The sequence below is a fragment of the Helicobacter cetorum MIT 99-5656 genome (assembly GCF_000259275.1).
GTDB lineage: Bacteria > Campylobacterota > Campylobacteria > Campylobacterales > Helicobacteraceae > Helicobacter > Helicobacter cetorum.
On record NC_017735.1, the window covers coordinates 1,325,266 to 1,382,936 of the forward strand.

Here is a 57,671-nt window from a genome sequence, read left to right on the forward strand (position 1 = left end):
GCTTGTAACTTTTAATGAAATTAGAAGCAATTTCAGTAATATTCTCTTCTAAAGTGGGGCTTAAAACAAAATCATTGTCTTTTCTGTCTTTGAAAACCAATAATTCTTTACCATATTTATCCAAACGCCCTGATTTTTCCCATAAACTTGCCGGAACAACAAAACTCATCAATAATTCTTGCACCCCATGCTCTTGCATGCGCTTATGCGTGATTTTTTCTATTTTATTCACCACTTTTTTGGCTAAAGGCAAAAGATTATACACCCCACTTCCAATTTGATGGATATACCCGGCTTGTGCTAAGTGCTTATGACTTTTTAACACGGCATCTTTAGGGGGTTCTTTGAGAGTTGGAGCAAAGAGTTTTGAAAACAGCATGTCTTATTCCTTATAGTATTCGCATTTATAGAGATTCAAGTTCTTAGCATTATCTACACTAAACTTATCCAAATTAAACAAGCTCTTAATCGTGCCTACAAGCACATCAGATTCTTCTTTTTGAGCGTTTTTTTTCAGAGTAATGGTAGGGTGGTGCAAAAAGGTGTTGAACGCATTGTGTAAAATCTTTTCAATATTATTCTCATATTCTTTAGGCACATAGCGTTTTTTAATGGCTTTTTGCAATTCTTTTTGGGCTGAAATTCTGGCTAATTCTCTTAGTTCTTTAATCAAAGGCTCTACGGCTAAGCTTTGAATCCATTGATAAAATTCTATCGTAGCAAGCCCTACAATCTCATAAGCTTTAAAACTACTCTCACGCCTATTTTCTACATTCTCTCTCACCATAGGCTCTAAATCATCTACGCTGTATAAAAAAATATTATTTAATATCGGCTTTTCAATATCTCTTGGCACAGCTAAATCAAACCAAAAACGCTTGAAAGGTGTTTCTTTTAACATCGTATTTTGCACCACATAAGCGGGCGAAGAAGTCGCCGAAAAAAGCAGTGCGTATTCATTAATACAAGCTTCTAAATGCTCTATCGTCTTAAATTCTACTTTACTATACCCTTCTAACTCTTTTGAAAAATCTTCAAATTTAGCCACATTACGCCCTAAAACCAGCACTTCAAAATGTTTCGCTACTAGGTGCTTAATAACTAATTGTGCACTCTCTCCAAGCCCTATCACAAGCGCTTTTCTATCCTTAATCTTTTCTTTTTCAAAAATATCATCTGCTTCTTTTACCGCCACTGAAGAAACCGAAACCCCCTGTTTAGAAATGCCGGTAAGATTACGCACTTTAGCCGCACATTTAAAAGCAAAATGGAGCAACCTTGTTAAATCCTTGGAGCAAAATTTCTCTTCAAAGGCGAATTTATAGGCGTTTTTCATTTGCCCTGTGATTTGAGTTTCCCCAATCACTAAGCTATCTAAACTACTACACACACATAATACATGATGGACTGCACTCTCATCTACCCCCATCAAAACGCACTTCTCTAAACTAGCCACACTCATCTTTTTTGTATGGGCTAGGATATTGAGTAACGCCATTTTTTGCTCATTAGCATTAGCACTAGGCTTCAAGCTTGTATAAATTTCAAAGCGATTGCAAGTAGATAGCACCATACACTCTTTGATACTAGGGCAATTATTTTTAATGGTTTGTAAAAATTCTTTGAGAGCCACAGGCGAGTTAATGGCGAGTTTTTCTCGCATTTCTAAACTCATATGCTTATGCGTAAAGGCCAGAGTGAAATATTTTGAAGAATGAGTTTCTAACGCCATTAAAAAGTCCTATAAATCACATCTTGTGCTAATTTTTCTAAAATTGGATTGTTTTCTCCCTGAATCATTTCAAGGGCTTTTTGCGAATAGGTTTTAGCTATCTTAAGAGTCTCTTCCACAATACCATATTGAGCAAACTTTTCTTTAGTCCACTCTATAGCTTCTAAACTATCCTTTTTAAAATACGAGACTAAAACGGCTTGTTCATCTTGCTTCAATCTCTCATACAACAGCAAGTAGGGTAAGGTGGTCTTGCCTTCCTTAAAATCGCTAAAATTTGGCTTACCCAAAGTTTGTGCATCTTGAGTAATATCCAATAAATCATCAATGATTTGAAACGCCATGCCAAAATTCAGTCCAAAACCTGCATAAACCCTTTCATCTTTACCCAAGAGGAGAGCCATGCTTTTCAAACTCGCTTCTATGAAATGAGCGGTTTTATCTTCCAAAACACGCCAATATTTTCCTCTATCGCAATTAAAACGCTCTCCTATAAACACATCTTCAATTTCGCCCCTAGAGAGCCTTAAAACCGCATTTGAAAGTGTTTGAGCGATTAATCCACCCATTTTGGATAATTCAAAAAAGGCTTTAGAATAAAACACATCTCCAAGCATGACCGCATTAAGGTTGCCAAAAAGAGCGTTAATGCTAGGGAGCTTTCGGCGTGTTGTTGCCTTATCAATCACATCATCATGCAACAAAGAAGCGCTTTGTATCATCTCTACAATCGCACACAAATTAAGTGCCTTCTCTAGCTCTATAGTGCTTGTTTTCTCATCTAGTAAAGCTAACATAAGCTTTGAACGAAGCATTTTAGAAACTCCCATTCCACCAAACAGCTTATCTACAAACCCACTCTCTATCTCTTTAATCCAAGAAGCAATCCTTTCTTGAATCATTTTTAGTCTTTTTTCTTGCATGCTCATTCCTTAAGGTTCTTTTGAAGAAAAAGCAAGGGGCATGGGTGCTAAAAGCCTTAAAATCGCCTTGTCTTCTTTGAAATCTCTAAAAACAAGCGACAAATGGCTCTCTAGAGCAAAATTCTCTTCAAAAACCTTGAGATTATAAGTGTTTCTTGCATAATCAGTGTATAAAACAAACTGATGGGGAAAACCATTAAAATGCATAATGACCACTAAACCTTTATTTTTATATAGAGTCCAATACAGCATGACTTCTTTTGCTTGATGGCTTGAAGTGTCTTCAACGACTGCCTTAAACACTTCATCTTTTTTTAATTCTAGCGTTTTGTCTATTCCATAATCAAGTCCAAACGCTCTTAAAACAAAAAGAAATATCAAACCATAGCGAATAACCCTATTCATTACCGCTAAGAATATTCGCCATAGACTGAATCACAATATCTGTTTTTCTGGATTCTATCCTTTGTTGCAACTCTTCATTGCAAGTCAAAGCGTTAGCAAAAAATCTGAATTTCTCTTCTAAATCTTCTTCTTCTATAAAAGTTTCCAAAAGAGCTAAAAGCTCCAAAAGTCTCTCTAGCTCTTTTTTGGAGAGTTTTCTACTCGCATGAAAAAGAATGTCATTCCACTTGTCTAAGGGGCTTCCTTCAAAAATTTCAAGCTTACTATAATCTCTCATCGCTCACTACTCATTCTGCTAGCCTAAATGGGCTTTTAGCATCCAAATAGATTTTTCTAATTTGGCTAGTTTCTCATCAGCATAAGCTACGCTCACTTTATCGCCGTCTTTTTCAGCCACACTAGAGAGTTTTTTAAATTCTTTTTCTAAATGCTCATAATCTTTTAAAATTTCTTCAAAAATTTCTTTAGAATGAAAACTGGTTCTAGTCTCTTCCTTCACGCAAGCTAGTTTAAGGGCTTCAGATAAGGTAACCACCGGCTGATGCCCCAATTGCACAATCCTTTCAGCCACATCATCAAACATCTCGGCAAATTCTTCATAAATCTCTTCAGTGGCTTTATGCACATGGTAGAAATCATGCCCTTTAACATTCCAATGAAAGTTATGCACTTTCATAAACAACACAATAGAATCCGCTTGCAAATGTCTCAAAATTTCAAATGTTTTCATAAAAATCCTTTTTAACTTTATTTAAAGTTTTTTACATAACTCCTATAAAAAACCTTATTGCTATCCTACACAAAAAGAGTTAATAAAAGAGTGGTTCATCTTTTAAAACTAAGGGGCGTTAAGAATCTTGATTTCAAAAGTCTTTTCTGGCCCATCTAGTAGCGTAATGCTCCCTTCATGGGCTTTAACCACCTGTAAAGAAAGGGCTAGTCCTAATCCATTACCCTTCAACTTAGTGGTTTCAAAAGGCTCAAATAAAGCGTTTTTATTCTCCACTTCCTTACCATCATCAATGATAGTAAACACAATAAACTCATTTTGGATAAACGCTGTAATTTTCACTTGACCCTGTTCGTTCTCTTCTAAGGCTTCAATCGCATCAATAGCATTATACAAGAAATTCTGTAACACAATCCCCATTAAATCAAAGTCAAAAAACCCTTCCACTTCACTGAAATTAAAAATAAATTCAATATCCTTAGAATAGGTATAGCAATTCAAGACTTCTTTCAAATCCTTTTCAAGTACCTTTAAACTCTGTTTGGTGCGATTAGCCTGAATGCCTTTAGAAAAAAGCAAGGTCGCCTTAATGATTCTTTCCACCCGCCACAAAGCTTTTTGCAATTCTAAAACAATGGGCTTGGTCTTTTCATTTGCATGCTTTAATAGCACTGAAGCCAAAAGCGAGATAGAACCCACAGGATTTCTAATCTCATGGGCTAAATGAGCAGAGATTTTTCCCATAGAAGCTAGGCGTTCTTGGCGTTTTTGGACGCTAATATCAGTTGCAGTAATAATTTGCTTGCCTTGAATACTATTTTGCTGGACTAAATAGCTTCTATTTTCATGCTCAATCTCTGCATTAAAGCCTTCTAATTTAGCCTTATTAAAAATCTCATGGCTTTGATTGGCTAAGGAATTTTTATAAAAAAAGCTCCCATTTTCATTCATCACCCAAATGGCTTGCGGTAAAATCTCTATCACCCATTCATAAAGGGCTTTGTAATCCTTAAACTCTTTTTCTACCTTGTAGCTTTGTAAAATGAATTGATTTAAAAGCTCTAGCAACTCTTGCATGTCTTTTTTGTTTGAAAAATTTTCTAACAAATCTTCACTTTCTTTAGATTTAAAGTTTTCCAAAAAAATCGCATTATTTTCAGTTTTCAATAGCCCCTTCAAAGAAGAAGTTTTATGGGTGCGTTTCAAACGCTTGAATTTTTTCATACCTTTTGTTTTTCTTGCTCTTTTAAGAAATTAAACAGCATTTCACTATAGCCAAAATTCCCACTCAATTCTTTAGCAAGCGTATCTTTATACATAGACATATAAATTTCATTCCCCGGGGCTTTAGGATACAAGGGGTTATCCATTTTCATGGCTGTATCAAGCATAAATTTGAGCAGCAACGCTTCAAAAGAATCGGTTTGCTCTTTGAGTAATTTATCGTTTTTAACCCCTTGTTTAGCTAACGCATTCAATTTCTCTTCACTCGCTAATTTAGCGATATTGTATTGCTCTAGCATGGCTTTATGGTTATTTATCATAGTATCTCCATTTCTGCACTAATTGCACCGCTTTTTTTCAAAGCCTGTAAAATTGAAACAATCCCCTTAGCACTCACACCAATTTTTTGCAACGCCTTCACCACGCTTGCAATCGTAATCTGTCCCCCATTAGAACTAAGGGTATTTTTCTTAGTATCCAAAGACATCTTATTATCTAAATCTTGCACATCTTTAGAAGTTTCTAAAGGCTCTTTGGTGATTTTAAGCGTTACTTCCTGGCTCGTTACCACTATAGGATGCACAAGAATCTCCACCCCAGAAACAATGGTAGCGGATTTTTCATCTACAATGATTTTATTTTTCGCACTATAATCAATGGGTATTTCTTGCACTAAGGCTAGAAACTCCACCATAGAGAAACGCTCTGGGCGGGTTATCTTAATCGTTTTTGGGTCTAGTGCCTTTGCCGCCCCCTTACCAAACACCCTATTTAAGGTGTTTTGCACTTGAATAGCATTTTTAAAATTAGGGTTTTTCAAGCTTAAGACCATAGCGTTTTTATGAAACAAATCATACGAAACTTCTCTCTCAATCGTAGCCCCATTGATGATGTTTGCTGAGAGCAAGTTAGTAGAACTACCCAAGGTGATAACCCCTTGAGCTAGGGCATAAATATTCCCATCTACCGCATTTAAAGGGGTCATCACTAAAGTCCCCCCCTGAATAGACTTCGCATCCCCAATAGAAGAAATTTGAATATCAATTTTATCACCCTGTCTTGCAAAGGGGGGTAAGGACGCTGTAATCATCACCGCAGCGACATTTTTAGACTTAATATCATCAGCAGAAATTTTGACATTCACGCTCTCTAGCATGTTTGAAACAGATTGCATGGTGAATTTTGAGCCAGATTTATCCCCTGTGCCATTCAAACCTATCACAAGCCCATAGCCAATCAGCTGGTTATCTCTTACACCCACCACACTCGCTATATCACCTATTTTTTCCGCTAATAACTTTTGAAAAGTTAGTAGAAAAACAAGTAGCAACAATATTCGCTTCAATAAAAACACCAAGCCACCCCTAAATACTAAGTTGTTTGTAAAATCATTTTAGCACAACCTAGAGCTTATTTTACAAAAATCAGCCTAATTGAATGCATTTTTATGCTATACTCAAAAAAGCGTGAAACGAGTTTTAGAAGCTTAACTCCAACCATAAAATTTTATCTTTTAATGATAATGCCATAACTCTAAATGATGTTTCAACAATGGACTAAAACAAATTGAGGTAGTTACCCCCCATGAGATTTATGCATAACAACCAGCACCAACAGAATATTGAAGAAGATTTTGATAGATTATTAGACGAACTCCCCACAGAAATTGATGATGACACTTACCATAAACCAAGTTTTAATGATTTAGGTTTAAAACCGCAAGTCTTAAAATCCGTTTATGAAGCCGGTTTTAATTCCCCAAGCCCCATTCAAGAAAAGGCCATTCCAGCCGTTTTAGAAGGCAGAGATGTAGTTGCACAAGCACAAACTGGCACAGGCAAAACCGCCGCTTTTGCTCTCCCTATCATCAATAACCTTAAAAACAACCACACCATAGAAGCCTTAATCATCACGCCCACCAGAGAATTAGCCATGCAAATTAGTGATGAGATTTTTAAACTAGGTAAGCACACTAAAACCCGTACGGTGTGCGTCTATGGCGGTCAGAGTATCAAAAGACAATGCGAGTTCATTGAGAAAAATCCCCAAGTAATGATAGCCACGCCAGGAAGACTACTAGACCATTTAAAAAACGAACGCATTCATAGATTTGTGCCTAAAGTAGTCGTGTTAGATGAAAGCGATGAAATGCTAGATATGGGCTTTTTAGATGATATTGAAGAGATTTTTGATTACCTTCCTAGCGAAGCTCAAATCTTACTCTTTTCAGCCACCATGCCAGAGCCGATTAAAAAACTAGCGGATAAGATTTTAGAAAATCCTATCAAAATCCATATTGCCCCATCAAATATTACTAATACCGACATCACCCAACGCTTTTATGTGATTAATGAGCATGAGAGAGCAGAAGCTATTATGCGCCTTTTAGACACACAATCTCCCAAAAAAAGCATTGTATTCACCCGCACCAAGAAGGAAGCCAATGAATTGCACAAGATTCTTGTTTCTAAAAATTATAAAAGCACCGCCTTGCATGGAGATATGGAGCAAAGAGAACGCCGCACTTCCATTATGGCATTCAAAAAGAATGCCGCTGATGTGTTAGTGGCTACTGATGTAGCCAGCCGTGGGCTAGATATTAGCGATGTAAGCCATGTGTTTAACTACCACCTACCCCTAAATACTGAGAGTTATATCCATCGTATCGGAAGAACCGGACGAGCGGGTAAAAAAGGCATGGCTATCACTCTAGTAACCCCCCTAGAATACAAAGAGCTTTTACGCATGCAAAAAGAAATCGGCTCAAAAATTGAGCTTTTTGAAATCCCTACCATCGGTGAAAATCAAATCATTAAGACCTTACAAAACGCCAAGGTGTCTGAAAAAGTTGTAAGTCTCTATGAGCAATTAACAGAGACTTTTGAGCCGTCTCAATTGATTCTAAAGCTTTTAAGCTTGCAATTTGAGACCAGCAAAATAGGCTTAAACCAAGAAGAAATCCATGCGATTTTACACCCCAATAAAGAGAAGGTGCAAAAACGCCCTAGTAGAGCCAATTCTAAAACACACCATAAGCATGAGCGGACACACTCTTTCAAAAAACACCACAAATCAAACCACCATTCTAAAAATCATAAACGCTATTAAAAAGGATATAGTCATGCCAATTGATTTGAACGAACATCTCAAAAAGAAAAGCTCTCAAAGACCCCCTAACCATTCCACGCCCAATGATAAAGGGCGTTTCACCCCCCCATCCCCTAGCTCTTTTAGCTCTAAAAAGCTATCAGCTCTAATCATTATCGCCCTTTTAGGGTTTTTGGCCTATTTAGCCAAACCTTTTGAAGTCATTAGCTCAGGGGAAATCGGCATTAAAATCACGGCTGGAAAATATGAATCCACCCCCTTACAGCCGGGAATCCATTTTTTTGTGCCAATCATTCAAGACATTCTCATCGTAGACACCAGAATCAGAAACATCAATTTCTCACGCACAGAAGACATGGGTGTAGCCGGTAAAAATCAAGGCATTTTTAGAAACGATGCCATTAATGTTATGGATAGTAGAGGCTTAACCGTTTCTATTGAGCTTACCGTGCAATATCGCCTAAACCCCCAAACTACCCCCCAAACTATCGCTACTTATGGTTTATCTTGGGAGCAAAAAATCATCAATCCCGTGGTGCGTGATGTGGTACGCTCTGTCGTAGGGCGCTATCCGGCTGAAGATTTACCCATTAAACGCAATGAGATTGCCGCTCTTATCAATAGCGGTATTAACAAAGAAGTCTCTAAGCTTCCTAACACCCCTGTGGAACTAAGCTCCATTCAATTAAGAGAGATTGTCTTACCCGCCAAGATTAAAGAGCAAATTGAAAAGGTGCAAATCGCACGCCAAGAATCAGAGAGAGTGAAATACGAAGTGGAACGCTCCAAACAAGAAGCCCAAAAACAAGCTGCTTTAGCTAAGGGTGAAGCGGACGCTAATAGAATTAAAGCTCAGGGTGTGGCTGATGCGATTGTGATTGAAGCTAAGGCAAAATCTCAAGCTAATTTAAGCATTTCACAGAGTTTAAGCGACAAACTTTTAAAATTACGCCAAATTGAAGTGCAGGGCAAGTTTAATGAAGCTTTAAAAACCAATAATAACGCTCAAATCATGCTAACTCCAGGCGGGGCTGTGCCTAATATTTGGATTGACACTAAGAGCAAGGTTAAATCTAGTATTTCCAACTCCAAAGAGCCTTAAAAACGCATGGCTTATCTCACCTCTATCCAAGCTTTTTTAGAGTCTTTTAAGGGCTTTTTAAGTCAAGCGACTTTAATAAGCGTTTTAATAGCTAGTGTCTTAGTGCTATTTTGTGCCATCTTACTCCTTCTAGCTTTGCTTTTAAGAAACCGCTTCGCTTCTTATACGGCGATAGTCGGATTTTTAGGGGCATTTTTAGGCATGCCCTTTATACTCAATTTTATCCTAACTCAAATGCTTTATCCTATAGAAACACATATTTTACATGCCACCCCCCTAAGCTATAGCAACGCCTTTTCCTTACAAGTAGAAGTCAAAAACCTTTCAAAATTCACCCTAAACAAGTGCTTTTTACGCTTAGACATTCTTAAGCACTCTCATAATTTTGTTGAAAAGCACGCTTTTAAGCTATTTGTCAGAAAAACTTACGCAAAAACTTTCAAAGAAAAGATTTTTCCTAGCAAGTCTAAGGCGTTTTCGCTCTTTATTGATAACTACCCCTATGCAAAAACAGCCCCCCACCAAGTCTCGTTATCCTGTTTGTAGTTTAGAGAGTATTACTGATTTTTTACAATCCCTTACATTCTTTTCAAAATTAAAATCTTTAGCCCATAATGAGCTTGTGTAAAGTGGCTAAAATGCTTAAAGCATAGATGAGAAGCAACAAGACCTTATGCACCTTTTCATTAGCCAAAGCAATGAGCTTAATCCCAATACCCACGCCCAAAAACGCTCCAATGCCTGTAATAACCCCCGCTTGAATGGTTGTATCATTCAGCACCCCCCCATGATAGAGAGAGATAACCCCAGATAGAGAAGCAAACACCACAAAAAAGAGTCCTAAAGGCACGATTTTTTTAGAATCGTATTTCAAAAAATAGCCTAAAAACGGCACCATCAAAATCCCCCCACCCATACCTAGCGGAATAGAAAAAATGCCTGTAACAAAGCCAGCGAGCATTAAAATCCCATGCCTTTTATCAATGTGTAAAAAAGGAAGCGTGGGCTTTTTTTCTAAGGTTTGAGAAATATCTTCATTAACATGAATAGAAAAATGTGCTTCCTCAAAATGCTCTGGCGTTTTTTTGGAACTGCTAAAAGCGTATTTGATAAAAGTGTAGCACACCACTACGACAAACACCGCCATTAAAATCTTATCATCAATAATTTTTAAGATTAAGCTCCCTAAAACCGCCCCCACTAACCCCCCAAAAGCTGCAAAAGAGCCTTCTTTCAAATCCAATAAGCCCTTTTTGTAATTGATGATAGAGCCTACCACCGATGAAAAGAGCATTTGCATGAGTGAAATACCCACCGCATGGCTGTAACTAAAATGGGCAAAAATTGCACTAGGAACAACAATCTCTCCCCCACCAATACCAAAAAACCCCGCTGTAATGCCCGTAAACAGCCCTACCAAAGCCAGAGTAAACGCCGTTGATTCTTCTATTAACACTTCCATTAAGAACTCCCTAAAATTTAAAAACTAAAGGTGCTATTTTAACCAAAAAAGTAATAATTTTTATCAATTTCAGGTAACAACTGATTTTTAAAATTAAGATTAAAAACCATATTTTTTGAAGTTTTTAAAAACTAAGAGGACTACAACCCCCACCCTAAACACTACCACATCTAAGTAGAAACCCCTTGAAAGATTTTTTAAAGCAAAAATTCCAAAAAGCTTGGCAAGCCCAAAGAATGACTTTTAAGAATTTCCCAGTTTCAAGTTAATTTAACTAAAAAATCATTTGAAGATATAGCATAAGTTTTTTAAGCAAGAACTATCAATCTATTGTATCCATTAGGTTCTAACTTGTGGCTTTTAGTTTTTATCGTGTAGCCCTTAGTTCCCTAATTGTTGCTTACAAGTTCTTACTATTTGCTTGTTAGTTCATAGTATTTAGCTTGCTAATTCTTATTAGTGGGCTGTAAGTTCTTTGCTTGTGCTATAAAGTTTCATTCTATAGGTTACTAAGTTCTCACCATATGGCTATTAGTTCTTAATAATTTTGACTGCAAGTTCTTTTGCAAAAAAATCTCTAAGTTTTTATAGTGTTTCTAATAAGTTCTTGGCTCTTAATTTTTATAGTAAGGGGGTTAAAGCTTTTGAATGAATTTTTTCTCTCTTGCTAGATTAAAAGTTTAGCTTATCTGTCAAAGCACTTTTTAAAAACTTTTTAGGCAAAAAGTTAGCAAAAACCCTTATTTTTTAAAAATCTAGCTCCAAGTCCCTTGAATGCGAAGTTTTAACCATATGTGTGTAGACACTTGGTGTTATCCTGCACCTTTTTTGATTGGTTCTCTTTTTTAATTCTTTGTGCTATGCTACAAAGAATTAAAAAATCGCTAGATTTAAAATCAAAAATCTAGGGTTTAAATTAGCGTTAGCTTGAATAAAATTTTGGCGTTTTAAAACGCCTTTTTAGTAAGGGAATAAAGTCAGCTTGAAAGTGTGCGAATTAGATAAAAATTTAGCGATGTTGTTAAGTCTTAAAGGGCTTGTATGCTAGATAGAGCTATACGAGATGCTAAATTAGATAATCGCCCTATGGATTTGTCTTTTTTAGATGATATTTTAGAGCATATGTTAAAGCCTAGACCTAGTGATAGCGATAAAATTGATAAGAGATTGTTGATTAAATTCAATCAATTTGGCTCTAACTCAGAGTCTATTAAATCTAATCTAGTTGGCACAAAGAATGCTAATCCTGTGCTTATTAAAAACATAGGGCAAATGAAACGCTCCCATTTAGAAAATGCCCTAAGTTATACCTTAGAAAATAGCGAGACAGCCTACAATGAAATGTTTTTAGAGTGTGATAAGCAATTTATTTTAGAGACTTGGCTCAATGACTTTGATTTAACTAAGGATTATAACGAGGCTATGCATTTAGTCTTTTCTATCAAAAATAAGCCAGATGAAGAGACTATGCAAGGGCTTTTATACTCTACTTGGGAGAGCTTAAAAGTAAGATTGCCTGAATATAAATTCGCTCTTGTGCCTCATTCTCATCAAGACCATGCCCATATCCATTGTTTCATCAATAAAACTAACCAGCTCACAAGAAAGAGACTGCGTTTTAAGGGGCGTGAGGATTGCAAAGAATTTTTTAATGAACTAAGAAGTGAGTTTGCTTATAGGTTGAATAACCATTTATTGAGCGAAGAATACTTGTATGTCAATGAGCCTAAGCTCAAGGAATTAGACAATATCAAACTTCAATTACAAGTTTTAGAAAAAGAAGAGAAAGCATTAGAACAAATTAAAACCCCACAAGATGAGTGGGACTTAAACAAGGCTTTACAAAGCGAGTATTTACAAGAACTTAAAGTCAAAAACAAAGCCCAAGCCCTAGATATTCAAAACAACCAAAGCTTGCCTTTGAGAAAAAAGATTTCTGAATTTAAAATCGCTCTGTTTAATCATAAAGACACAAGCGATGATGAAAAAGAACGGCTAAACATTGATAGGGTGGATAAGAGAGAGCCAGTAAGCGAACATTTTCACTAAGGTTTAGGCGTTTTATATTCATAGGCGAAAGCCAAGGGGAGAGTAAAAGTCTTTTATTTTCATCAAATGAGATAAAGCCTCTATCAAATAATTTGTCATAGGTTGGTGTGAGAATAATTCCATTTTTAGGGTCTATTTTTTCCTTATCATCACATTTAATCCATGGCTTAATGTGTGAAGCAATCAACAAATGCTCATCATTAACCATTGTAAAAGGACAAAACGGGCATTCTAATAAAAGTTTATGGCGGTATTCCCCTTGACCCATTCTAGCTTGAGTAAGTGATACTTGTTTTTTAGGCATTTTTATTTTAGGAGTATTGTGTTGATAGCACAAAATCTCTGGATTGTAGTCTATAAATATTTTAAAATAAAAAAGAATTTCTTTTGTATTTGTCTCTAATTTAAGCACAGACAAATAAGAAATGTTAGCTAACCCAACAGAACGCATAAAGTCATAATAAAGCGATGGAGAATTTGCATAAACTCTCGGCGGTTTAACGCCTACTCTATAAAGCTCAAATTCTAAAAAAGTCTCATCAAATTGCTGACACTGAGCTAAGAGTAATAAAAATTTCTTCCCCATTTCATTCTTGTTTTGGTAATTTTACTCTGGGCTTTCAAATTCATTTTGGGCTAATTTTAAATATTTTAAGAAATCTTTTTTAATAAAGAAACACTTTAAAGGTTTCTTAAAATCTCCAAAGAAATGATAAGTGCGTTCATTTTCATTGCCAACATACAACTTAGCCTCCCCATGCCCAGTGCCAATTTTATTTTTTACAAAGCTATCTGTTAAAGGAATAAATTCTAAGGTATCTAATATTCTAAATGATTGATTATGTAATCTTAAATCACTCATTATGTGCCTTTAACTTAGGATAAGCCTTAAAAATTTCTTGCATGATATGGATTAGCACATCTACAACAATGGAATTTCCTGCTTGTTGATACATAGCCGTATCAGAGACTACAATTTTAAAACTATCACAAAAACCCATTAAACGCAAACACTCTCTTGGAGTTAATTTTCTCAAACGCCCTTGAGTATTAACATAATTATCTACCCCAGCCCTATGCATTTTATGCATAGTTGTAAGCAAAGGTCTAGCAATATTTAAATCCACTTTAGGTTTAGAGAAAAACCCTTTTGTGCCGCTTGATAAAACATAGTCTTTAACTTTTTGTGAAAGAAAATATTTTTCTAAACTCTCTTGAATAAAATCACCATGCCAGTTGTATTGCTGGTTTTTCTTTTGACACAATGCGATTTTTCCATTCACTTGTGTGTATCGCTTAGTTAAATTCTTTGATGCACAAACAAAGTCAATGCCTTTTTGTTTGAGATAATACTTATCTTGCACATTGTCCAATAAAAAATCTTGCATGCTTGTTGTTAAGAGAATAGGTTTAGGAAAACAAAAATCTTTTACCCCCAAATCCTTTCTAAACCCTACCACAAATAAGCGTTCTCTATTTTGAGGTATTCCATAATCTTTAGCATTCAAAACAGCTTTATATCTAGTATATCCTAGTGCATCAAAAACTTGCTCCATAATCTTAAAAGTCTCTCCACGATTATGACTTAACAATCCTTTAACATTCTCGTAAATAAAAACTTTAGGCTGTATTTCTTTTATCAATCGTGCGTATTCATAAAAAAGCGTGCCTCTTGTATCTTCTAATCCCCTTTGTTTCCCCACCAAACTAAAACTCTGGCACGGACTACCCCCAACCAATAAATCCACTTTTTTTTGATAAAAACTTGCATCTAGAAAACAGACATTTTGATGATAATGTTCTAAAATAATTCCATGTTTTACTTGTATTCGTTCTAAAACATGATTCTATAGCTCCAATCCCACTAAATAAAGTTGCTAAAGTCATAAATCTATTAGTTTTATTATAGAGTTATTAGAACTAGTCATTGCAATTCTAAGGTTTAAAGTTGTGGCGAGAGAGTAGAAGAATCGAACTTCTCAGCACCTAGACATCTAGGCACTCTATGGGTTTGAAGCCCAAGGCATACACCAGATACGCTTACTCTCCATAAAGCAAGTTAAAAATAATTAGTGGCATTCTAGCATAAAAATTTTAGAACTATAGGACTAACAAACTTCAAACTTTTACTTTTTAATCTTGTTTAGAAAGAAAATTACACTACAATAACAATAAAAATTTCTCATAAGGTATAAATACAAATCATGTTTGGCATGGGCATTTTTGAAATCCTTGTTGTAGTGATTGTAGCGATTATTTTTTTAGGGCCAGAAAAATTCCCCCAAGCTATCGTGGATATTGCGAAATTTTTTCGTGCTGTAAAAAAAACGCTCAATGATGCTAAGGACACTTTAGATAAAGAAATCAATATTGAAGAATTAAAAAAAGAGACCCTAGAATATCAAAAGCTCTTTGAAAACAATCTTGAAGGCGTTTCTAAAGGCGTTAGGATTGAAGAGTTAGAAGACGCTAAAATGAGTGTGGAAAATGAGATTAAAAGCGTTCAGGATTTAATGCAAGATTATGAATATAGCTTAGAAAAAGACAAGCTTCTTAGTAACTTAAATGAAGAAGTTTCAAGCGATGAGTCTTTTAAAGAAACAGAGTTAGTTACTAGGAACAATACAGAAAAACACGATAAAGAAAAAGAGCATGTTTGAAGATTTAAAGCCGCATTTACAAGATTTAAGAAAGCGTTTGATGATTTCTGTAGGAACGCTTTTAGTAGCGTTTTTAGGGTGTTTTCATTTTTGGAAAAATATTTTTGAATTTATCAAAGACTCTTATCAAGGCACACTCATTCAGCTCTCTCCTATTGAAGGGGTGATGGTAGCGATTAAAATAAGTTTTTCAGCCGCAATAGTCATTTCTATGCCCATTATTTTTTGGCAATTATGGCTCTTTATCGCTCCAGGGCTTTATAAAAATGAAAAAAAAGTGATTCTGCCTTTCGTGTTTTTTGGAAGTGCTATGTTTTTAATCGGAGCTAGTTTTTCCTACTATGTGGTATTTCCTTTTGTCATTGAATACTTAGCTACTTTTGGAAGCGATGTATTTGCTGCTAATATTTCTGCATCTAGTTATGTGAGCTTTTTTACCCGCCTGATTTTAGGTTTTGGCGTAGCGTTTGAATTGCCCGTTTTGGCGTATTTCTTGGCTAAAGTAGGCTTGATTACTGATGCGAGTTTGAAAGCGTATTTTAAATACGCTATCGTAGTGATTTTCATTGTAGCAGCTATTATCACTCCCCCTGATGTGGTGAGTCAAATCTTTATGGCATTGCCACTAGTTGGGCTTTATGGACTTTCTATTTTGATTGCAAAATTTGTCAATCCTGCCCCAAAAGATGAAGAGCATGACATTGAAGAAAATGAAGAAAAAAGCGAGTGATAATTGAGAGAATTTGATTTAGAAAGCTATGATTATAACTTGCCTAAAGAGTTGATTGCAAACTACCCCATTCTGCCTAAAGAAAAGGCTAAATTGCTCGTATATGAAAGGCATTCGCAAAAAATTACGCACACCACTTTTGAGCATGTCTTAGACTTTTTCCCTAAAAACGCTCTTGTTGTATTAAATGACACTAAAGTGATTAAAGCTAGAATTTTTGGCTCTAAACACACCTTTTCTCATTCAAGAACTACCGAAGTGTTTTTCCACCGCTTTCTTAAAGACAATATCGCTCTAACTCAAATTAAGGGTAAAGTCAAAGCAGGCACTAAAATCTTTTTTGATTCAAACAACTACGCTGAAGTCTTAGAATTACTTAATAACGGACAACGCTTAATCGCTTTTTATGAAAATAAAAACCCTTTAAAAGAAGCTAGTATCTTAAGGCTTTTAGAACAACATGGGCATATGCCCCTACCCCCCTATATTAAAAGGGCTGATGAAAGTTTGGATTTGAATGAATACCAGAGCGTGTTTGCTAAACATTCTGGAGCGATTGCTGCCCCTACGGCGTCATTACATTTTTCCAAAAACTGCTTAGAAACTTTGCAAAAAAACTTCAAGCACACTTTTTTAACCTTGCATGTTGGGGCTGGAACTTTTGTAAATGTAGAAACTAAAGATATTAGAGAGCATAAAATCCATACAGAAATTTTACAAATTTCCAAAGAGAGTCAAAAGATTTTACAAGAAGAAAAAGAGATTTTATGTATCGGCACGACTGCTTTAAGAAGCGTGGAATATTTCAAACGCTTAGAAGACCCCAAACAAGAGACTTTTGAATGCGATATTTTCTTGCATTTAGCTAACCCTATTAAGCATGTGAATTACTTACTCACTAATTTTCACTTGCCAAAATCCAGCCTTTTAATGCTTGTAAGTGCCTTGATAGGCTTAGAAAAAGCCAAAGAAATCTATTCTATAGCTATAGAAAATAAGTATCGCTTTTATTCCTATGGCGATGGAATGCTGATTTTATGAACCCTTTATTGCAAGACTACGCCAACATTCTTTTGGAATGGAATAAAACGCATAATTTAAGTGGGGCAAGAAATTTAAGCGAGTTAGAACCCCAAATTTTAGACGCTCTCAAACCCTTAGAATTTATCAAAGATTTTAAGACTTGCTTAGATATAGGAAGTGGGGCAGGCTTACCTGCTATTCCTTTAGCCCTAGAAAGACCTAATACACAATTCATTCTTTTAGAACCTAGAGTTAAAAGAGTAGCCTTTTTAAACTATCTTAAAAGCGTTTTACCCTTAAAAAATATTGAAATTATTAAAAAGCGTTTAGAAGATTATAAAAATCCCCTAAAAGTAGATTTAATCACATCTAGAGCGGTCGCAAGCTCTTCTTTTCTGATAGAAAAAAGCCAACATTTGCTTGAAAATAAGGGGTATTTTTTATTCTACAAAGGCGAACAACTAAAAGATGAGATTGCTTACAAGGACACTGAATGTTTTATTTATGAAAAACGCATTTATTTTTACAAATCAAAGGAAAGTTTATGTTAAGAATTTTAGCCCTTCTTGTTATTGCATGGATTATATGGCGTTTGTTTTTTAAAAAATCTGTTTTTAAAAATACTTTCAATGATAGAGAACAAGAGCCTAAAGAATTAGAAGAAAAAATGATTGTCTGTTCTAAATGCCAAACTTATGTCTCTAGCAAGGATGCCATTTATAGCGGAGCGATAGCTTATTGTAGTGAAACTTGTTTGAATGATAAGGGGTAATGCTCTATTTTTAATGCAAATATTCTAAAAGAATATATTCTACCCTAGATACTACCCCATAAAAAGGATAATTTTTTTAAAAGGATAAACATGCTTATCTTAGGACACCCTTTAATCGCTTATGTTAATTTTGTTTACATCAAGAATATTAGCGGTATTCATTCTACCACTAATAACAACATCGTTTATTTTGAGGTTTGCAAAGAAAATTTAGAATTGGCTAAATATTGCTTTGAAAACGGTGTGAATTTTAGCGTAGTCTTTTCATCACACAAAGCACGCCTAGAAACCGACACATTTTTTTTATTCACAGCCTTTAAACCGCAATATTGTATCTTTAGCAATATTGAGCAAGCCATTGTCGCTCAACAGCATGCCACTAATTACTTGCTAGATAGCAAGATTTTGTTTTCTATGGATTTAGACAATACAAAGTTATGGCAAATTTGTGCTAACGCTCAAATTGATGGTGTTATTTCTAAAGATTTACTTCTTTTAAAATAAGCCCTTTTTAAACAAATCTTAGTTATAATAGCCCCCTTTGTCTAGAAGGGGAGATGTCCGAGTGGTTGAAGGAGCACGCCTGGAACGCGTGTAAGGTGCAAGCTTTCGAGGGTTCGAATCCCTCTCTCTCCGCCATAGTAACCCTACCTAAAAATGCCAAGCATGTGAAACAAAAAACAAAAAACTTCTTTCAAAAAGACTACGCCTTTCAGGGATTAGAAAAATTTTCATGCCTATTTCCACATCTACGTTATGGTATAAAACAATCGTGCGAAATTGCACTCCAAACTTTCCAATAGCTCTAAAATAAGTGTTATTAAAATTAAAGTCTTTCAAGGAATTCCAAGTGTTTACAACCAAATCTTTTACCTTGTGATTGAGTAACCATGTGTTAGCCGCTAGTTGCAAACCAAAGAAAAAAGTCCAACGATTAATAGGGCTTTTAGTATAACTCACCATCAAATCTCCCCCAACCCCATAAGTGAACATATTAGCCTGCAAGGTAGAATCTTTATTAAAAAGCACATTGCCATAATCCACAAAAACATAATACCTAGAATACACCCAATCGTTTTTGGGATTTACTTCATAACCTTGTAAAATGGAAGCCCCTTGTAAAAGCTTGTTTTCATTCAAGGGACGCATAAAAACCATGCCCACTTGATAGGAAGAAGACATATAGCTCAAATTCTTAGCATCTAAATTCTTTGAAATATTGAAAAAACTTATACCTAGCATTAAAGCTTTTAAATAACACGCCCATTTGTAAAATCCTTGTTTTTCTTTTTTCCAAACCATACAATAACCCTTTGTAACACTTGAAAGATTAGGGGTGCCTCAATTATCCTTTAACCATATGAATCATTATCATAGCAAACAAACTAAATCCTTTTACAAATAAAGGATTCTAATTGAGTACTAATGTTAGTCAAGGCATTTTTAATCAAAACATGCTATTATTTAAAACAAATTTATCATTATTAAGCATTAGGAACGCTTTGGCTTATCAAAGCCTGATTCAAAATGCAACCTTAAGGAGAAGTGCCTTGAAACTACTAGTAGTAGATGATAGCTCAACTATGAGACGAATTATTAAGAATACACTTTCACGCTTAGGCTATGAAGATATTTTGGAAGCTGAGCATGGCGTAGAAGCTTGGGAAAAACTGGATGCTAATGCGGATACTAAGGTTCTTATCACAGACTGGAACATGCCAGAGATGAATGGTTTAGATTTGGTTAAAAAAGTGCGTGCTGATGATAGATTTAAAGAGATTCCTATCATTATGATTACCACAGAAGGCGGAAAAGCCGAAGTAATTACCGCTTTGAAAGCTGGAGTGAATAACTACATTGTAAAACCCTTTACGCCCCAAGTTCTCAAAGAAAAATTAGAAGTGGTTTTGGGGACAAATGACTGAGTGTTAGAGCCAATGTATTTTGAAACTTTCTTCATTTTTCCTAAAGAAAAAGAGGTTTTTGAAAGCTTTCTTTTAGATACCACCCATTCAGCCCTAGAGGAATCAAGTTTAGAAAGTTTAAGGGCATTTGGCGATAAGACAACCATTGAGTTTTTGAGCCAAGCCAAGTGGCATCATTTTATCTCTCATAGCCATTTAAACCATCTAAAAGAAAAAATCCCTAATCTTAAGACTTTCATTGTTTTACGCTCTGAAAATGATTTGAGCGACTCGCTCATACCAGCTTTAAAAAATTTTTGTCTCAGCTTAGAACAGACTCTTAAAAGCAAATTTGATTTTTTCTACCTTTCACGCACCCTAGCCTCAAAAGACTGGCTAGAAACTTATCAGCAAAGTGTCATGCCGGTATATTGTGGAAAGTTTTATGTATATCCTAGCTGGCATAGTAAGCCAAGTGAGATTACCACAGATTGTAGCCTTATGATTGACCCAGCCCTAGCCTTTGGTTCAGGCCATCATGAAAGCACTTCTATGTGCCTAGAACTACTTTCTAACCTTGATTTAGAGCATAAAAGAGTCCTAGATGTAGGGTGTGGAAGCGGGATTTTAAGCATTGCTTCAAAAAAACAGGGTGCTAATACCTTAATCGCTTGTGATACGGACGCACTCGCTGTTGAAGAAACTCTCAAAAATTTTGATTTAAACGACATCAAACTAACCAAACATGATAGAGTTATTCACGGCTCTACCCAAAGCGTTGAAGGGGTCTTTGATATTGTCGTAGCTAATATTGTCGCTGATGTGATTAAAAGCTTGCATAGCGAATTTGTGCGGCTTTGTAACCATACGCTTATTTTATCAGGAATTTTAGAAACCCATTTAAACTCTGTGTTACAGGTCTATCATGACTTTGAAATTTTAGAACAACAAAAGCGTAATGAATGGGTTGCCCTAAAATTGCTTAAAAATAACTAACAAATTAAGGATTATCATGAAACCAACTAACGAACCTAGAAAACCTTTTTTTCAAAACCCTACCATTCTTGCTATTATCGGAGGTATTTTACTCATATTTTTCCTACGCTCTTTCAACTCTGATGGTGGCTTTTCAGATAACTTTCTCTCTTCTAGCACTAGAAATGTAAGCTACCATGAAATCAAGCAACTCATCAGCAATAACGAAGTAGAAAATGTCAGTATCGGACAAACTCTCATTAAAGCAAGTCATAAAGAAGGTAACATCCGCATTATTTATATTGCCAAACGAGTGCCTGATTTAACCCTTGTTCCGCTTTTAGATGAGAAAAAAATCAACTACTCAGGCTTTAGCGAATCAAACTTTTTTACCGACATGTTAGGATGGCTCATGCCTATTTTGGTGATTTTAGGGCTATGGGTATTTATGGCAAATCGCATGCAAAAGAGTATGGGTGGGGGTATTTTTGGCATGGGAAGTGCGAAAAAACTCATTAATGCTGAAAAACCTAGAGTGCGTTTTAATGATATGGCAGGTAATGAAGAAGCCAAAGAAGAAGTTGTAGAAATTGTAGACTTTTTAAAATACCCTGAACGCTATGCAAATTTAGGGGCAAAAATTCCTAAAGGTGTGCTTTTAGTGGGGCCTCCAGGAACGGGTAAAACCCTTTTAGCAAAAGCTGTGGCAGGCGAAGCCCATGTGCCGTTTTTCTCCATGGGGGGTAGTAGTTTTATAGAAATGTTTGTAGGTCTTGGAGCTAGTAGAGTAAGAGATTTATTTGAAATCGCTAAAAAACAAGCCCCTAGCATTATCTTTATTGATGAAATTGATGCCATAGGTAAGAGTAGAGCTGCAGGGGGAATGGTGAGCGGAAACGATGAAAGAGAGCAAACTTTGAACCAGCTCTTAGCCGAAATGGATGGTTTTGGGAGTGAGAGCGCCCCTGTAATTGTTCTAGCTGCAACAAATCGCCCTGAGATTTTAGACCCCGCCCTTTTAAGACCCGGTCGCTTTGACAGACAAGTTTTAGTAGATAAGCCTGATTTTAATGGTAGAGTGGAAATTTTAAAAGTGCATATCAAGGGCGTAAAACTTGCTAATGATGTAGATTTACAAGAAATCGCAAAGCTTACCGCAGGCTTAGCTGGAGCGGATTTAGCTAATATCATCAATGAAGCCGCTTTACTAGCTGGAAGGAACAATCAAAAAGAAGTCAAGCAAAAACACCTGAAAGAAGCGGTTGAAAGGGGTATTGCAGGGTTAGAAAAGAAAAGTAGAAGAATCAGCCCTAAAGAAAAGAAAATTGTCGCCTACCATGAGAGTGGACATGCCGTGATTTCTGAAATGACTAAGGGGAGTGCGAGAGTGAATAAAGTCTCTATCATTCCAAGGGGCATGGCAGCTTTAGGCTATACCCTTAACACGCCTGAAGAAAACAAATACTTAATGCAAAAGCATGAGTTGATTGCTGAAATTGATGTGCTTTTAGGTGGGCGTGCAGCAGAAGATGTGTTTTTAGAAGAGATTTCTACCGGTGCGAGCAATGACTTAGAAAGAGCTACTGATATTATCAAAGGCATGGTAAGTTACTATGGTATGAGTAGCGTGAGTGGGCTTATGGTGCTAGAAAAACAACGCAACGCCTTTTTAGGGGGTGGCTATGGAAGTGCTAGAGAATTTAGTGAAAAAACTGCAGAAGATATGGATAATTTCATTAAAAATCTCTTAGATGAACGCTACAACCATGTCAAGCAAACCTTGAGCGACTATAGAGATGCAATTGAAATCATGGTAGAAGAGTTGTTTGACAAAGAAGTCATTACGGGTGAAAGGGTTAGAGAAATTATCAGCGAATACGAAGTAGCGAATAATCTAGAAAGCCGTTTAGTTCCTTTAGAAGAACAAGCGAGTTAAAAGTGCGGGTATTGAAGCGGATTTTTAAGGCTAAAGGTTTTAAAGCCTATCCTAAAAATTCTCTCGCCTTGTTATTTGATTTTCTAAAATCCTATGCTTATAAAATTAATAATAAAACTTTAGCTTTAATGCTTTTGTTTTCTGAAGTCTTTAAGACTTGTATGATGGCTGAAAAATTTTCTGTAATCTATTTTAGAACAATTTTTATTTGCGTTCTAAAAAATCAAGCAAACCCCTTTAAAAAGAGTCTATAAATGCCTATTAAACCCCTTTATCTCTTTCCTAATCTCTTCACAGCGAGCAGTATTTTTTTGGGTGTGATGAGCATGTTTTATGCATCAAATCAAGAATTTGTTATGGCGTGTTGGCTTGTTGTTGCAAGCCTTATTTTAGATGGGCTTGATGGGCGTGTAGCAAGGCTTACGAATACCACGAGCAAGTTTGGCGTAGAGTTTGATTCTTTAGCTGATGTGGTCGCTTTTGGGGTAGCCCCTAGCATGATTGCCTACTTTTACATGGGGCATAGCTTTGGACGCATCGGTATGGCTGTGAGTGCATTGTTTGTCATTTTTGGAGCCATACGCCTTGCACGATTTAACATTAGCACCAATACAAGCGACCCCTACTCTTTCATAGGCATTCCTATTCCTGCAGCAGCGGTGTTAGTGGTGCTTGGAGTATTACTAGATAATAAGTACCATTTTTTAGAAGAGTTGTGGGTAAAGTTTTTCTTAGCCTACATTGTCTTACTAGGAGTGCTTATGGTGAGTAATATCCGCTACCCAAATTTTAAAAAAATCAAATGGAATCTCAAGCTTTTTATTTTAGTGCTGATTTTTTTATTGCTCGTTTTTGTGCGTCCTTTGGAAGTGTTAAGCACATTTATGATGAGTTATTTGCTCTATGGAATTTTGCGTTGGATTTATTTAATGGTAAAGATTATTTTTAAACGCACAGCATAGAGGTATAATATCAAAAAGGATTAGGCATGAAGAAAGAGACCTTTTACATAGAGGGCATGACTTGTACAGCTTGTTCTAGCGGAATTGAACGCTCTTTGGGGCGTAAAAGCTTTATCGAAAAAATAGAAGTTAATCTCTTAAGCAAAAGTGCAAGCGTTACTTTTGATGAAAAAAAAAGCTCTTTAGAAGAAATTTTTAAACTTGTAGAAAAACTAGGCTATAGCCCCAAAAAGACCTTAGCATCAAATTCCAAAAAAGAATTTTTAAGCCCCACTACAAAGCTACTAGGAACTATAATTTTTACGCTTTTTGTTTTGTATCTCTCTATGGGAGCTATGCTACTGCCTAGCCTTTTACCTAGCCATTTGCTTACAAGCGATAATCATAGCAATTTTTTAAACGCATGTTTACAACTTGTAGGCACACTCATTGTCATGCATTTTGGAAGGGATTTTTTCATTCAAGGCTTTAAAGCCCTATGGCATAAACAACCTAATATGAGTAGTCTTATAGCTATAGGGACAAGCTCTGCGTTTTTATACAGCTTGTATAGCCTATATCTTGCATACCAACAAAATCTCAATGAAACGCATTATTATTTTGAAAGCGTGTGCGTGATTTTAATGTTTGTGATGATTGGCAAACGCATTGAAAACATTTCTAAAGATAAAGCCCTAGATGCTATGCAAGCCTTGATGAAAAATGCCCCAAAAACGGCGTTAAAAATAGAAAATAACAATCAAGTAGAAGTCTTAATAGATAGTATAGAAGTGGGCGATATTTTAAAGATTTTGCCCGGTAGTCATATTCCCATAGATGGCGAAATCATAGAGGGTGAAGGCGAATTAGATGAGAGTATGCTTACAGGCGAAGCCTTACCTATTTATAAAAAAGTCAGTGATAAAGTCTTTTCAGGCACTCTTAATAGCACCACTAGCTTTTTAATCAAAGCCACGCATTCTAATAAAAACAGCACCCTATCTAAAATCATAGAACTTATCAATAACGCTCAAAATTCTAAAGCAGAGATTTCTCGCCTAGCGGATAAGGTTTCAAGCGTGTTTGTGCCAAGTGTTATAGCGATTGCAAGCCTTGCTTTTATCGTGTGGCTCTTTATCGCACCAAAGCCTGATTTTTGGTGGAATTTTGGTATTGCTTTAGATGTGTTTATCGCCGTTCTTGTGATTTCTTGCCCATGTGCTTTAGGCTTAGCAACCCCTATGAGTATTTTAGTAGCTAATCAAAAAGCTAGTAGCTTAGGATTATTTTTTAAAAACGCCCCAAGCTTAGAAAAGGTGCGCCTAGTTAGCACTATCGTATTTGATAAAACCGGCACGCTCACTAATGGCAAGCCCATAGTCAAAGAAGTTATTTTAAACCCAAACATAGAATTACAAGATTTATTAAGCTTAGCTTTAAGCATTGAGAGTAGTAGCGAACATGTGATTGCTAAGGGTATTGTAGAATATGCTAAAAGCCATAACGCCCTTTTAAAAGAGATTCAAGAAGTCAAGGTAAAAACCGGTTTTGGTATCAGTGCAAAAGCAGACTATAAGGGCGTTCAAGAGATAATAAAAGTGGGTAATAGTGAGTTCTTTAAAGCTCATAATACCCTAGAAATTACAGAAAGTGGGATTTTAGTTTTTGTAGGTAGAGTTATTAGCGAAAATGAAGATGAGCTTTTAGGGGCATTTGTTTTAGAAGATTTGCCTAAAGTGGGGGTCAAAGAGCATTTAGCAAGCATTAAAAACTTAGGCATAAAGACCATGCTTTTAAGCGGAGATAACGAAGAGAATGTCAAAAAATGTGCCCTAGATTTAGGTCTAGACAGCTATAAGGCTAACGCAAAGCCAGATGACAAACTCAACACCATAAAAGAGCTTAAAGAAAAAGGCGAAATTGTTATGATGGTAGGCGATGGCTTGAATGACGCTCCAAGCCTTGCCTTGAGTGATGTAGCAGTTGTTATGGCAAAGGGAAGTGAAGCGAGTATTCAAAGCGCTGATATTGTGAGTTTTAACAACGATATTAAATCTGTTTATAGTGCGATTAGGCTAAGTCAAGCGACTATAAAAAATATCAAAGAAAATTTGTTTTGGGCTTTTTGCTATAATAGTGTGTTTATCCCCTTAGCTTGTGGGGTCGCTTACAAACTAGGCATTATGCTAAACCCCATGTTAGCGAGTTTAGCGATGAGTTTAAGCTCTGTAAGCGTGGTCTTAAACGCCCAAAGGCTAAGAACATTTAAAATTAAGGATAGTTAAATGAGTTCAAAAGTTACTTTTCAAGTGCCAAGCATTACTTGCAACCATTGTGTGGATAAGATTGAGAAGTTTGTGGGTGAAATTGAAGGCGTGAGCTTGATTGATGTAAGCATTGAAGAAAAAAGCGTGAGCGTAGAGTTTGACGCACCAGCAACTGAAAATGCGATTAAAGAAGCGTTGTTAGATGCAGGGCAGGAAGTTTATTGAGTTTTGAGTAATTTTATTTGATGAAGTGTTGTAAACCCTAATAAGGAGAGTGTTATGAAAGCAAGTTTCTTTGTTCCTACCATCACTAGTGGAAGTTGTATAGAGAGATTAGAAAGTTATATAGGCGATTTAGATGGTGTAAGCCATGTGGATGTGAGCGTTGCTAAGAAAAAGGTTCTTGTTAAGTTTTCTAGTGCGACAAGCACTAAAGCCATTGTGGAAGCGATTAGAGATGCGGGGTATGAAGCTATGTTTAATGCCGAAGAAGATTTTTAGTCTTTCACTCTCATTCCATCTATTCTTGTAGTATAATTTTTGTTTTTTAATTTTAATTTTCAAGGAATTTTAATGCTAAAAACTTTTGATTTTCATAAGACCTTTTTAGGAATGTTGGTAGCAGGTGGTTTGTGTGTTAGCTATGCTATAGCAGATGAAGCTGGAAATAATCTTGATGAGCTTAAGCAACAATGCGATTCTGGAAATGGCGGTGCTTGCAATAATCTAGGTGTGATGTATCAAAACGCTCAAGGCGTGGCTAAGGATTATATTCAGGCGGTTGAGCTTTATAAGAAGGCTTGTGAATTAGGCATTGGTGGAAGTTGCTACAATCTAGGCGTGATGTATCAAAACGCTCAAGGCATTGCTAAGGATGACAAACAAGCCGCTGAACTTTACAAAAAAGCATGTGAATTGAAAATTGCAGATAGCTGTAATAATTTAGGAGCTATGTATCAGTATGCTCAGGGCGTGGCTAAAGACTACACACAAGCTATCGCCCTTTACAAAAGAGCTTGTGAATTAGGCGTTGGGGGAAGTTGTAATAATTTAGGCATCATGTATCAAAACGCTCAAGGCGTGGCTAAGGATTATGGCAAAGCAGTTGGACTCTATAAGCAAGCATGTGAGTTGAAAAGTGGGAATGGTTGTGGCAATTTAGGAAATATGTATCAATACGGACAGGGCGTAGCTAAAGATGAAAAACAGGCTGTTGAACTTTACAAAAAAGCATGCGAGTTGAAAAGTGGGAGCGGTTGCAATAGCTTAGCTGTGATGTATCAAAACGACCAGGTCGTAGCTAAAGACTACAAGCAAGCGGTGGCTCTTTATACCAAGGCGTGTGAATTAGGGAGTGGGAATGGCTGTAATAATCTGGCTAATGCATATCAAAACGGGCAAATTGTTGCTCAGAACCTATCCAAAACCATTACTTATTACAATAAATCCTGCGAGCTAGGAAATAAAGAAGGGTGTTATAATCTAGCTCTAATGTATACTAATGGGAGGGGCGTAACCAAAGACGATGAGCAGGCCGCAGCTCTTTATCAAAAAGCATGCGAATTTGGCAATACTAAGGCATGCAATGACCTAGCGACTTTTTATCTAAGGGGTAGAGGCGTGAAACAAGATTTAGGCAAAGCAACTTCCTTTTTCAAAAAAGCGTGTGATTTAGGCTCCAAAGAAGGCTGTAAGCAACACAAAAGACTTGCAAAGTAGTTTCAGTCTTAAAAGCTTAAAGTTTTTTAAACTCTGGACTTGTTTTTGAAAATAAGTCTAGACACTTCCTTTCATTTTCTAGCATCTTTTTTTGTATAGCCTAAAATTGAATTTCCACATCAAAATACTTTGTAGTAGAATATCTTAAGCGTAAGTTTTAGATTTGATAAGAAAATAAGATGAACATGCTTAAAAAACTTAATGTATCGCCAGCTGTCAATGATTTGTTAGACTATTTTAAACACCCTAAAAACAATGAAAGCAAAGACCCCATCAAGGAGCTAGAATGGTTATACCTGACTTTTCTTAATCAAAAAGAAAAAATGATAGAATTGCAAGTTTATGAAGTTTTGCTTTCAGATGAGATTAAAAATCCATCATATTTTAATTCATATCACAACACTATAGAATCTATTAAGGATAGTTTTGAAAAAGGAAAAATTGAGTCAATCAACAAAAGACTCAGTAAAACTATTTTAAGAGAAACTTTTATTGACAGGCTCTTGAATAACTGGGGAATCCACCATCTTCATTTAGGAAATGATAGTAATAATAATTTTTCTCTATAAACAGAATTGTTATTTTTAAAAAAGCAAGATTCAAGCGTATACTTCCTTGATATTAAAGACCATCAAAATTTTTCATCAATTGATTTCATTAAAACCATTCATAATAATTGGCCATTTTTAATTGAAAAATACAAGATTAAAACCGGATTTAATATTAGACCCATACTGAGTAGCGATGAAATATTTGAATGTTGGAAAAAGGGGCTAAATGTTTCAGTGGTATTTAAAGACAGGAATAATTTAGAAGTTGCATACTTGCCAGAATTAGGCACAACTGTATCGGATCACAAATTCCTTCATGTATCTGATATATAGAATTGATGAGAAATTGCCTAAACCTTGCAACTAAGATTTAGTGTTTGCAACAAACAATTTTACATTGAAATGGATAGAGAAAAGCCCTATTGAAGTTAGGACTTATTTAGATATTAATCTCTACACAAACTTCACCAAAATCATTCCGCTAAACGCCTTGCCTTTATAAAATTCTATGCGATAGATTTTTTCTTGCTTATCTAGTGAAAAGCGTTTTTGAAAATCCTTGAGCTTAATGGTATAGCCTACTTCATTAGGTCTACTCTCATTAGATACACTAAAGCCAATCACATTTGCACGCATATTTTCAATGGCATGGATATAAAAACTCTCTTTAACTTCAATGACACTCCCCATTTTAACCACTCGTTCGCTACTATCTATTCGCATTTTCACTTCTTCTAAAGAATTATCAAACTCTATATAAAAAGGCGATAATCGTGTCATAAGCTTGTTGCCGTATTTTAGAAACACTTCTTTTTGATTTTCTACTAGCCCTACAATGTAAGCGTTACTCTCTATAGGAATATCTGAAATATCAGTGTTTTTGGGCAAAGGAAAATGATTGAGCCTAGGGCGTAAGTTAAAGATTTGCATTTTAGGTAGAGAGTCAATTTTTGCCCACAAGCTTTTATCGTTAATGAGAGCATGCACGCTATTAGGATTAAGCTCAAAATCTCGCTTGAAAGGAATATTGAGCTGAGATAACAAACCTTCAATAGCTTGCAAATGATAAAACACTCTTGTTTTTAAAGGAAGCTCTTTGCTGGCTTCATTTGCAAACGCACTCTTTTTTTGATTAATGGCATAAAAAGTTAGGGCTTTTTCCATTTCTTTATCGCCTTGTGCAGTATGGGTATTTCGCAAATGATATTCTTCAACAGGGCGTAGTAAATGGGCGTTGATACTATCAATCGTATTATTAGCAAGAGAAAGCAAGTTAGGAAATTTCGCCCCCTTAACTTCATCTTGGTCAATGATAAAGCAATTTCCCCATCGCTTAGGATTAAGCATAGAATCAATATAAATAGGGCGATAATACCCACTCCCATCATGCAAATGCAAAATCGCATCAATACTTGGCTCAGCAATAAGAGATTTAACATGCTCAATAATAAAATATTCAGGGTCATTTTTATCTAAAGTTGCAAATTTGCGGTTCATATCCCCATATAAGCCCCTATGATTTCTTAACATAGAATGCTTGTTTAATACCGGCACAACTTTAACAGAGCCTTTTAAAATGGTATAGTGTTTTAAAAATAAATTAGTCGCATTAAAACCCCCAGGCTCATCGCCTTGAATCCCCCCTAGAAGCAATAAATGGGGGGCTTTATCTTTATCTTCTAAATTTTGTGGAACTTTTTCTATAGGGGTAATATCATAGGCTAAGGGAGTCTTTTCTATCGCATTCAAAAATACCAAAGAACACATGCTCAATACAAAGTGCCAAATTTTTTTCATTGAATCTCTCTAATTTTTGAAATTATAAAATCAAGCGTTAATTATACCTAAAAACCATTTTCAAGGGGGCTATTTGGTAGGGCTAGAAATAGGAACAAAAAATGCTTATAAACCATTAATTTTACTCTAAAGGGTTTTTTATGGATATTTTAAAAACTTTTCAAAAGCATTTGGGCGGTGTTGAAACAAGCGATTTTAAAATGAGTGGACTAGAAAAATCTCAAAAAATTGCAAAATTTAGTAGAGACATGAAAAATGTTAATGAGAGCGTTGGGGCGTTGCAGGTTTTGCAAATCGCTTGTAAAAAGCTTTTAAATAAGAGCATGGGCTTAGAAGATAAGGACGCTTTACAAACTTCTATCACCAAACAAGAATTACAAGAAATTGTAGAAAATTGCCAATTTTTAGCATCGCCCTTGTTTGATACTGAGCTAAACATTAGCATTAATGACGAAGTGTTTTCAATTATGGTAGCTAATCCTTTGAGTTTATTAGAAAATGCAAGTGAATTTCAAGCTTATTTGGAAGAAAAATTAAATGAAGTTAAAGAAATGCTAGGCTATTTGAGTGAAAGTCTTTCAAGCTCTCAAACCTTTATGCCAAGTTTTTCAAACAACCGCTTTAAGGATTTGTTAAGCGATAATCTAAGGGCTTAACGCTCTAATTGAGAAATTTTAAATTTCCATAAGAGATATGAGCCTAAAAACGCTATAACAAATAAGCCTACTAAATAGTAGCCTAAATCCCCAAACTCTAAATTTTGTAAAAAATGGAGTAAAGGGTTTTCAAAAGTAATATGCAATTTTTGTGTGCTAACCTGAAATAATTCTACCAAGCCTATACCTAGAGCGATAAACACGCTTAAGGCTGTGATAGAGATATTGTAATAAATTTTTCTTAAAGGGGTTTTGAACGCCCAATCATACGCCTTAAGCATGAACGCTCCATCTAAGGTGTCAAACAAACTCATACCAGCAGCAAAAAGAATGGGTAAAGCAAGCATGCCTACCACACTCACTTTAATCGCACTACTTGATAGGGCGAGAAGAGCGATTTCACTTGCTGTATCAAAACCTAGCCCAAAAAGAAAACCGATAGGATAGATATGCCACGACTTAGAGATGAAATTAAACAAGGGTTTAAAAAAGCGATTGAGTAAGCCCCTACTAGCTAAAAGGCGTTCAATCTCTTCATTTTGTTGCTCATTCAAGCTTTCATTAGAGTGCGATTGTTTAAAGATTTTTAACAAATCCATTAAAATAATGGCGTTTAATAGCCCCATAAGGAGTAAAAATATCCCAGAAACCAAAGTCCCCACTACCCCACCCACTTCTTCTAACATCGGCGTATGCTCCTTAGCCCAAGCAATCGCAAACGCACTAATCGTTGTCATTAAAATCACCACACTTGAATGCCCCATAGAAAAGTAAAATCCCACCCCATAGGCGTTTTTACCCTGTTGAGTGAGCTTTCTAATCGTGTTGTCTATACAAGCGATATGGTCAGCATCAAAGGCATGCTTTGCCCCTAGCATGTAAGCCATAGACGCCGCGGCATAGAAAGTGGCGTTATTAGCCATAAAGAGCAAAATGAAACCTAAGAGATGCAAAAACACAATCGCTAAAAAATAAGGAAGCCACAATTTCACAATTTGCCTTTTATTAAGTAAGATTTTTTGGATAATTGTAATATAAAAAGCGTTAAAAGTTACTAGATACAAGATTAAGAAAACAAATTTTATTCTTAATTTCTTAATTATTATGATACAATCAACTCTCAAATTTTACTTTAAAAGGATTTAACATGTGCAAAGATTTTTGCAACACTACTCTCTCTCTCTCTCTCTCTCTCTCGTTTAAAGCCTAGTCCATTACTCTTATCAGGTTTATTGTTTTCATTTTCACTTTGTGTAGCTAGTGATTACGAGATGAATGCTTTGAAAGAAGAATTAAAAACACAGGAAGAAAACTTAGCTAAAAAACATGCTCTTAAACATGGCTTAGAAAATTTTAATAAAGGTCAATACGAGCAAGCCTTAAAAGATTTTAAAACAGCACAAGAAATTGGTATCGGACTTGGCAGTGCTTATTTGGCAAAAATGTATTTGGAAGGCAAGGGCGTAAAAGTTGATTACAAAAAGGCACAAATCTATGCACAAAACGCTATAAAAGAGCATGGAAGTGGGATGTTAGGGGGTGTTCTAATTTTAGGACAAATGCAAGCAGAAGGCTTGGGGATGAAAAAGGATTTGAAAAAAGCACTCAATAATTATAGACAAGTAGTTCTAGCATTGGCAAATAAAGGCACAAAAGGTCTTACATCAGGAGCAGGTCTTATTGGCGGTCTTGTTGGAAGTAAAATAATCGATCTTTCAGGTTTAAATGGAAATCCTGAAGATTTTAAAACGAAATTTTCAACATATCTTGCAAAAACAGATAAAGTTATGAATTTTAATGATAGTGGTGAAGTTATGAATAATATTAATCTACTACGACAAGAAATGGGAGAAATTCTTTATAGAATTGGCATTGCCTACAAAGAAGGACTTGGCACTAAAAAGAAAGAAAGTCAAGCTAAAAAATTTCTACAAAAAGCTACAGAATTTGGTTATGAGAAGGCTATGGAAGCCTTATAGGTTAAAGATATGGTATAGGTCTAATTGTAAAAAATTGCAGTATCTCAATACTCAATTTAGCAATTAGCCTTTGCTCTCACTCAAAAACCTAATCCATTCATCTCTATCAATTAAAAGCACTTCATTAGCTTTGGCTAAATTTTTGGCCGCTTGAGTGAAGTAGCTATTAGTAATCACACAAGCTTTTTCGCAATGATAATAGGCTTTAGAAGAGACCACTTCTTGAATAGCTTTGGGCGAGACTTTGTGCGAGTAGCGTTTGGCTTGAGCCACCCATTTAATGCCATCTTTTTCTATAATCAAATCCGCTCCATAATCGCCACTTTTTTGGGTAACTTTAGCTTCAAAACCTTTTGAAGCAAAAAATAATTTGGAGTATTCTTCAAATTCAAAGCCATTCATGGTGTCTATTTTTTGCAAAATGCGTTTGATTTTTCGCTTGTGATACGAAGTTGCAACGCCTTGAAGTAACACTAAAATTACAAAAAGACCAAGAATAACAAGCAACTTAAAAAATAAGTCATTCGCTGAAGTAACAAGCCCAAATTCTAAAGATTTTTCAAGCATAAAATTCCATGCGAAATAAATCCCCACAGATAACAAACTAATGATAAAAAGCAATAAAATCTTTTTCACTTGTTAATAGCCACAAAGGATTTTTCACTTAAACGCTTTTCTAAAATTTCCATCAAATGATAAAAAGTCTTATTAAGGGCTTTATAGAGTGCGTCATTATAAGGTTTATTAACTTCATTAGAATTATTAGGATTATTTTCTAAATGAGCGTTATATAAAATAGGCACGCTTAGGCTTGTGCTAATAGCAGTTGTATCAAAAGAGCAAGCGATTTTTGGCACACATTCTAAAATCAAGCTGGATTTGATTTTTAAAAAACGCTTGATGTTCTTAGGGTTAGCCATAGGCTCAATGCTGTTCTTAAGCTTTTCTTCAATGGCTTTTAAATCTCTAGCACTTTCTTCAAAAGAAATCAAAACATTCCCTACAATATTAAGGGTAAAACCGCTTTTATTTTGCAAAAAATCAGTGATTTGTTTAATAAGGGCTTTTTTAAATTCTTTCTGATAAAAGAGTGGCACAAAATGGGCGTTAAAAAAGATTTTAGGGGGGTTTAAAATAAAATTAGGCGTAATTTTTAAAGGGGGCTTTTTTTCTTTATAAGTTAGATTAAGTCCTACAGGGTTGAAACACCCTAAAGTAAAAACCATAACCCCTAAAAAAACGCCCACAATTTTTAGCATTCTATCAATTTTCCATGCTCTAACTTCACATGCTTAGTGGCTAATTCTAGCGTGCTTGGGTTGTGTGAAATCAAAATAATCAAGCGATTTTCTCTCAATTCTAAAATGCTTTGCTTAATGCTCTCTTCAGTTGTGCTATCAAGAGCAGAAGTGGCCTCATCAAAGATTAAAACTTGAGCGTCTTTGTATAAGGCTCTAGCAATGGCGATTCTTTGGCGTTGTCCGCCACTAAGATTGGTGCCAAATTCATCTAAAATGCTTTCTATACCATTAGGCAATTTTTCTACAAAATCTAGGGCTTTTGCTTTTTTCAAACACTCTTTGATTTTTGCTTCATCAATTTCTAAGCCATACGCCACATTTTCAGCCACACTCCCACTAAAGATAAACACCCTTTGAGTTACAATGCTGATGTTTTCTCTCAAGGATTTTTGCGTGATACTTTCTATTTTTTTATCATTAATTAAAATTTCGCCTTTACTAGGCTCATAAAGGCGTAAGATTAAATTCACAAGCGAACTTTTGCCACTCCCACTTTCGCCCTTTAAAGCGATGATTTCATTTTGTTGGAACTTCAAGTTAATACCACTTAGGGCGTAATGTTTTTCATTATCTAAAAGATAAGCAAGCCACACATTTTTAAATTCTATGGTGTGTATGGCGTTATCTAGCACTAACTCTCCATCAACAATACAAGGCTCTCTTTCTAAAATTTCATGCACTCTATCGCTTGCGACTAAGGCTTCTTGAAAATTAGAAATAATCCTAGTCAAGCGTTTGATAGGGGTATAGAGCATAAAAAGAGCGGTGATAAAAGAAAAAAACGCCCCCACACTAATCTTACCACTAATGACTTCATTCCCCCCTAAATAAATCACTAACGCTATAGCAATGGAGCCTAGAAACTCCATTAAGGGCGAAGAGATTTCAGCCACGGCGATGTTTTTGATACCGATTTTAAAAAACGCCTCGTTTTCTTTCACAAAAGCCTTATGCTCTAGCTTTTCACCATTAGAAATTTTAATCGCCTCTACATTGTTAAAGACTTCGCTTAAGCGTGCGGTAATTTTTGCGTTACTCTCTTGATTAGCCTTAGCAAGTTTTTTAACCTTACGAATGATTTTACTAATAGGAATGGCAGCTAAGGGCATAATCACCAACCCTACTAACGCTAATTTGGGGCTTTGATAAATCACCACACCCACTAATCCTATAATTGTTAGCCCTTCTCGCACGCTCTCTGAAAGATAATTTGACAAACTCGCTCTAATTAAACCTATATCATTAGTAATTCGTGCGATTAATTCGCCCTTTTTAGTCCTATTGAAAAAATCCATTTCCATTTTTAGAAGGCTTTCTAGCATAGCGTTGCGTAATTTTTTGATAATATCAAGCCCGATGAAGTTGGTGAAATAAGTGCCTAGATAAATGCCCCCACTCTTACCAAAATACGCCAAAATCACCAAAAAAGGTAATACTTTTAGCATTTCAACATCTTTATTGATAAAAATATCATCTAAGGTCGGCTTGACTAAATAAGTGCCCCATGCCGTGCTTAAGGCTACAACGATTGAAGAGAATATTACGATGATAAAGCTTTTATAATGCTCTTTGAGATATTTCCCATAACGCTTGAAAAAGAGTTTCAAATGCTTGCCCTTTGAATTTGATTGAACCCATATTATAGTATTTATTAGGGTTTTTTGGCTTTTTAAACCAAATGGGGTTAAACCGGCTTGAAAATATTAAGCTCAAATTTTAAGAGTTTTTAGTAACTTGAAGTTTGCTAAAATCCTTAAAATTTCATTTCTAAAACTTAGCTGTAAGGGTTGTCATCAAATGGCTCCTGTCTGAATAAAGGGCTTTAGAGCCGGGTGTGGGTGCGTAACTCCCTACCATAAAACCTGAATGAGTCATCACGCCAAGGTATTCTAATTTTACACTTGCAGATAGATGCTTGGTGATTTTATAGCCTACATTAATGGATGCACTCGCTTCATTTGCAAGAGTTCCGCTAGTCCAACGCCATAAAGTCCCCCACAGCCATTTTCTATGCACGCCCCCACCAAAGACCCACCCTGAAATCGCATCTGCAGTTACCACATGGCTTATGGCTTGCCCTATATCATAAACGCTATTAGTCCAAAAATCTATGCCTAAAGGATTTCCTGTAGTGCCTATGTAAGCGTTCGCATTTTTCCACACTTTGTAAAATGCTGCACCAAAATTAAATTCATTATAATCAAATCGTTGTCTAATAAGTAGGCTTTGCCCAGCAGTTCCAGCTTTTATGGCATAACGATAATTATCTCTCACAAGTGGGGCATGAACCGGAAGTAAAATAATAGCTTTGGTTTCAGACCTAAAGCCCACGCCATCAAAATTAGGATTCGTATCATAGCCTAGCATGACCCCTGGGCTGTAGTAGGTTTGTGGCGAAAACTGAAAGAAAGGGCTTATACTAAACCCCTTTCTTGCATAAGTGTAATTGACAAAATGAATCCCATAATTGAAAGTTCGCCCATTTTTGGTAACAGTTCTTGGAGAATAGAAATCATAAATCCACTCACCATAAGCAAACGCCCTACCCCATGAGCTAAACCACCATAATTTATGGTTGCCTTCAGCCTTATCTTTAAATTTAGTGCTGACTTCAAAACCTTGAGTATAGCCACTCATATAAGGGGCATTAGACTCATAACGCCCCCCTTTAAATACAAAATTGTCCTTGTAGCGGTATTCTAAATACGCATTATTCATTAAGTAATTACGGCGTATTTTATTAGCCTTGGCGTTTCCGCAAGCCTCAGAGTCAATAACCTTACCATCAGTGCCTATGGCACATTGATGAATGCTTGTGCCATCAAGTAAAGCGGTTTTACCCCCCAAATAGCCATTCCAGTAGCCGATGTAGTTATAAATGACAGAGCCACCTTGGTTAAACTTCGTATCATCATAGGCCACCCCTCCCACCGTGCCACCGATTTTTCCCTCTAAAGTATGCCCTTGATTTTTAAGCCCTTTGGATAATAAATCCACATAAATATCGCCTTGACCCACAGCGGTTACAAAAGTCTCTGTAGGATAAATCCCCCTAGCCACATCAATCTTTTTCTTATTGAAGCCAACCTTAGAAAACGACTCCGCCATAACATCAATCTTATAATCAAAAGCTTGTAAATAAGCACTCAAGCTTAAGGCATACAACCCATAAAAAACTTTATTCTTCAAAGGCACACTATTTTTCATCTTTATATTCCTTTTAATACAAAATAGCATTTTAAAGACTATATAAAACCGATTTTAAAAAAATAAAGAACATAATTAAGCTATCTATTTACTTTTAATTAACTCAACTATTCTGAGATTATAGTAAAAATTTTCTAGCTTCATGTAAAAATGAGAGAAATTGCAATCAAAATGGCTCAAAAACAGGCATTTCTACACTCAAAGCTTAAAAATTTTTAAGCTTTGAAATTTATTGCTTAAGATTAGTTGTTTTTAAAATTATGCAAGCAAAAATTCCAATACCGCCATACGCATTGCCACGCCATTTTTGACTTGCTCTAAAACCTTAGAGCGTTCATCTTCTAACACAGCACTTTCTACATCAATATCCCTATGCACTGGGCCTGGGTGTAAGATTATCACTTCTTTATTCTTAGCATAAGCCTCTAAACGCTCTTTAGTGATACAATAGGCGTTGCTATAATCCTTTAAGCTCGCAAAAATAGGCGTATCATGGCGTTCAGTTTGGGTTCTTAAGCTCATCAAAATATCTGCAAACTCTATAGCTTCTTCAATTTTATGTGTCGTTCTTAAAGAAGTTACAGGAAGCATGGAGCTTGGGGCACATAGCATCATCTCAAGTCCAAATCGTGAAAGCAACTTAATGTTACTATTTGCTACTCTTGAATTTTTTACATCGCCGATAATTGCGATTTTCTTTCCTTTCAAATTTTCTAATTTACTACCAAAATGCTTATAAATTGTCAGTAAGTCTAGTAGAGCTTGAGTAGGATGAGCACTCACGCCACTTCCAGCATTGATTAAAGGGCATTGAGAAAACTCCACTAATTTAAAAGGTGCACTTGAAAAGGCATGGCGCATAATAATAGCGTTAGGTTGCATCGCATGGATATTTTTAAAAGTGTCTATTAAAGTCTCACCCTTTGAAGTAGAGCTTGCTTGCATGTTTAATTTCACGATTTTTGCCCCTAATCTTAAGCTTGCAATCTCAAAGCTAGACACCGTTCTAGTGGAATTTTCAAAAAACAAAGCCACGATAATTTTATCTTGCATTCTCTCTTTTGTTTCTGAAGACACAGCGTTAAAATCATCGCCATATTCGCTTGCTTTTTCCAGCAAAAGTTTAATTTCATCAACGCTTAAATCACTTGTTTGAAGTAAATGACGGCATTTTTTTGGCATAAAACCCCCTTTTAGTTATAATATCGCCTTTATATTTTAGCTAAATTTTAAAAGCGTTAAAACGCTTCACTAGATAGGGTAAATAAGGGAGTGGTTTGAAAAATCTTTCTTTAGTCTTCTTACTCTTTGTTTTACTCTCTTATTTGGGGTGTGTGAGTAATTTTAATGAAGACACTTACACGCTAGATTTGGTCTTAGAAAAGAAAACTCAAGCTAGTAGAAAGGGTGAGATTACCCAAAAGAGTGTTCCTATCATCACCGCTATTGCTACGCATTTAAACGATGTGGATAGTGGCACATACTACTACCATGAGTATTTTTTAGTAGAGATTTTCACGCAAAATCAAGAGTGGTTAGATAATGATTATATCTCTTATAAGCTTTTTGGTAAAAATCCTATAGGCTCAGAGCCTTTGTGGGTTAGAGAAATCAACAAGGAAGAATTTGATGGCATTTTAGAGACCACTAATAAGTGGAGTAGAGCCTTTTTAATCGCCTTTGACAAACTAGACTATTTGGCAGTCAAAGAAGCTAAGCTAGAATTAGATGCGTATAGCTTAGGCACCATTATTTTTAATTTCGCTTATCAAGTTCCTTTACCACAATTTTAATGCGATTAGATTACGCCCTTTTTAACCAAAATTTAGTGAATAGTAGAGAAAAAGCCAAGGCTTTAATTTTAAAAAAACAAGTTTTAGTCAATAAGGTAGTAATCTCTAAACCATCTTTTATGATTAAAGATAATGATGAAATTGAACTCATCGCTAAAAATCTGTTTGTCAGTAGGGCTGGGGAAAAATTAGGGGCTTTTTTAGAAACTCATAGCATAGATTTTAAAGATAAGATTATTTTAGATGTGGGAGCGAGTAAGGGGGGCTTTAGCGAAGTTTCTCTTTTAAAAGGGGCTAAAAAAGTGCTGTGCGTTGATGTGGGGAAAATGCAATTAGATGAGAGTTTAAAAGATAACAAACGCATAGAGTGTTATGAAGAATGCGATATTAGAGCCTTTAAAACGCTAGAAAAAATTGATTTACTACTTTGTGATGTGAGCTTTATTTCATTATATTGTATTTTAGAAGCGATTTTAGCTTTAAGCAGTGAGTTTTTGGTGCTTTTCAAACCACAATTTGAAGTGGGTAGGAATGTAAAACGCAATAAAAAAGGGGTTGTTATGGATACAAAAGCCATTTTTAACGCCTTAGAAAACTTTAAAAACCATTTAAGAACACAGAATATGCAAGTTTTAAATATTCAAGAAAGCTTAGTGAAAGGTAAAAACGGGAATGTTGAATTTTTTATCCATTTCAAGCGAACCTAAGATTAAAAGCCTAGCTATCGGTAAATTTGATGGCTTGCATTTAGGGCATAAGGCTCTTTTTAGAGAATTAAAAGACAAGAAAGCGCTTTTAATCATAGAAAAAGAAAATTATACTAAGGGCTATTTAACCCCCCTAAACTATCGCTCTAAACTTATTGATATGCCCTTATTTTTTGTGTTTTTAGAAAAAATTTCGCATTTGAGTGCTTTAGAATTTTTAGAGCTTTTAAAAAACAAGTTTCCACATTTAGAACGCCTAGTGGTAGGCTATGATTTTAGGTTTGGACATAAACGAGAAAACGATGCCTTATTTTTAAAAGAGCATTTCAAAGAGACGATTATTGTGCCTGAAGTGAAGATTGAAAATGTTAGCGTGCATTCTAAAATGATAAAACTAGCCTTAAATAGTGGGGACTTAATTTTAGCTAACAAACTCTTAGGTAGGCATTATGAAGTGCTTGGGGAAGTCATTAAGGGACAAGGCTTAGGGCATAGAGAATTAGTGCCTACTTTAAATTTGAAAACAAAAGATTTTATTCTTCCTAGCTTTGGAGTGTATGCAAGCTTAGCTAAGGTTGAAAATCAAATTTATAAAAGCGCGAGTTTTTTGGGCAATCGCTTAAGCACGGATAAAAACTTCGCCATAGAATGCCATGTGCTTAATAGGACAATAGAAAACCCACCCAAAGAACTCACTTTATCTTTTATTAAAAAAATAAGAGACAATATGCCCTTTAATTCTTTAGAAGAGCTTAAAAACCAAATTCAAAAAGACATTTTAATTGCCAAAGAGATTTTAGACAATTTGTGTTAAAATGAACCCTAAAAAACTTTAAAAATGGAAAAATTTATGCAATTTAGTAACACTGATTTAGAACGATTAAAGAGCATGGCCACTACACTACGCTTTTTGTGTGCGGATATGGTAGATAAGGCTAATAGTGGGCATCCGGGCGTGTGCTTGGGATTAGCTGATGTAATGGTAGTCTTAAGCTTGCATTTAAATCTCAACCCTACTAACCCTAAATGGCTTAATCGTGATAGATTAGTTTTTAGTGGGGGGCATGCAAGCGCATTAGCTTATAGTTTGTTGCATTTATGGGGTTTTAATTTAAGCCTAGAAGATTTAAAGAATTTTAGGCAATTACATTCCAAAACGCCCGGACACCCCGAATTACACCATACAGAAGGCATTGAAATCACTACAGGCCCTTTGGGGCAAGGCTTTGCTAATGCCGTAGGCTTTAGCATGGCTAGCAAATACGCTCAAAATCTCTTGAATAAAGAAGTCATTTCTCATAAGGTCTATTGTTTGTGCGGAGATGGAGATTTGCAAGAAGGCATTAGCTATGAGAGTGCTTCAATAGCAGGACATCATAACCTTGAAAACTTAATTGTGATTTATGATAGCAACCAAATTAGTATTGAAGGCTCTACTCAAATTAGCTTTAGCGAAGATGTTAAAAGGCGTTTTTTAGCCCAAAATTGGGAAGTGCTAGAATGCGATGGGCATAACTATCAGGCTATTCATAATGCTTTAGAAAAGGCTAAAAAAACCACTAAACCCACTCTTTTAATCGCTCACACAACGATTGGTAAGGGAGCTATTGGCTTAGAAGGAAGCGAAAAAACACATGGCTCACCCTTAAATAAGGAAGTTTTAAAACAATCCAAAGAAAACGCTCATTTCAATCCTAATGAAAGTTTTGTCATTGATTCAAAAGTTAAAATGCATTTTGAAGAAATAAAGGTTAGGGGCATTAGCTTAGAAGCTTTATGGGAAAAATCCTTAAGCCCTAGCATAAAAGAAAAAATTCATGCTTTAGAGAATTTTGATTTTAATACTATCAACTACCCCACTTTTAAAGAAGGCGAGAGCCTAGCTACTAGAGTGAGTAATGGAATGATTTTAAACGCTATTGCCAAAGAGTATGAAGGCTTTTTAGGGGGGAGTGCGGATTTAGCCCCTTCTAATAACACACATTTAAAACATTCTAGTGATTTTCCTTTAGGACAAAACTTGCATTTTGGCATTAGAGAGCATGCTATGGGGGCTATTACTAACGCTCTAGCGGCTTATGGCTTGTTTGTGCCATTTTGTGCGACCTTTTTTGTATTTAGCGATTATTTAATGCCTAGCATGCGTTTAAGCGCTTTGATGAAATTAAAAGCCCTTTTTATCTTTACGCATGATAGTATCGGTGTGGGCGAAGATGGAGCCACACACCAACCCATAGAGCAACTAAGCCACTTACGCTCTTTAGTTAACTTCTATGCTTTTAGACCAAGCGATGCTTTTGAAAATATCGCTTGCATGCAGGTGGCATTAAGCTTAAATGCCCCTAGTGGCTTTATTTTATCTCGCCAAAACTTGCCTGTGCTTAATGAAGTGTCTAAAGAGCAAGTTTTAAAAGGGGCGTATGTTAAAAAACACGCTCAAAACCCTGTAATTACGCTCGTTGCAAGTGGGAGCGAAGTATCTCTCGCTCTAGAGAGTGCTAAAAAATTAGAACAAGCTAATATCCAAGCTCAAGTAGTGAGTGTGCCATGCTTTGATTTACTCATAGAACAAGATGAAAGCTATTTTAAAGAGCTTTTTAAGGGTAAAGTCTTAGCGATTGAAGCGAGCCGTGGCTTAGAATGGTATCGTTTTGCTGATAAAATTATTAGCATGGATTGCTTTGGAAGCTCAGGCAAGGGCGATAAACTCTTTGAAAAATTTGGCTTTAATGTTGAAAATATTATTATTCAGGCTAAAGAATTGCTCAACGCATGAATTTAGAAAAACTTTTTTCGCAAAAAGCCCCCCTATTTGTTTTTAGCTCTACAAGGCGTTTAAAAAACTTCTATTTAGAACAAGGCGAAGGGTTTTTGGATAATGCAATGAGCATGGGGAGCTTTTTTGAACAAGCTTTTTATATTCCTAATAAAAAGAAAATTCCTAAAAGTGTGCGTCAAATTTTAATGATAGACACCATTAAAGAAATTGCTAGAGAAAAAAGCACTATGCTTGAAGGGCTTTTGCTTTTTGAAAACAGCTTTTTGGGATACTTAGAAAGCACTTCTTTTTTATTTGATTTATTTGATGAATTAAGCTCAGCTTGCATTAAACTTAATGAAATTTCTCTTAAAGACACTTACTTAGACTACGAACAGCACTTAGAAGTCTTAGAAATGATTCATCAACGCTATGTCAAAAAGCTAGAAAAACTAGGGCTTTATGACAAGATTATGCAAGAAAAACCAAAGCTTTTAGAAGAATTTTTCACTCATTTTTCATCAATTGAGTGGCATTTAGACGGCTTTATGAGCGTTTTTGAAAGACAATGTTTGCTAGAAGTCGCTCAACTAGTGCCTATTACTTTACACATCACTTGCGATAAATACAATCAAAAATTTTTAGAATTTTTAAATTTGAAATTAGAAGTAGATTGTGATTATTCTATAGATTTTAAAAGTCAAAAAATCCTTTCTGCAACCCCTAATACCAAAAAAATAGAACCACGCCTTTATGCAAACTCTAGCCCCTTAAAACAAAGTGCCTTGATTTTACAAACCATAGAAGAGTATTTGCAAAAAAATAACGACCCTAATAAAATGGCGATTATCACTCCAGATGCTGATTTTTTACCCTTTTTAAAACTCTTAGACAAGCATAATAATTTGAATTTTGCTATGGGCTTGGGGGCTAAAAATTGCCCTTATTACACAGAGCTTAAGAATGAATTAGAAAAATTAGAAGAGAATGATTTTAATAATAACTTGACCCCCTTAGTTCATTTAGAAAATCTCACGCTTTCACTTTTAGAAAAGCAAAGCTCCAAAGAACGCACCTTATTAAAAGAAACGCATTCTAAAATCATACACCATTATCATTTATTACAAGATACGCTTAAAAACTATAGCTTTAAGGATTTATTGCGTTTGTATTTGCAAGAATTTGAAGAGAATTATCGCCTAGATGATTCTAGTGGGGGTAAGGTGTGCGTTATGGATACCCTAGAGACAAGGGGCATGCATTTTGAAAAAATCGTTATCGCTAATTTTAATGAAACTAATGTGCCTAATCTTAAAGATTGCGACTTGTTTTTAAACTCTAATTTGAGAAAATCGCTCGGCTTACCTACCTTATTAGATAAGAAAAACTTGCAAAAACACTACTACTACCAGCTCTTTAAAAATTCTAAAGAAATTGTGCTTTCTTATATAGAGAGCGAAACTTCAAAAGTCTCTAACATGCTTTTAGAACTAGATTTAGACTTAGAGCCTATAAGAGACGCTTACACGCTTTTTGCAAAAAGCACGCTTAAAGCCTACCAAGAAGAAGAAATCATTGACACCATTTCTGAAAAATTTTGCTTTAGTGCTAGCTCGCTAAACACTTTTTTAACTTGCAAGCGTCAATTCTACTACCATTATATCAAGCAATTTAGAGAAAGCCCCAAAGAAGAAACTAATAGTGCTGTAGGTAGTTTGCTCCATGAATTGCTAAAAATGGCTTATGAAGACAACAAAAACCCCCATTTATTAGAAGAAAGGCTTACTCAGCTCTTAGAAAAAAAAGAAAATATTACCCAAAAAGAGCGTTTAGACACTCTTGTAGCCATTAAAAAAATCCAAGCCTTTTATGCTAACGAGCAACAACGCTTTAGCGAAAAAATCAATATCCTTGAGCTTGAAAAGGGCTTTGAAACCACTATTAATAACATTACTTTCAAAGGACGCATAGATAGAATTGATAAAGATAATCATCATAACACCCTTTTATTAGACTATAAATTCAAATCCAAAGTAGAACCAAGCATGATTAAAACTTCCATAGATGAAATGCTTGAAACTTGCACGGATTATCAAATGGCTATTTATGCGTTCGCTCTTAAAAATCTAGGCTATCAAGAGCCTATAAAAGCGTTCTTTTATGATTTAAGAAAAGGCGAGTTAGTGGAAGAAGAAGAGCTTATCTTAAAGGCTAAAATGAATCATTTAGAGCATGTTCTTATCCCCCTACTCAAGCAAGAAATTGATTTTTCTAAGACTTTAGAAACTAAAGCTTGTGATTTTTGCTCTTTTAAAGATATGTGTAATAGATGAAATCTAAAAAACTTTACTTAACTTTAGTAATAGGTGCGATTTTAGTGTTTCTAACCCTGTCTTCATGGCTAGGCAATAGCGGATTAGTGGGGCGTTTTGGGGTGTGGTTTGCTACGCTTAATAAAGAATATTTTGGGTATTTTTCATTCATTAATTTACCCTACTTAGCGTTCGTTTTGCTTCTTTTATCCAAGACTAAAAACCCCCCTACAGAAATCGTTTTGGAAAAAACTTTGGGGCATTTGTTAGGGGGTTTATCCCTATTGCTCTTACAATCTAGTTTTTTTAATGAAGGCGAAATCGGTAATAGCGTGTGCTTATTTTTACGCCCCCTTATAGGCAATTTTGGGCTTTATGCTCTCATCATACTTATGGCACTCATAGCTTATTTAATCCTTTTTAAATTACCGCCTAAAAACGCCCTTTTGTCTCCAAAACTACAAAATTTTTTCAAACAAGTTTATAAGCAATGCCTACAAGCCTTTAGCCCTAGCAAACACCCAAAAGAAAGCCTTGAAAAGACTTTGAATAAACAAGATAATACATTGCAAGAATCCCTAAAAGAGCTAGAAAACCAAGAATTAGAAAGTAGTCCTAAAGAAAGCAATGAAACCCTTCTAGCTATTCCTACTCCCTATAATAGCACTTTAAACAACATAGAAGCCCCCAAAGGCTTGGTTCAAATCTCTTCGCACACTCCCACTAACTACACTATTTATCCCAAGAGAAACAAGCTTGATGATTTATCTAGCCCTACTCAATCAGAACTAGAAAGCCCGCTTCAAAAAACTCTAACAGAACATAAAGAAATCAAACAAGAAGTTCAAGAAATAGAGCCTGCACACAAAAAAGAAACCCCTACCCCTATATCTACGCCCATAACAGAAGATAACAACAAGGTAGAAAGCCCTAGCAAAGAAAATCCAAATTGCCCCACAAACACCCCACAAGAAAGAAAACAAGAGAGTCCACAAGAAGAAACACCAAAGCAACCCAGACTAGAAGAAAATGCCCTAGACTTTAGCAAGATAACCCCCATAAGCCACAACACCAAGAAACCCATTGTGATTAAAGAATTGAGCGAAAATAAAGAAATGCTAGATGAATTAGAGTATGGCGAAGTGGAAAAGCCCAAAAATTATGAGCTTCCTACGACACAATTATTGAATGAAGTTTGTTTAAAAGACACTTCTTTAGATGAAAACGAAATTGACCAAAAAATCCAAGACTTATTAAGCAAGCTTCGCACTTTTAAAATTGATGGCGATATTATCCGCACCTATTCAGGCCCTATTGTTACGACCTTTGAGTTTCGCCCAGCCCCTAATGTGAAAGTGAGTCGTATTTTAGGCTTGAGCGATGATTTAGCGATGACTTTGTGTGCGGAATCTATTCGTATCCAAGCCCCTATTAAGGGCAAAGATGTAGTCGGCATTGAGATTCCTAACTCTCAAAGCCAAATCATTTATCTAAGAGAGATTTTAGAGAGCGAATTGTTTCAAAAATCTAGCTCGCCTTTAACCCTAGCTTTAGGCAAAGACATTGTGGGTAACCCTTTCATCACGGATTTAAAAAAGCTCCCCCACCTACTTATTGCCGGCACTACAGGAAGTGGTAAAAGCGTGGGTGTGAATGCGATGATTTTATCCTTGCTCTATAAAAACCCCCCTGAGCAATTAAAGCTTGTGATGATAGACCCCAAAATGGTAGAATTTAGCATTTATGCGGATATTCCGCATTTACTCACTCCCATTATCACTGACCCCAAAAAAGCTATAGGAGCTTTGCAAAGCGTGGCTAAAGAAATGGAACGCAGATATTCTTTAATGAGTGAATACAAGGTTAAAACCATAGATTCTTATAACGAACAGGCCAAAAATAATGGCGTTGAAGCGTTCCCTTATTTAATTGTAGTGATTGATGAATTAGCGGATTTAATGATGACAGGGGGTAAGGAAGCGGAGTTTCCCATTGCACGAATTGCACAAATGGGGCGAGCGAGTGGCTTGCACTTAATTGTAGCCACCCAACGCCCAAGCGTAGATGTCGTAACCGGTTTGATTAAAACCAATTTACCCTCAAGAGTGAGTTTTAGAGTTGGCACTAAAATTGATTCTAAAGTGATTTTAGACACTGATGGAGCTCAGAGTTTGTTAGGAAGGGGCGATATGCTCTTTACCCCCCCAGGCGTAAATGGATTAGTGCGTTTGCATGCCCCCTTTGCTACTGAAAATGAAATCAAAAGAATCGTAGATTTTATTAAGGCTCAAAAAGAAGTAGAATACGACAAAGATTTTCTACTAGAAGAATCACGCATGCCTTTAAATGTGTCTAGTAATCAAAGCGATGATATTTTAGAAAGAGCTAAAGCGGTGATTTTAGAAAAAAAGATTACCTCTACAAGCTTTTTACAACGCCAATTAAAAATCGGCTATAACCAGGCCGCCACCATTACTGATGAATTAGAAGCTCAAGGCTTTTTATCTCCAAGAAACGCTAAGGGGAACAGAGAAATTTTACAAAACTCTTAAAATGATTTCTTAAAGTTACCACCAAAAACACTTACTTAAATCTATCAGCAAGGATTATACATGTATCCTATCAGTAGTAGTAGAATCACCCAAACAAATACCAAGGATAGCCCATGAACACTCATTTGCAAGAGCAAGCCACTAAAAAACCCCTAAAGTCTCTCTTAGCGGCTAGTTCGGGGAATTTAGTGGAATGGTATGACTTTTATATTTATGCATTCCTTGCCCCTTATTTCGCCAAAGAATTTACGCAAACAAACGACCCTACCTTATCGCTCATATCAGCTTTTTTAGTTTTTATGTTAGGGTTCTTTATGCGACCTTTAGGGAGCTTATTTTTTGGTAAATTAGGCGATAAGAAAGGGCGTAAGACTTCAATGGTTTGCTCTATAATCCTTATGGCATTAGGCTCTTTTATGCTCGCCTTACTACCCACTAAAGAAATCGTTGGAGAATGGGCGTTTTTATTCTTGCTTTTTGCAAGGCTTTTACAAGGCTTTAGTGTAGGGGGAGAATATGGCGTAGTAGCAACTTATCTCTCTGAACTTGGTAAAAATGGTAAAAAAGGTTTTTATGGGTCTTTTCAGTATGTAACTTTGGTTGGGGGACAGCTCTTGGCTATTTTTTCACTCTTTATCGTTGAAAATATTTACACCCATGAACAAATCAGTGAATTTGCTTGGCGTTATTTATTTGGCTTAGGGGGAATATTAGCTTTGCTCTCACTCTTTTTAAGAAACACTATGGAAGAAACCCTAGAGAGCAAAGAAACCCATAAAAAATCTCATCGTGGTAGTTTAAAAGAATTACTCAACCACAAAAAAGCCCTTATGCTAGTCCTTGGAATCACTATGGGGGGAAGCTTATGCTTTTATACTTTCACCATCTATCTTAAGATTTTTTTAACTAATAGCTCTTCCTTTAGTGCTAAAGAGAGTAGCTTTATCATGCTTTTAGCACTCACATATTTTATACTCTTACAGCCTTTATGCGGAACGCTTGCGGATAAAATCAAACGCCCCAAAATGCTGATGGTTTTTGGCATTATGGGACTTATTGTAACCCCTATCGTCTTCTATGGCATTAAAAATGCTACCCATATCTATGAAGCCTTGCTTTATGAAATGCTCGCATTAACAGCCATGAGCTTTTATACCTGTATCGCTGGTGTTATTAAGGCCGAATTGTTTCCTTCTTATGTGCGTGCTTTAGGGGTGGGTCTAGCCTATGCGATTGCTAATGCACTTTTTGGGGGAAGTGCAAGCTATGTAGCACTACAATTCAAACAACATGGCTTTGAAGAAGGGTTTGTGGGCTATGTCATGTTTAGTATGTTAATATTTATAGTTATGGTTATTTTATTTCCTAAAAAAACCTATATGAATTAAACTTACAATAAAGTAACTTTTTTATGCAATCCATTTAAGATATGACTCTTAAATGAGAGCTGATGTATCCTAAAGCCCACATTTTAAAATCTCTTCATTTTTATATAGGCTGTTTTAACATGAAAACCCACAATCAATGCATTCTGTTACTCAAAATCCGCTATAATCTTACTTTTTAAAAGGATTTATTGCATGCAAAATGGGTATTACGCGGCTACGGGAGCTATGGTTACACAATTTAACCGCTTGGATTTAGCATCCAATAATTTGGCTAATCTCAACACCAATGGCTTTAAAAGAGATGATGCGATTACGGGAGACTTTTTAAGACTCTATCAAGAACATAGGGAACGACTACCCTTAGAAGACCAAACCAAAGCGAGTGCACAATATTTAAATCGCAATCTCAATCGTGTACCTATTCTTTCAGAAATCTATACCGATAAAAGTCTTGGTGCATTTGAAGAAACTCATAGCCCCCTAGATTTTGCCCTAACAAGCCCTAATCTCTACTTTGCAATACAAACCCCTGAAGGCGTAGCCTACACCAGAGATGGGAATTTTAGCGTTGATAAAGATGGTTTTTTGGTTACTCTTAATGGCTTTAAAGTGCTTTCACGCTCTGGATTGAATGAAAAAGGGGGGATAATGCTTATGCCTAATGCCGAACTTGAAGTGGATAGAAGTGGCAATATTACCTTTAGAGACAATGAAGCTCAGATTCAAGCGGGAGCGTTAGCCCTAGTAAGCTTTAGTGAGCCTAAAAACCTTAAAAAAACGGGACAAAACCTGTATGTTTATCAAGGAAAAGGGGTGAATAATGTGCCTGATTCTAACGCACTCAGACAATACATGCTAGAAAAAAGCAATGTTAATGCGGTGCGTGAAATGACTGCCCTGATTGAAATTAACCGCTTGTTAGACATGTATTCTAAGGTGCTAAAAACCCATCAAGATGATATGAACGCCGAAGCTATCAACAAACTCGCCACTAGAGCGTAGCAACCCTTTTCTACGCTCCATACTCTGCATATCCTATTGCATCCCAATGGTCTCTAGTGGGGCTACTGGTGTTTGTTGCTTGTGCGAACTAAAAGTTGCAGATATCCAACACCAAACTAGAAATTCTTTGCTCTTACGCCAAAATAAAAAAGAAAGCAAAACCCAAGGAACAAGAAGTCCCCCTACAGAAAAGAATATTTTGTGCCTACCTTAAAACACAAACATTACCGAGTTCTTTTAGAACAATCTTAGCAATATAGCCGACTTCATTGTCATTAAGATTTTCAACACTAGCCTTGAGATACCTTTTGATTTGCTCAATTTGACAGCCTTCTAGCTTGATTTTTACTACAGCAACTCCAGCTTTCATATTAGTATAAGTGTCTGCAACCTGAATCTTTGTAACCAAATAGTTATAAAAAGAATAACCCACCTTAGTAACCGTTTCATCTGATTCATGAAACTGCTCAGCGAAGCGTTTTCTATATCTCGTAAAAACTTCATGGAAAATTACAATCATACTCATTTTGGCATTTAAAGTCGCTTGCTCAATCCCTAAATACTTATTATCAATAGGAATATAAGCCACACCCATTTCTTCATAAGGAACTTTAGGGTCTTCAAAAACCCACTTAGGGGCATCAGCTAACTCAGCTCTCATGCCTTTCAAATCAGAGACTAAAATCTCATTTTCCCTTAAAATACCCTTAGCACTTAGTGAAGTGCTAAGCATCATGCCTAAAAGACCGCCTAAAATAATTCTTCTCAATAACATTTTATTTCCCCTTAAAACTTATTTATCATAGAATTCTCTACTTGTTAGCTAACATACTAGCTAAATAAGACTTTAAAAAAGTTTAAACATGCTATAGCCAAGTAATTGTAGCTGCTTTTGGTTTCCTTGATTTCAAAGATACACCATTTACTCTCTTACCCAAAGCAATCAAGCATGCAATTTTTGGCTTATTTGTATGCTCTTTTAGAACTTCACTCACTTTTTTAGCATCAAACCCACCGATAATACAGCTATCTAACCCCATTAAACTCACACCCATACAAATCTGCCCCACAGCAATATAGCATTGCTCCAGCATGTATTGTTCTAATTTTTGCATGCTATGATTAAAACTCAAATCAAGCATTTTAGCAAAAGAAGGAATGACCCTAGATTTGTAAGGCTCAACATAGAGATTTTGCATATAAGAGCTAGTAGGCAATAATTGACTAGGCTCTAAAGAGCATACTACCATTAAAGCTGAAGCACTTTCAATCATATCCTTATTAAAATAGCTATGCGTTGCGATTTGCTTCTTTAGCTCTTTATTTGTAACCATAATAAAATGCCATGGCTGGGTATTATAAGAACTGGGTGATAATCTGGCTAACTCAGCAATTTCTTCCAACTCTTCACTAGATAGCTTGTAATGAGTATCAAATATTTTACAAGAATGGCGTTCATGCAATAATTGTTTTCGTTTGGTTTTGTCTAAAAATTTCATTAATTATCCTTTATTTTAGAATACTTTTTAGCATACAATAAAATTCCTAAAGAAACAATTACCATAAACAAACTTAGTATTTGCCCCATGCTCAAATTAAAAATATAAACCCCCATTTGACTATCAGGCTCCCTGTAAAACTCTGCTACAAAACGCATGAGTGAATACCCCAAACCATAAACCACAATCAATAACCCATGTGTTTTAGTGTATTTCTTAGCGAGCATTACCATAAAAAATACTACAATCCCTTCTAAAAACGCCTCAATAAGCTGGCTAGGATAACGCAACTCATTATTTATGACAATGCCTATCATTTGTCCTAAATGGCTGTTCTCTGGCACAATTCTCCCAAAAAGCTCTTGGTTTAAAAAATTCCCAATTCTGCCAAAAACATATCCTAAAGGTAAGCTAATGGCGATTAAATCCAAATAGATTAAGAGCTTTTTTAAATCTTTACGACTATAAAGGTACGAAGCGACTAAAAACCCTACCAAACCCCCATGATAGCTCATTCCACGAATACCTACAAAATTCCCTTCACTATCAAAGGGGTTAAAGATTTGCCAAAAATGTATTAAATAGTAGCTAGAATTTGGGTCATAAATAAGAATGTATCCTATTCTTGCCCCCAAAACTATGCCAAGTTCTGCCCATAAAAAATAACTCTCAAAATCCTTTCTTTCAATAGGAAATCTTTTGGGGTCATTTTTAATCATTCTTAATGCCATGTAAAAGGCTATGATAATCGCACAAGCATACGCTAAACCATACCAATGCACTTCAATGCCACCAATGCTAAAGGCTATGGGGTCAAAACGCTCATAAATCGTATTCCAAACATTCATGTTTAACTCTCAAATTCAAATTCTTTAGGGGCAATGGCCTCAAACTCATACCCTAATAATGCAATTTTATGCGCATGGAGCATTAAGCGTTTAGCCGGAACTTGCTTATTGCCATAGAGCGTATCACCTATAATGGGGTAATTGATATGCTTTAAATGCACTCTAATTTGGTGCGTTCTTCCGGTTTTAATCTCTACTTTTAGAAGGGTTTTTTTACCCATAATTTTTAAGGGTGTAACCTTAGTAAGAGCATCTTGTCCTTTGGGCGAGATTTTACTAAAAGCTTTGGTAGTTTTAGTCGTAAGTATGGGGGCATTAATTTCTTGCTCTTCTTCTAAGATACCTTGAACTAATGCTAGATATTCTTTCTTTACCACCCTATCTTTAAAAGCCTTTTTAGCTTTTAAGTGAAATTCTGAATTTTCTTTGACTAATAAAATCACTCCGCTAGTCTCTTTATCCAAACGATGTAGTAACACCCAATCGTTGAAAAAATGCATTAAGTCATAGCTCTCTATAAAGGGGGGTTTAAAAAGGGCTAGAACATTTTCATCTTCAAAAATCACGCTGGGTTTTTCAATCTTTTGGATACTAAAGCGTGTGTTTTTGGGTAGCTCCTTTCTAGCAATGCCAAGTTTCTTGCCCCCTATGCTTACTAATCCTAAATCAATCAAAGCTTTTGCTTTTTTATTAGAAATATTTTCTTGTATGCTTAATAATTTATAGGCTTTTTCCATATCTATCCTTTAATAAGTGTGAGTAATTCGCTCAAATCATGTTGATTCTCTAAAAAACGCACCACGCCTAAATTTTCATAATCCAAAAGGGCGTTTAACAAATTCTCTTTTTTTACCATCTTATAAGGGCTTACTAACTCAAACAGCGCTAATTGATTAAAAATGTATTCCCCTGTGATTAAGCGGGTGTTAAAAAACGCCGGCTCTAAGGGGTTATGCCCCCCTTTTTTGATAAATGAACCCCCCAAGATTACAATATCTGCAATTTGATAAAAATTATTCAATTCCCCTAAGCTATCCACTAATAAAATATCGCATTCCACAAAACCCTTTGAAGAAAAAAATTCTAAGCTAAAGGGCGTAGTTTTTAATATATTTTGCAATAGATTTTGCACGCTTTTAAAACGCTCCGGGTGGCGTGGCACAATGATTAGTCTTGCATGCGTATAAATCTTTTTAAATTCCAAAAACGCCTTTAAACCTAGCTCTTCTTCACTCTCATGCGTGCTTGCTAAAACTACATTTAAAGCATTAGGGTTTTTAGGATAATAGCGAGTGATTGTGGGCTTTGAAAAACGCTTGATATTAAAAAAATTGATGACCTTTTTAGCCCCTAAACTTAATAAGCGCATTTTATCCTCTTCACTTTGGGCTAAAATCAAATCAATGCGTTTGAATAAGATAGAATAAAAGAGTTTAAAACGCTGATACTTAGGGTAAGATTGAGTGCTAATCCTAGCGTTAATGAGCATGGTTTTTGCCCCTAATTTTTGAGCCATATCAAACACATTAAACCACAACTCCGCTTCTGTAACCACTAAGGTTTTTAATTTTTTTAAGTTTGTTTTCCAAGTAAATAATAAGGTTTCAAAAGGTAAGTAACGCACTTCTATATGCTTAAAATTGCAATAAGACTTAGATGCTAATTCAAAGCCAGTGTTAGTGGTAACGCTAATTAAAATAGGCTCTTTTAAAGCTTGAATGATGGGTTCTAAGGATTTGACTTCCCCATAAGAGCATGCATGAAACCAAAAAGTCGGTTCGCTTTTCAAAGCGTTATCTTTTAGAAAAAAGCGAGCCTTTAAAGAATAGCGGTATTTTTCCTTGAAACTCAAAAGTAAAATTATGGGTGAACAAAGAAAATGCCCCAAACTCAAGCATAAAAAATAGAAAAACTTAAACAACTAACAATTATTCTTGGCTTTCTGTAGGTAATTCCAAACTCTCAGCGTATAAAATACGCCCACAATGCGGACAAGTGATAATATCCCCACTACTTAGCACTTCTGAATAAGTCTTGTCATTCAGTCTAATGAAGCAACCCCCACAAGCTTGTTTTTTTATCGTTACAATGCTGGTGTTTTTAGCCCACCTTCTAATCCTTTCATAAAAGCTATAGATTTTAGGCTCCATTTTTCCCACTAAATCTTCTTTCTTTTTAAAGATAATTTGTTGGGTTTCTTTGATATTTTGGACTTCGCTTTCTACGGAGCTTTCTAGTTCATTCGCTAATTTTTCAAGCTCTAACATTTCATTTTTTAAGCTCTCTTGCCTCTCGCTTTTATGCTTGATTTCATTTTGTAAATTTTCAATTTCTCTATTTGCCTGACTAGAACGCTCCTTAGCAATATCCTCTTCAATATTTAAAGAACGCAATTCCCTTTCAGATTTAATCTCACTCATTTTCTTTTGAATACTAGCAATTTTAGCGTTAGTGTCTTGTAAGGTCTGCTCGTTTTTGGAAACTTGTAGTTTTAGGGCTAATTTTTCTTCTTCTAAATTCAAAGATTCTTTATTCTTAGCTTCTTTGTCATTCAATGCTTTATCCAAGTCTTTACGCTTTTCTCTAATGAGTGGCTCTAAAGAGTCAATTTCTTTATCCAAATTAGAAATATCAATCAATTGTTTGAGATGAATATTCATAAAATAGTTTTCCTTTAAGTAAATTGCAAGGGGTTTTCAAAATGTTCTATTGTAACCAAATAATCATAAGAATGCAAAATTTCAGCCATAATTTGTGCGAACGCCCTTTCGCTATAATAGTGTGTCGCATCAATGAGACTAATACCTAAAGATTTGGCTATCATACAATCATGGTATTTAATATCGCCAGTAATCAAGCAAGTTTCTTTTTTTAAAGAATGAAGTGCGAACGCTCCAGCTCCACATACAAACGCCACTTCTTTAATCACTTGAGAACCTTTAGTGCATGCTAATTTTTCAACCCCCAAGCAAAATTTAACATGCTCTAAGAGTTTATCAAAGTCCCAATTTAAATTTTCTTTAACTAAGATGAGATTTTTTTCTATTAAATTATCAAATCCTAAAAGTGTCTTAGCAAAGTGCTTGTTTAGATGCGTTTTATCAAAATTCGTGTGCATGCTAATAGTAGAAATATTTTTTTCAACTAAAAGTTTTAAAATATTACTAGGATAGGTATCATAATCAAGTGCTTTTAAGGGCTTGAAAATTAAGGGGTGGTGTGTGATGATTAGGGCATTTTGTGGGGCATTAGTGGCAATTTCAAGCGTTATTTCTAAGCATGCGATAATCTTACTAATTTCATTATTTTTGCTCCCTAAATTCAGTCCGCTATTATCCCAAGATTCTTGAAATTCAAAAGGCGAAATCGTGTTTAAAACTTCAAGCACTTCCCCAACTAACGCCATTTTTAAGCCTTTGAAGTTAAAGCGTTTTTTAAGCACTCTTCTCTTTCTTCTTCTTGTTCTTTATACAACACAGCACAGCCTTTGGCTAAATCTCTGATTTGTAAAATATAATTTTGTCTCTCAGCCACAGAAATCGCCTTTCTAGCGTCTAAGATATTGAAAAAATGCGAGCATAACATCACAAAATCATAAGCCGGCAAAGGCAGTTTGTTTTCCAAGCAATGTAAAGCTTCTTCTTTGACATTTTTAAACATTTCTAACAATCTCTCTACGCTCGCTACTTCAAAATGATACTTGCTAAACTCATATTCGCTTTCTAAATGCACTTGAGCGTAACGCACGCTTTCTTTGTGATTTTTTGCCCATTCAATCTCTAGTATGCTCTCTACTTTTTGAACATACATCGCTAATCTTTCTAAGCCATAAGTGATTTCTACAGGAATGGGGTTACAAAGAATGCCCCCCACTTGTTGAAAATATGTAAATTGTGTAACTTCCATGCCATCAAGCCACACTTCCCAGCCTAGTCCCCATGCCCCAAGAGTAGGGCTTTCCCAGTTATCTTCTACAAATCTAATATCATGCTCATTAAGTTTTATCCCTAAAACTTCCAAACTTTTTAAATACAATTCTTGGATATTAGAGGGGCTTGGCTTAATCACTACTTGAAATTGATAATAGCTCCCTAAGCGGTTAGGATTCTCTCCATAACGCCCATCAGTTGGTCGCCTAGACGGAGCGACATAAGCCACATTCCAAGGCTTTTTATCCAAACTCCTTAAAAGCGTTGCAGGGTGGAATGTCCCAGCCCCTGCAGGAATATCATAAGGCTGAATGACTAAACAACCTTGATTTTTCCAATATTCCTGTAATTTTAATAATAAACTTGAAAAATCTTGCATGTTCTATCCTTTTAAGTGCGTCTAATCAAATCATTCATGCTCTCTAGCACATTTTTACCCTTTAAAAGCAAGGCTAATTCGCTTGCAATAGGCGTGTAAATGTGGTGTTCTTGTGCCATTTCCACAATAGCATTTGTGGTCTTTACCCCTTCAGCTACTTCACCTAATTCTTCTAAAATTCTTTCTAGGGGCTTACTTTGGGCTAACCCTAAACCCACACGATAATTCCTTGACAAAATAGAATTAGCGGTTAAAAACAAATCTCCAGCCCCAGAGAGACCTAAAAAAGTCTCCGTTTTGCCCCCAAAATACGCCCCAAAGCGTTGCATTTCCACTAAGCCACGAGACAATAAACTAGCCTTAGCGCTATTACCGAGTTTCAAGCCATCACACACGCCCCCAGCAATCGCAATCACATTTTTATACGCTCCAGCGATTTCGCCCCCCACCACATCTTCTTGAGCATAAGCTCTAATAAAGGATGGGGTTTTGTTAGCAAATTCTAGTGCTAAGGCATGATTATGAGAATGAATCACTAATGCACAAGGCAAACCCTGAATGATTTCAGCCGCAAAACTAGGTCCAGCTAAAAAACACAAACAACTAGGCTCAATAAAATCCTTAGCGATTTCGCTCACAAAAGCCTTGTTTAAAACTTCTATCCCTTTAGATGCGATTAAAACCTTAGCATTTTTAGGTAAAGAAGCGTTTTTAAACCACTCTCTTAAATGTTGCACGCTAATGGCTACGATGTATAATTGCGAATCTAAGCCCATTTCCAAGCTCACTGGCTCTATAGGGGTAGAACCCTTAGAAACTAAAGCATGATTAAGCTCTTTCAAAGGTTCATTTAAATCCCGCCTTGAGATGATTTTAACTTTATTCTTTTCTCCAAAAGCAAAGGCTAAAGCCCTCCCCCACGCTCCGCCACCAAATACTGAAATTTCCATTAAATTCCTAATCTAATTGATTGTAAAACTCAGCATTTTACAATAGCAACCCTAAAATAGCCCTTACAATCAAATGCCACTCTTAGTTAAAACAAATAATAATAACTAATAAACATGCTATAAAGAGTGTTGTTTTGAACTTCATAGAGTTTGTTAGAAGTGTTTAAAGAAACACTAGGATTTTTTAAGAAAGGCACCTTCACTCCTAAATCAAATTCATGCATGCCATTAAAGACAAATCTTAATCCTGTATGTAAGAAGGTGTTAAATTGAGTGTTACTCACATGGTTGTCTTTGATTTGAGCAATTGAAGTGTTTCCAGCAAGATTGACTCCAGCAAAGATTCCAAAAATCATGCTTTGCTTGTCGTTATTGTCTATGATATTAGCTAGGAAGTCTAA

60 protein-coding genes, 2 tRNA genes and 1 pseudogene (2 of these 63 only partly in view) are annotated in these 57,671 nt (G+C 35.8%); 31 read left to right on the top strand and 32 right to left on the bottom strand.

Annotation, left to right across the window (positions count from 1 at the left end; genetic code table 11):
• From proS to HCD_RS06280, 9 genes are all read right to left on the bottom strand, one after another.
• A protein-coding gene (gene proS, locus HCD_RS06240; protein ID WP_014659730.1) for a proline--tRNA ligase crosses the window boundary here: on the bottom strand, positions 1–379 show its start. Its footprint begins 1,355 nt before the window's first position; 379 of the gene's 1,734 nt are visible here — the first part of the coding sequence; the start codon lies at positions 377–379; its stop codon lies off the left edge, out of view.
• Between the two features lie 3 nt (positions 380–382).
• Positions 383–1,732: a glutamyl-tRNA reductase gene (hemA, locus tag HCD_RS06245; protein ID WP_014659731.1), complete on the bottom strand. Its 1,350-nt coding sequence runs from the start codon at positions 1,730–1,732 to the stop codon at positions 383–385.
• Complete coding sequence (locus tag HCD_RS06250; RefSeq protein ID WP_014659732.1) at positions 1,732–2,655, bottom strand: polyprenyl synthetase family protein; 924 nt, start codon at positions 2,653–2,655, stop codon at positions 1,732–1,734. Before HCD_RS06250 ends, hemA begins: the two co-directional genes overlap by 1 nt.
• Positions 2,656–2,664: 9 nt before the next feature.
• Entirely contained in the window at positions 2,665–3,060 is a 396-nt protein-coding gene (locus HCD_RS06255) for a hypothetical protein (RefSeq protein WP_014659733.1), read from the bottom strand.
• Entirely contained in the window at positions 3,053–3,337 is a 285-nt protein-coding gene (locus tag HCD_RS06260; RefSeq protein WP_014659734.1) for a DUF2018 family protein, read from the bottom strand. Before HCD_RS06260 ends, HCD_RS06255 begins: the two co-directional genes overlap by 8 nt.
• Before the next feature lie 18 nt (positions 3,338–3,355).
• Positions 3,356–3,790 (bottom strand): DNA starvation/stationary phase protection protein, encoded by a 435-nt coding sequence (gene dps, locus HCD_RS06265; RefSeq protein ID WP_014659735.1) that lies wholly within the window; start codon positions 3,788–3,790, stop codon positions 3,356–3,358.
• Positions 3,791–3,898: 108 nt separating this feature from the next.
• Positions 3,899–5,014: an acid survival sensor histidine kinase gene (gene flgS, locus HCD_RS06270; RefSeq protein WP_014659736.1), complete on the bottom strand. Its 1,116-nt coding sequence runs from the start codon at positions 5,012–5,014 to the stop codon at positions 3,899–3,901.
• On the bottom strand, positions 5,011–5,334 hold the full coding sequence (locus tag HCD_RS06275) for a hypothetical protein (RefSeq protein ID WP_014659737.1): 324 nt from the start codon (positions 5,332–5,334) through the stop codon (positions 5,011–5,013). Before HCD_RS06275 ends, flgS begins: the two co-directional genes overlap by 4 nt.
• A complete protein-coding gene (locus HCD_RS06280) occupies positions 5,331–6,359 on the bottom strand; it encodes a flagellar basal body P-ring protein FlgI (protein ID WP_014659738.1) in 1,029 nt (342 codons plus the stop codon). Before HCD_RS06280 ends, HCD_RS06275 begins: the two co-directional genes overlap by 4 nt.
• Positions 6,360–6,607: 248 nt before the next feature.
• On the opposite strand from HCD_RS06280, the gene HCD_RS06285 reads away from it, so the two are divergent.
• Genes HCD_RS06285 through HCD_RS06295 form a run of 3 tightly spaced genes read left to right on the top strand, consistent with a single transcriptional unit; the run spans position 6,608 to position 9,770 of the window.
• Entirely contained in the window at positions 6,608–8,122 is a 1,515-nt protein-coding gene (locus HCD_RS06285; protein WP_050854965.1) for a DEAD/DEAH box helicase, read from the top strand.
• A gap of 13 nt (positions 8,123–8,135) precedes the next feature.
• Positions 8,136–9,224 (top strand): prohibitin family protein, encoded by a 1,089-nt coding sequence (locus HCD_RS06290; protein ID WP_014659740.1) that lies wholly within the window; start codon positions 8,136–8,138, stop codon positions 9,222–9,224.
• 6 nt (positions 9,225–9,230) lie between these two features.
• Positions 9,231–9,770: a DUF2393 family protein gene (locus tag HCD_RS06295; protein ID WP_014659741.1), complete on the top strand. Its 540-nt coding sequence runs from the start codon at positions 9,231–9,233 to the stop codon at positions 9,768–9,770.
• Between the two features lie 58 nt (positions 9,771–9,828).
• Here HCD_RS06295 and HCD_RS06300 read toward each other — a convergent pair whose 3' ends face one another.
• Positions 9,829–10,674, bottom strand: coding sequence for a sulfite exporter TauE/SafE family protein (locus HCD_RS06300; RefSeq protein ID WP_041594929.1), 846 nt, complete (start codon positions 10,672–10,674; stop codon positions 9,829–9,831).
• Between the two features lie 1,053 nt (positions 10,675–11,727).
• Between HCD_RS06300 and HCD_RS06305 the strand changes: the two are divergent.
• Positions 11,728–12,726 (top strand): annotated as a pseudogene (locus HCD_RS06305) (relaxase/mobilization nuclease domain-containing protein); the annotation flags it as partial.
• On the opposite strand, the gene HCD_RS09765 reads toward HCD_RS06305, so the two are convergent.
• From HCD_RS09765 to HCD_RS09240, 4 genes are all read right to left on the bottom strand, one after another.
• Complete coding sequence (locus tag HCD_RS09765; RefSeq protein WP_144005858.1) at positions 12,644–13,321, bottom strand: HNH endonuclease; 678 nt, start codon at positions 13,319–13,321, stop codon at positions 12,644–12,646. The pseudogene HCD_RS06305 and the gene HCD_RS09765 overlap by 83 nt on opposite strands.
• A 21-nt stretch (positions 13,322–13,342) precedes the next feature.
• Complete coding sequence (locus HCD_RS09135; protein WP_014659591.1) at positions 13,343–13,597, bottom strand: hypothetical protein; 255 nt, start codon at positions 13,595–13,597, stop codon at positions 13,343–13,345.
• Complete coding sequence (gene dcm, locus HCD_RS06315; RefSeq protein WP_227624859.1) at positions 13,590–14,483, bottom strand: DNA (cytosine-5-)-methyltransferase; 894 nt, start codon at positions 14,481–14,483, stop codon at positions 13,590–13,592. The genes HCD_RS09135 and dcm overlap by 8 nt, the downstream gene beginning before the upstream one ends.
• A gap of 203 nt (positions 14,484–14,686) precedes the next feature.
• Positions 14,687–14,784, bottom strand: a tRNA-Sec gene (locus HCD_RS09240).
• A gap of 155 nt (positions 14,785–14,939) precedes the next feature.
• On the opposite strand from HCD_RS09240, the gene tatB reads away from it, so the two are divergent.
• From tatB to HCD_RS06350, 7 genes are all read left to right on the top strand, one after another.
• Positions 14,940–15,395: a Sec-independent protein translocase protein TatB gene (gene tatB, locus HCD_RS06320; RefSeq protein ID WP_014659746.1), complete on the top strand. Its 456-nt coding sequence runs from the start codon at positions 14,940–14,942 to the stop codon at positions 15,393–15,395.
• Positions 15,388–16,125 (top strand): twin-arginine translocase subunit TatC, encoded by a 738-nt coding sequence (gene tatC, locus HCD_RS06325; protein WP_014659747.1) that lies wholly within the window; start codon positions 15,388–15,390, stop codon positions 16,123–16,125. The genes tatB and tatC overlap by 8 nt, the downstream gene beginning before the upstream one ends.
• A gap of 3 nt (positions 16,126–16,128) precedes the next feature.
• Positions 16,129–17,166: a tRNA preQ1(34) S-adenosylmethionine ribosyltransferase-isomerase QueA gene (gene queA, locus HCD_RS06330; RefSeq protein ID WP_014659748.1), complete on the top strand. Its 1,038-nt coding sequence runs from the start codon at positions 16,129–16,131 to the stop codon at positions 17,164–17,166.
• Positions 17,163–17,699, top strand: coding sequence for a 16S rRNA (guanine(527)-N(7))-methyltransferase RsmG (gene rsmG / locus HCD_RS06335; protein WP_014659749.1), 537 nt, complete (start codon positions 17,163–17,165; stop codon positions 17,697–17,699). The genes queA and rsmG overlap by 4 nt, the downstream gene beginning before the upstream one ends.
• On the top strand, positions 17,693–17,920 hold the full coding sequence (locus tag HCD_RS06340) for a PP0621 family protein (RefSeq protein ID WP_014659750.1): 228 nt from the start codon (positions 17,693–17,695) through the stop codon (positions 17,918–17,920). Before rsmG ends, HCD_RS06340 begins: the two co-directional genes overlap by 7 nt.
• A gap of 90 nt (positions 17,921–18,010) precedes the next feature.
• The gene (locus HCD_RS06345) at positions 18,011–18,424 is read left to right on the top strand and encodes a hypothetical protein (protein ID WP_014659751.1); all 414 of its coding nucleotides are present in this window, start codon (positions 18,011–18,013) and stop codon (positions 18,422–18,424) included.
• A gap of 47 nt (positions 18,425–18,471) precedes the next feature.
• A tRNA-Ser gene (locus HCD_RS06350) sits at positions 18,472–18,559 on the top strand.
• Between the two features lie 12 nt (positions 18,560–18,571).
• On the opposite strand, the gene HCD_RS06355 is transcribed toward HCD_RS06350, so the two are convergent.
• A complete protein-coding gene (locus HCD_RS06355; RefSeq protein ID WP_014659752.1) occupies positions 18,572–19,222 on the bottom strand; it encodes an outer membrane protein in 651 nt (216 codons plus the stop codon).
• A gap of 248 nt (positions 19,223–19,470) precedes the next feature.
• Between HCD_RS06355 and HCD_RS06360 the strand changes: the two genes are divergently transcribed.
• The 10 genes from HCD_RS06360 (at position 19,471) to HCD_RS06410 (ending at position 28,546) form a co-directional block, all read left to right on the top strand.
• Positions 19,471–19,845 carry a chemotaxis response regulator CheY gene (locus HCD_RS06360; RefSeq protein ID WP_014659753.1) on the top strand — a complete coding sequence of 125 codons (375 nt, stop codon included), beginning with the start codon at positions 19,471–19,473 and terminating at the stop codon, positions 19,843–19,845.
• Positions 19,846–20,820: a 50S ribosomal protein L11 methyltransferase gene (prmA, locus tag HCD_RS06365; protein WP_014659754.1), complete on the top strand. Its 975-nt coding sequence runs from the start codon at positions 19,846–19,848 to the stop codon at positions 20,818–20,820.
• 16 nt (positions 20,821–20,836) lie between these two features.
• The gene (gene ftsH, locus HCD_RS06370; protein WP_014659755.1) at positions 20,837–22,735 is read left to right on the top strand and encodes an ATP-dependent zinc metalloprotease FtsH; all 1,899 of its coding nucleotides are present in this window, start codon (positions 20,837–20,839) and stop codon (positions 22,733–22,735) included.
• Between the two features lie 254 nt (positions 22,736–22,989).
• The gene (gene pssA / locus HCD_RS06380; protein ID WP_014659757.1) at positions 22,990–23,697 is read left to right on the top strand and encodes a CDP-diacylglycerol--serine O-phosphatidyltransferase; all 708 of its coding nucleotides are present in this window, start codon (positions 22,990–22,992) and stop codon (positions 23,695–23,697) included.
• Positions 23,698–23,723: 26 nt separating this feature from the next.
• A complete protein-coding gene (locus HCD_RS06385) occupies positions 23,724–25,961 on the top strand; it encodes a heavy metal translocating P-type ATPase (RefSeq protein WP_014659758.1) in 2,238 nt (745 codons plus the stop codon).
• Positions 25,962–26,168, top strand: coding sequence for a copper-binding metallochaperone CopP (gene copP / locus HCD_RS06390; RefSeq protein WP_014659759.1), 207 nt, complete (start codon positions 25,962–25,964; stop codon positions 26,166–26,168). It begins immediately after the preceding gene.
• A 54-nt stretch (positions 26,169–26,222) separates the two neighbouring features.
• Entirely contained in the window at positions 26,223–26,444 is a 222-nt protein-coding gene (locus tag HCD_RS06395) for a copper ion binding protein (protein ID WP_014659760.1), read from the top strand.
• Positions 26,445–26,516: 72 nt separating this feature from the next.
• On the top strand, positions 26,517–27,662 hold the full coding sequence (locus HCD_RS06400; RefSeq protein WP_014659761.1) for a tetratricopeptide repeat protein: 1,146 nt from the start codon (positions 26,517–26,519) through the stop codon (positions 27,660–27,662).
• 185 nt (positions 27,663–27,847) lie between these two features.
• Entirely contained in the window at positions 27,848–28,231 is a 384-nt protein-coding gene (locus HCD_RS06405; protein WP_144005859.1) for a hypothetical protein, read from the top strand.
• A gap of 6 nt (positions 28,232–28,237) precedes the next feature.
• Positions 28,238–28,546 (top strand): hypothetical protein, encoded by a 309-nt coding sequence (locus HCD_RS06410; RefSeq protein ID WP_014659763.1) that lies wholly within the window; start codon positions 28,238–28,240, stop codon positions 28,544–28,546.
• Between the two features lie 120 nt (positions 28,547–28,666).
• Here HCD_RS06410 and HCD_RS06415 read toward each other — a convergent pair whose 3' ends face one another.
• On the bottom strand, positions 28,667–30,010 hold the full coding sequence (locus HCD_RS06415; RefSeq protein ID WP_014659764.1) for a M99 family carboxypeptidase catalytic domain-containing protein: 1,344 nt from the start codon (positions 30,008–30,010) through the stop codon (positions 28,667–28,669).
• A gap of 140 nt (positions 30,011–30,150) precedes the next feature.
• Here HCD_RS06415 and HCD_RS06420 point away from each other — a divergent pair, with 140 nt between their 5' ends.
• The gene (locus HCD_RS06420) at positions 30,151–30,666 is read left to right on the top strand and encodes a flagellar FLiS export co-chaperone (protein ID WP_014659765.1); all 516 of its coding nucleotides are present in this window, start codon (positions 30,151–30,153) and stop codon (positions 30,664–30,666) included.
• Here HCD_RS06420 and HCD_RS06425 read toward each other — a convergent pair.
• Entirely contained in the window at positions 30,663–31,658 is a 996-nt protein-coding gene (locus tag HCD_RS06425) for a HoxN/HupN/NixA family nickel/cobalt transporter (protein ID WP_014659766.1), read from the bottom strand. The two genes, HCD_RS06420 and HCD_RS06425, sit on opposite strands and share 4 nt — an antisense overlap.
• A 279-nt stretch (positions 31,659–31,937) precedes the next feature.
• On the opposite strand from HCD_RS06425, the gene HCD_RS06430 reads away from it, so the two are divergent.
• Positions 31,938–32,645 carry an SEL1-like repeat protein gene (locus HCD_RS06430; protein WP_014659767.1) on the top strand — a complete coding sequence of 236 codons (708 nt, stop codon included), beginning with the start codon at positions 31,938–31,940 and terminating at the stop codon, positions 32,643–32,645.
• Between the two features lie 63 nt (positions 32,646–32,708).
• On the opposite strand, the gene HCD_RS06435 is transcribed toward HCD_RS06430, so the two are convergent.
• The 5 genes from HCD_RS06435 to pyrB form a co-directional block, all read right to left on the bottom strand.
• Positions 32,709–33,281, bottom strand: a complete 573-nt coding sequence (locus HCD_RS06435; protein WP_041594834.1) for a restriction endonuclease — start codon at positions 33,279–33,281, stop codon at positions 32,709–32,711.
• Positions 33,278–33,904, bottom strand: coding sequence for a hypothetical protein (locus tag HCD_RS06440; RefSeq protein ID WP_014659769.1), 627 nt, complete (start codon positions 33,902–33,904; stop codon positions 33,278–33,280). The genes HCD_RS06435 and HCD_RS06440 overlap by 4 nt, the downstream gene beginning before the upstream one ends.
• On the bottom strand, positions 33,898–35,553 hold the full coding sequence (locus tag HCD_RS06445) for an ABC transporter ATP-binding protein (RefSeq protein ID WP_014659770.1): 1,656 nt from the start codon (positions 35,551–35,553) through the stop codon (positions 33,898–33,900). The genes HCD_RS06440 and HCD_RS06445 overlap by 7 nt, the downstream gene beginning before the upstream one ends.
• A 160-nt stretch (positions 35,554–35,713) precedes the next feature.
• Positions 35,714–37,153: an outer membrane family protein gene (locus HCD_RS06450; RefSeq protein WP_014659771.1), complete on the bottom strand. Its 1,440-nt coding sequence runs from the start codon at positions 37,151–37,153 to the stop codon at positions 35,714–35,716.
• A 258-nt stretch (positions 37,154–37,411) separates the two neighbouring features.
• Positions 37,412–38,335: an aspartate carbamoyltransferase gene (gene pyrB, locus HCD_RS06455; protein ID WP_014659772.1), complete on the bottom strand. Its 924-nt coding sequence runs from the start codon at positions 38,333–38,335 to the stop codon at positions 37,412–37,414.
• A gap of 95 nt (positions 38,336–38,430) precedes the next feature.
• Between pyrB and HCD_RS06460 the strand changes: the two genes are divergently transcribed.
• The 8 genes from HCD_RS06460 to HCD_RS06495 all read left to right on the top strand — a co-directional run bounded on the left by HCD_RS06460 (position 38,431) and on the right by HCD_RS06495 (position 49,665).
• Positions 38,431–38,946, top strand: a complete 516-nt coding sequence (locus HCD_RS06460; RefSeq protein WP_014659773.1) for a hypothetical protein — start codon at positions 38,431–38,433, stop codon at positions 38,944–38,946.
• A complete protein-coding gene (gene tlyA, locus HCD_RS06465) occupies positions 38,946–39,653 on the top strand; it encodes a 23S rRNA (cytidine-2'-O)-methyltransferase TlyA (RefSeq protein ID WP_014659774.1) in 708 nt (235 codons plus the stop codon). The genes HCD_RS06460 and tlyA overlap by 1 nt, the downstream gene beginning before the upstream one ends.
• The gene (locus HCD_RS06470) at positions 39,619–40,467 is read left to right on the top strand and encodes a bifunctional riboflavin kinase/FAD synthetase (RefSeq protein WP_014659775.1); all 849 of its coding nucleotides are present in this window, start codon (positions 39,619–39,621) and stop codon (positions 40,465–40,467) included. The genes tlyA and HCD_RS06470 overlap by 35 nt, the downstream gene beginning before the upstream one ends.
• A 36-nt stretch (positions 40,468–40,503) precedes the next feature.
• Positions 40,504–42,429 carry a transketolase gene (tkt, locus tag HCD_RS06475; RefSeq protein ID WP_014659776.1) on the top strand — a complete coding sequence of 642 codons (1,926 nt, stop codon included), beginning with the start codon at positions 40,504–40,506 and terminating at the stop codon, positions 42,427–42,429.
• On the top strand, positions 42,426–44,744 hold the full coding sequence (addB, locus tag HCD_RS06480) for an ATP-dependent deoxyribonuclease AddB (protein ID WP_014659777.1): 2,319 nt from the start codon (positions 42,426–42,428) through the stop codon (positions 44,742–44,744). The genes tkt and addB overlap by 4 nt, the downstream gene beginning before the upstream one ends.
• On the top strand, positions 44,741–47,275 hold the full coding sequence (locus HCD_RS06485; RefSeq protein WP_014659778.1) for a DNA translocase FtsK: 2,535 nt from the start codon (positions 44,741–44,743) through the stop codon (positions 47,273–47,275). The genes addB and HCD_RS06485 overlap by 4 nt, the downstream gene beginning before the upstream one ends.
• Before the next feature lie 113 nt (positions 47,276–47,388).
• Complete coding sequence (locus HCD_RS06490; protein ID WP_014659779.1) at positions 47,389–48,663, top strand: MFS transporter; 1,275 nt, start codon at positions 47,389–47,391, stop codon at positions 48,661–48,663.
• A 192-nt stretch (positions 48,664–48,855) separates the two neighbouring features.
• On the top strand, positions 48,856–49,665 hold the full coding sequence (locus tag HCD_RS06495; RefSeq protein WP_014659780.1) for a flagellar hook-basal body protein: 810 nt from the start codon (positions 48,856–48,858) through the stop codon (positions 49,663–49,665).
• 205 nt (positions 49,666–49,870) lie between these two features.
• Here HCD_RS06495 and HCD_RS06500 read toward each other — a convergent pair whose 3' ends face one another.
• From HCD_RS06500 to HCD_RS06545, 10 genes are all read right to left on the bottom strand, one after another.
• The gene (locus HCD_RS06500; RefSeq protein WP_014659781.1) at positions 49,871–50,440 is read right to left on the bottom strand and encodes a hypothetical protein; all 570 of its coding nucleotides are present in this window, start codon (positions 50,438–50,440) and stop codon (positions 49,871–49,873) included.
• A 91-nt stretch (positions 50,441–50,531) separates the two neighbouring features.
• Complete coding sequence (locus HCD_RS06505) at positions 50,532–51,164, bottom strand: NAD(P)H-dependent oxidoreductase (protein WP_014659782.1); 633 nt, start codon at positions 51,162–51,164, stop codon at positions 50,532–50,534.
• Positions 51,164–52,012, bottom strand: coding sequence for a prolipoprotein diacylglyceryl transferase (gene lgt, locus HCD_RS06510; RefSeq protein ID WP_014659783.1), 849 nt, complete (start codon positions 52,010–52,012; stop codon positions 51,164–51,166). Before lgt ends, HCD_RS06505 begins: the two co-directional genes overlap by 1 nt.
• 2 nt (positions 52,013–52,014) lie before the next feature.
• Positions 52,015–52,749: an RluA family pseudouridine synthase gene (locus HCD_RS06515; RefSeq protein ID WP_014659784.1), complete on the bottom strand. Its 735-nt coding sequence runs from the start codon at positions 52,747–52,749 to the stop codon at positions 52,015–52,017.
• 2 nt (positions 52,750–52,751) lie between these two features.
• Positions 52,752–53,933 carry a lipid IV(A) 3-deoxy-D-manno-octulosonic acid transferase gene (waaA, locus tag HCD_RS06520; RefSeq protein WP_014659785.1) on the bottom strand — a complete coding sequence of 394 codons (1,182 nt, stop codon included), beginning with the start codon at positions 53,931–53,933 and terminating at the stop codon, positions 52,752–52,754.
• Positions 53,934–53,940: 7 nt separating this feature from the next.
• Complete coding sequence (locus HCD_RS06525; protein ID WP_014659786.1) at positions 53,941–54,672, bottom strand: zinc ribbon domain-containing protein; 732 nt, start codon at positions 54,670–54,672, stop codon at positions 53,941–53,943.
• A gap of 14 nt (positions 54,673–54,686) precedes the next feature.
• Positions 54,687–55,418, bottom strand: coding sequence for a GTP cyclohydrolase I (locus HCD_RS06530; RefSeq protein ID WP_014659787.1), 732 nt, complete (start codon positions 55,416–55,418; stop codon positions 54,687–54,689).
• A gap of 2 nt (positions 55,419–55,420) precedes the next feature.
• Positions 55,421–56,320 (bottom strand): glycine--tRNA ligase subunit alpha, encoded by a 900-nt coding sequence (gene glyQ, locus HCD_RS06535; RefSeq protein ID WP_014659788.1) that lies wholly within the window; start codon positions 56,318–56,320, stop codon positions 55,421–55,423.
• Between the two features lie 11 nt (positions 56,321–56,331).
• A complete protein-coding gene (locus HCD_RS06540) occupies positions 56,332–57,270 on the bottom strand; it encodes an NAD(P)H-dependent glycerol-3-phosphate dehydrogenase (protein WP_014659789.1) in 939 nt (312 codons plus the stop codon).
• Positions 57,271–57,356: 86 nt separating this feature from the next.
• Positions 57,357–57,671: the 3' end of an outer membrane beta-barrel protein gene (locus tag HCD_RS06545; RefSeq protein ID WP_014659790.1), read on the bottom strand. The gene runs 1,107 nt beyond the window's last position; only the last 315 of its 1,422 coding nucleotides appear in the window; the start codon falls outside the window, past its right edge; the stop codon is at positions 57,357–57,359.

Bases quoted from the DNA above. Each gene is read 5' to 3' on its own strand.
- HCD_RS06495 (WP_014659780.1), top strand. From the start codon at position 48,856: ATGCAAAATGGGTATTACGCGGCTACGGGAGCTATGGTTACACAATTT.
- HCD_RS06285 (WP_050854965.1), top strand. From the start codon at position 6,608: ATGCATAACAACCAGCACCAACAGAATATTGAAGAAGATTTTGATAGA.
- HCD_RS06400 (WP_014659761.1), top strand. From the start codon at position 26,517: ATGCTAAAAACTTTTGATTTTCATAAGACCTTTTTAGGAATGTTGGTA.
- HCD_RS06405 (WP_144005859.1), top strand. From the start codon at position 27,848: ATGCTTAAAAAACTTAATGTATCGCCAGCTGTCAATGATTTGTTAGAC.
- tatC (WP_014659747.1), top strand. From the start codon at position 15,388: ATGTTTGAAGATTTAAAGCCGCATTTACAAGATTTAAGAAAGCGTTTG.
- lgt (WP_014659783.1), bottom strand. From the start codon at position 52,012: ATGAATGTTTGGAATACGATTTATGAGCGTTTTGACCCCATAGCCTTT.
- HCD_RS06255 (WP_014659733.1), bottom strand. From the start codon at position 3,060: ATGAATAGGGTTATTCGCTATGGTTTGATATTTCTTTTTGTTTTAAGA.
- HCD_RS06415 (WP_014659764.1), bottom strand. From the start codon at position 30,010: ATGAAAAAAATTTGGCACTTTGTATTGAGCATGTGTTCTTTGGTATTT.
- tatB (WP_014659746.1), top strand. From the start codon at position 14,940: ATGTTTGGCATGGGCATTTTTGAAATCCTTGTTGTAGTGATTGTAGCG.
- flgS (WP_014659736.1), bottom strand. From the start codon at position 5,014: ATGAAAAAATTCAAGCGTTTGAAACGCACCCATAAAACTTCTTCTTTG.
- hemA (WP_014659731.1), bottom strand. From the start codon at position 1,732: ATGGCGTTAGAAACTCATTCTTCAAAATATTTCACTCTGGCCTTTACG.
- HCD_RS06430 (WP_014659767.1), top strand. From the start codon at position 31,938: ATGAATGCTTTGAAAGAAGAATTAAAAACACAGGAAGAAAACTTAGCT.
- HCD_RS06470 (WP_014659775.1), top strand. From the start codon at position 39,619: ATGTTGAATTTTTTATCCATTTCAAGCGAACCTAAGATTAAAAGCCTA.
- glyQ (WP_014659788.1), bottom strand. From the start codon at position 56,320: ATGCAAGATTTTTCAAGTTTATTATTAAAATTACAGGAATATTGGAAA.
- copP (WP_014659759.1), top strand. From the start codon at position 25,962: ATGAGTTCAAAAGTTACTTTTCAAGTGCCAAGCATTACTTGCAACCAT.
- HCD_RS06290 (WP_014659740.1), top strand. From the start codon at position 8,136: ATGCCAATTGATTTGAACGAACATCTCAAAAAGAAAAGCTCTCAAAGA.
- pyrB (WP_014659772.1), bottom strand. From the start codon at position 38,335: ATGCCAAAAAAATGCCGTCATTTACTTCAAACAAGTGATTTAAGCGTT.
- HCD_RS06275 (WP_014659737.1), bottom strand. From the start codon at position 5,334: ATGATAAATAACCATAAAGCCATGCTAGAGCAATACAATATCGCTAAA.
- HCD_RS06395 (WP_014659760.1), top strand. From the start codon at position 26,223: ATGAAAGCAAGTTTCTTTGTTCCTACCATCACTAGTGGAAGTTGTATA.
- HCD_RS09765 (WP_144005858.1), bottom strand. From the start codon at position 13,321: ATGGGGAAGAAATTTTTATTACTCTTAGCTCAGTGTCAGCAATTTGAT.
- dps (WP_014659735.1), bottom strand. From the start codon at position 3,790: ATGAAAACATTTGAAATTTTGAGACATTTGCAAGCGGATTCTATTGTG.
- ftsH (WP_014659755.1), top strand. From the start codon at position 20,837: ATGAAACCAACTAACGAACCTAGAAAACCTTTTTTTCAAAACCCTACC.
- HCD_RS06515 (WP_014659784.1), bottom strand. From the start codon at position 52,749: ATGGAAAAAGCCTATAAATTATTAAGCATACAAGAAAATATTTCTAAT.
- HCD_RS06525 (WP_014659786.1), bottom strand. From the start codon at position 54,672: ATGAATATTCATCTCAAACAATTGATTGATATTTCTAATTTGGATAAA.
- addB (WP_014659777.1), top strand. From the start codon at position 42,426: ATGAATTTAGAAAAACTTTTTTCGCAAAAAGCCCCCCTATTTGTTTTT.
- HCD_RS06420 (WP_014659765.1), top strand. From the start codon at position 30,151: ATGGATATTTTAAAAACTTTTCAAAAGCATTTGGGCGGTGTTGAAACA.
- HCD_RS06250 (WP_014659732.1), bottom strand. From the start codon at position 2,655: ATGCAAGAAAAAAGACTAAAAATGATTCAAGAAAGGATTGCTTCTTGG.
- HCD_RS06260 (WP_014659734.1), bottom strand. From the start codon at position 3,337: ATGAGAGATTATAGTAAGCTTGAAATTTTTGAAGGAAGCCCCTTAGAC.
- tlyA (WP_014659774.1), top strand. From the start codon at position 38,946: ATGCGATTAGATTACGCCCTTTTTAACCAAAATTTAGTGAATAGTAGA.
- HCD_RS06505 (WP_014659782.1), bottom strand. From the start codon at position 51,164: ATGAAATTTTTAGACAAAACCAAACGAAAACAATTATTGCATGAACGC.
- HCD_RS06500 (WP_014659781.1), bottom strand. From the start codon at position 50,440: ATGTTATTGAGAAGAATTATTTTAGGCGGTCTTTTAGGCATGATGCTT.
- rsmG (WP_014659749.1), top strand. From the start codon at position 17,163: ATGAACCCTTTATTGCAAGACTACGCCAACATTCTTTTGGAATGGAAT.
- tkt (WP_014659776.1), top strand. From the start codon at position 40,504: ATGCAATTTAGTAACACTGATTTAGAACGATTAAAGAGCATGGCCACT.
- HCD_RS09135 (WP_014659591.1), bottom strand. From the start codon at position 13,597: ATGAGTGATTTAAGATTACATAATCAATCATTTAGAATATTAGATACC.
- HCD_RS06540 (WP_014659789.1), bottom strand. From the start codon at position 57,270: ATGGAAATTTCAGTATTTGGTGGCGGAGCGTGGGGGAGGGCTTTAGCC.
- HCD_RS06450 (WP_014659771.1), bottom strand. From the start codon at position 37,153: ATGAAAAATAGTGTGCCTTTGAAGAATAAAGTTTTTTATGGGTTGTAT.
- HCD_RS06355 (WP_014659752.1), bottom strand. From the start codon at position 19,222: ATGGTTTGGAAAAAAGAAAAACAAGGATTTTACAAATGGGCGTGTTAT.
- HCD_RS06295 (WP_014659741.1), top strand. From the start codon at position 9,231: ATGGCTTATCTCACCTCTATCCAAGCTTTTTTAGAGTCTTTTAAGGGC.
- HCD_RS06490 (WP_014659779.1), top strand. From the start codon at position 47,389: ATGAACACTCATTTGCAAGAGCAAGCCACTAAAAAACCCCTAAAGTCT.
- pssA (WP_014659757.1), top strand. From the start codon at position 22,990: ATGCCTATTAAACCCCTTTATCTCTTTCCTAATCTCTTCACAGCGAGC.
- HCD_RS06385 (WP_014659758.1), top strand. From the start codon at position 23,724: ATGAAGAAAGAGACCTTTTACATAGAGGGCATGACTTGTACAGCTTGT.
- HCD_RS06440 (WP_014659769.1), bottom strand. From the start codon at position 33,904: ATGCTAAAAATTGTGGGCGTTTTTTTAGGGGTTATGGTTTTTACTTTA.
- HCD_RS06530 (WP_014659787.1), bottom strand. From the start codon at position 55,418: ATGGCGTTAGTTGGGGAAGTGCTTGAAGTTTTAAACACGATTTCGCCT.
- HCD_RS06485 (WP_014659778.1), top strand. From the start codon at position 44,741: ATGAAATCTAAAAAACTTTACTTAACTTTAGTAATAGGTGCGATTTTA.
- HCD_RS06340 (WP_014659750.1), top strand. From the start codon at position 17,693: ATGTTAAGAATTTTAGCCCTTCTTGTTATTGCATGGATTATATGGCGT.
- HCD_RS06345 (WP_014659751.1), top strand. From the start codon at position 18,011: ATGCTTATCTTAGGACACCCTTTAATCGCTTATGTTAATTTTGTTTAC.